The sequence below is a fragment of the Burkholderia sp. Tr-20390 genome (assembly GCF_017104595.1).
Taxonomy (GTDB): domain Bacteria; phylum Pseudomonadota; class Gammaproteobacteria; order Burkholderiales; family Burkholderiaceae; genus Burkholderia.
Map to the genome: position 1 here is coordinate 1 of NZ_JAAGPC010000051.1, position 49,933 is coordinate 49,933.

Here is a 49,933-nt window from a genome sequence, read left to right on the forward strand (position 1 = left end):
CCGAGGATCAGCTCGCTTTCATCAAGCGCCCACACTTATCGGCTGTTAATTTTTAAAGAGCGTTTCTGCGAGGAACTTCGTGTTTCTCAGCAGCGCTGCGTTTTCAGCAGCAGAGAAGCGAGATTATGAACCGTGTTTCGCAGTTCGTCAACAACTTTTTAACATCATCGTTGCGACTGCGTGGCTCAACTTCCAGGCCAGCTGCGCGCTCCAGACTCCAGCACACCACCCGCCCTGCTTCCCTTCTCCCGCGCTGCGTTTCCGTTAGCGCGAAAGAGGCGTGATTGTAGGTAGCTCGCGACGTTCGCGCAAGGGGTTTGAAGCAACTTTTTTACAAAAGCTGCAATTCGGCCAGCCAGCCATGTGTCGGCACGAGACCGCTTATGGTGCAAAGAACGGACTAGAATGTGAGGCTCTTCGCCTCTTTCTATATACGTCTTTAATATGCGCCAGCGAATCGCCAAACGCCTCCCCCCCGATGCCGACAAACTGGTCGGCCTGTCGCTTGCGCTCTTCGCCTCGGGCAGCCGCATCGAGGACCGCTTCTGGGAAGCGAAGCTCGATGCGCTGCTCTCCAAGATTGTCCGCAACGGCAACCAGACCACGCTCGACGCAGCGCTCGACCATCTGCAGCAGAATCATCCCGACGCCTATGGCGCGCTCGCCGACATGGCCGAGACGCACAGCGAGTCGATGGCGATCGAGCACGACGGCCAACCGTTCGATGCGCTACTGGTCGCCGTCCCGGTTCTCGCATGGACGCGCTACATGATTCCATCGGGCCCGCTCAAGGGCGACGTTGCCGACGCACTTCGAACGCACCTGCAGGCGCACGTCCTTGCGAACGGTACCCTCGTCGGGCTTGCCCCGTTCCTCTACAGCATCGACCAGTTGCCGCGACACCACGTCGAGACCTACCGGCTCGCCCAGCAGCTCGCGCATGGGGCGATCAGCCAGCACACGCCCAAGCTCAGCTTCGGCGACCTGCCCGAAACCTCGCCGATCCTCGCCGATCCGCGCTTCCTGCTCGCCGTCGTTGCGGCCCCCGCCGGCGCACCGCTGTTCCGCTGGCAGGAAGAAGAAAACGGCAGCCGGATCGAACGCGGCCAGTGCCTCGAGCAATGGACGGCCCAAGGCGGCCCGAACCTGTCGATCGCGCTGCCCGGCTGCGAATTCGAATGCCTGCTTCCGGACGCGTACTACTCGGCCTGCCGGGATGCGGACGAACGGATACGTCCACATACGGTCCGAACGGCCATTCGTTATCTATTCGACACACTTGGTGCAGCACCGCAAGAGCTGCGCGCGGTGGTCGCCGGCTTCGGCGAACGCCGTATCGACGAGTACCGTGTCGGCTTCACGCGGCGTGCCAGCAACGACGTAATCTACGGCGTCGTATGGCCGCTCTACGGCCGTGAAAACGGCGACATGTCGATCGACAGTGCGACGCTCGAAGGCGAAGCGCCGATCGAAGGCCCGGTCGAGGAAATCGTGAGTCTGCTGAAGGAATGCGGCGTAACCGACGTCCGGCGGCACGCGGGCCGCTTCGAACCCGAATATTGCGATGACTGCGGCGTGCCGCTCTACGCAGATCCGCTCGGTGAAATCGTCCACGCAGAAATGCCGGAAGACGCGTCCCCCGCCCAGCCGCACTTCCACTAATCCGCAGCACAACAGGCCCGACGGCCTGCCCACCTGAAGCCGCTCACGGTTCCCGCCGGAGCGGCTTTTTACTTGTCTGTCCTCCCGTCGCCCGAAATTTCATACTTTTCCTAAGCCTTTCAGCCAAGCAGACATCGTGTAAGGTCTTTGTCATTATCAGACCCAAGGCATGCCAGACGGCAGATCAATGGCTCACATTACGGAGGTTGAATATGCGGTTCCTGATGCTCAATTCAGACGCCGAGCGGCGTGACGGACTGAAGGCCCTGTTGCGACAGATCGACCGTCACGCCGGAATCAACGACGTGCCCGACAGTTTTCAGGCGCGCAGGCTGCTGCGCAACCAGCGTTTCGACCTGGTCGCGATCGACTGGCTCGACGTCGGCCGGCTCAGCGAGCTTCAGGCGCTCTGCAGCGCGTGCTCGCCGACACCCGTCGCCGTCCTGGTCGACGAAACTTCGCCCGAAGCGATCCAGCGCTTCTTCAATTACGGTGTCGCCGGCGTGATCCCGCATTCCACGCGGCCACACCTGATCGTGCGTGCGCTCGAGATCGTGCTGCTGGGCGGACACTACATTCCGCCGATCGCGCTGCGCCTGCTGCCTTCCACTGCTGCGGCGCGCTACGATGCCCATTTCCAGACGCTCGCCGGGTCGCTTCCCCGGCGGCCGCCGAGCGGCCTCCTGTCGCCGCGGCAAGCGCAGATCATGCGCTTCGTCCACATGGGCAGCACCAACAAGATGATCGCTCGCACACTCGGCATCAGCGAAGGCACCGTCAAGATCCACCTCGCCAGCATCTTCCAGCAGCTCGGTGCCGCCAATCGGGCCGCCGCGGTCGCAATCTACAACGGCTGGCTGTCGCCCCACCTCGAGGTGCTGTTGGCGAACCGCAGTCGTGCGCGCAAGCCGCCCATCGGCGAACAGGGCCCGGTTCCGCTGCGTACGCAACGGAGTAACCGCCCGTACCCGTTGCCGGCCTCGATCGATAGCGCGCAGGACCTGCCGATCGCCGCCGAGCCGCCGGCGCGGTTCCGGCGCGAACGCTAGTCAAACAGTCTCGATATTGCGACGGTCGGTGTGTGCGGATTCCCACCTTTGATGCTCAACGAGTAATATGGACGCATGGGTTTTCTTTTCACACCGCTTCCGTTCTGGGTTGGCATCGGTGGCTGGATTGCCGCCGTGGCCCTGCTCGCGCTCGCGATCTGGAATCGTCCCTTCGTGCGCCTGCAGGACGCCACGCTCCAGCACGTGTGGCTTGCGCTCGTCACCGCCATTGCGGTCCTCTGGGCCTCGAATGCGTGGCTCGATGATGGCATCGTCATGCATCTGCTTGGCGCGACGCTGCTCGTCACGCTGTTCGACTGGACACTCGCACTGATCGCGATGGGCGCCGTCACGGCGGTCGCCGCGATCATTTTCGATGCGCCCTGGCAGGGCATTGGCCTGACCTATCTGATCTACGGCGCGCTGCCGGTCGCCGTGTCGGCATTGCTGCAGCGCGCCGCACTCGCATGGTTGCCGCACAATCTCGCGTCGTTCATTACCGGCCAGGGATTCCTGTCGCCCGCCATCGCGATCATCGCGGTTGCCGCTGCCGCTGCCGGGGTCCAGCTCGCGCTCGCGGATGGCGTTCCCGTCGTGATTCCGGCCGGCTATCTGCTGAACACCACGCTGCTCGCACTCGGCGAAGCGTGGTTCACCGGCATGGCGACCGCACTCATCGCTGTCTATCGTCCCGCATGGGTCACGACCTTCGACGTCCGGCGCTATCGTCTCGGCGGCCCGCGCGCCTGAATTGCCCTTCGAAGGCGGCGCCGTCATCACGCGCCGGCCTCCCCTCGCTCAGTACGGCAGAGTGCGACATCTACTGCCGCACAACTTTTTTACGCTAAGATTGAACTCCGGTTCTTCATCGGGCATCTATACGTGCCCGATGTCTCATTCGCTCCTCACCAATAACCAGATGGACAGCTCTCCTGCGTCGCTCCGGATTTTCCGGGCGCTCGGCAAGCTGGCAGCCTGTATTGCGGGCCTGTCGCTTGCGCTTCCGACACCGGCATTCGCCGATCTGCTCGACCAGCGCTCCGAACTGATCAACAAATTCGTCAACGAAATGCATGCCGATCCGCTCGCCGCCGATTGTGCAGCGCACGGCAGCTTCATCGCCAGCACCTCGTCGGCCTTCGACCGCGTCGACTTCGCGCCGAACGCATTCGACAGCGGCAACGCGACGATCACGCCATGGAACGACTCGTTCGACCAGGGCAAGCAGCGCGTGAAGGTCGACAATATCGTCACGGTCGACGGCCTCGGCATCCACAGCGACGGCAGCGACCCGACGCCGCTGAAATTCCGATGCGGCTATGTCGGTCAGCAGATGCTCGCGTTCAGCTGGAACGACCCGGTTCCGCCGCTTAAGCCGCGCGTCGAGCGCTCCTCGTCCTCGACGAAGAAATTCAAGGGCAAGTCGCACCGAGGCAAGGGCAAGGCAAAGGCATCGGGCCGTACCGGCAGCAAGAAGGCCGTCACAACGAAAAAGTCGAGCGGCCAGAAGAAGGTCGTCACAACGAAAAAGTCGAGCGGCCAGAAGAAGGTCGTGAAGAAGACCGCGAAGAAGTCCTGATCCGCCGAAGCGGCATCCACAGAAGTAAAAAAAGCCGGGGCATCCTGAGATGCCCCGGCTTTTTTAATACGGCGACGCTACGCTTACGCGAACGTGTCGACGTGCACCAGGATCGCCGCCAGCATCGCTGCGCCGAGCGCCGCGCTTCGCTCGCCGTTCCAGCCGACGCGTTCGTCGGGCAGGTTCGCGTTGTCCTTGAACGGCATCTCGAGCGTCAGCGACAGACAGCCGAACTGATGGCCGATGTACTTCGACGCGAGCTTGAGCGCGTCCTCCTTGTACTTGCTCGCGGCATAGCCGTGCTCAGTCTGGAAGTCCGGGCTGGCGACCTTGAACGCTTCGATGAACGCGGTCTGCTCCTTGCCCTGCTGCTCGGTAAAGCTCGGCAGCATCTCGGACCCGGCAACGAACACATACGGCAGATCTTCGTCGCCGTGAATGTCGAAGAACATGTCGCAGCCGATCGCATGGATTGCATCGCGCACGGCCAGCACCTCGGGGCTGCGCTCGGCATCGGGCGCCATCCACTCGCGGTTCAGGTTCGCGCCTGCGGCATTGGTGCGCAGGTTGCCATGCACGCTGCCGTCCGGGTTCATGTTCGGGACGATATAGAAGGTCGCACGATCGTACAGCTTGCGCGCGACGGGATCGCCGGCCCAGTCGCCCCATCCGGCCAGCCGCTTGACGAGGCCTTCGACGAACCATTCGGCCATCGACTCGCCGGGATGCTGGCGCGCGATGATCCACACCTTCTTCTTCGGCGCGCCATCCGTTTCCGGCGTACCGAGCGTCAGCAACGACATCGGGCGACCTTCAACCGTGCGGCCGAGTTCGACGGCGCTCGCCTGCGGCAACTGCTGGACCGCGCCGAGAAACGCCGCGTGACGCTCTTCCGAGTACGGCTCGAAATACGCGTAGTAGATGCTGTCGAATTCCGGTGTATGGTCGATGGTCATCGTCTTGCCGTCGAACGTCGTCGGCACGCGGAACCAGTCTACCCGGTCATAGCTCGCCACCGCGCTGTAATTGCGCCAGCCCGACGGATACGCGCATTCGGCAGCATTCTCGAACGTCATCACGCAGCGCTCGCCGCGCACGCCCGTCAAGCGGTAGTAAAACCATTGCGCGAATTCCGAGCGGGTGTCGCCGCGCACGCGCAGCCGAATCGCATCGGGACTGTCGCACGACACGACGTCGATTGCGCCTGCGTCGAAATTGCTGGTGATCGAAAGGGCCATCTGTCTCTCCTGGGGCGACCGGAACAGGCGGTGTAGCGCTTGCCCGGCCTCATGCATGCGCCGGCCGTCTCGTGAACGGCCGGCAGGGTCACTCGCCGACTCGCCGGCGATATACGTAAGTCGAATCGTTCGACGCCGCCGCATCGAACGCATAGCCTTCCGTCGCGAAATCCTTCAGCGCCTTCGGGTCGGTAATACGGTTTTCGACGATAAAACGCGCCATCAGGCCGCGCGCACGCTTCGCATGGAAGCTGATGATCTTGTAGCGGCCGCCCTTCCAGTCCTCGAACACCGGCGTGATGACCGGTGCGACCAGCAGTTTCGGCTTGACCGACTTGAAGTATTCGGTCGACGCGCAGTTGACCAGCACGCGCGCCGCGCCGCTGCGCGTTTCGAGCTGTTCGTTCAGCGCCCGCGTAATGCGGTCGCCCCAGAACGCGTACAGATCCTTGCCGCGCGCGTTCGCGAAACGCGTGCCCATCTCGAGCCGGTACGGCTGCAGCAGGTCGAGCGGGCGCAACAGCCCGTACAGGCCCGACAGCACGCGCACGTGCTGCTGCGCATAGTCGAGATCGGCGGACGACAGCGATTTCGCGTCGAAACCTTCATAGACGTCGCCGTTGAACGCGAGCACGGCCTGCTTCGCATTGGCGGGCGTAAAGGTCGACGACCAGTCGGCGTAGCGCTGGAAATTCAGGCGCGCGAGTGGATCGGAGATATCCATCAGCGTTGCGATGTCCTGCGGCGACAGCTTGCGCAGGCCGTCGATCAGCTCGGACGCGTCGTCGACGAATGCAGGCTTCGTGTAAGACTGGACGTGCGCGGGCGTATCGTAGTCGAGGGATTTGGCTGGAGAGAGAACGATTATCATAGAGGCTCGCTGGCACGCCGTGCCTTGCGGTCAGACGAAAACCACCGATTGTAACGAATGACCCGCTCTCTCGCCCCGCACGCCGCGCACCGCGTCGTGCTCGACTCGAACGTCTGGATCGACATCCTCGTATTCGACGACCCCGCTACGCGCCCGATCCGGGCTGCGCTGGAAAGCGGCGCGCTTGCCGCCGTGATCGACGGCCGCTGCCTGACCGAGCTCGAATACGTGCTCGACTATCCGCAGTTCCAGTCGCGCGCCATCGACAAGGCGGCCGCACTCGCGACCGTCGCCCGGCTGGCGAGTCTCGTCGAGCCGCCGCCCGTCGACGCCGGCGCGCCGCCGCTGCCGAAGTGCAAGGACCGCGACGACCAGAAGTTTCTCGAACTCGCCCGCGCCGCGCAGGCCGAGTGGCTCGTGTCGAAAGACCGCGCGCTGCTGAAGCTCGCGAAGCGCACCGCACGCGACTTCGGCTTCCGGATCGCGCAGCCCGCGCCATTTACCGAGGCCTGCTCGCTCGACGCCGCACCGGACACGACGACGACGCCGGCCTGACCTACGCCGCACCACCCGACTTCGACCGTATCGATGAACGCTCCTTCAGACATGCCAACGACTCCCGTTTTCCCCTCGCGCCTGCCGAACGTCGGCACGACGATCTTCACGGTCATGAGCGCGCTTGCCGCAGAAAAAGGCGCGGTGAACCTCGGCCAGGGCTTTCCGGATTTCGACTGCGATCCTCGCATCATCGATGCGGTTGCCGCCGCGATGCGCAACGGGCACAACCAGTATCCGCCGATGGCCGGTGTCGCGCCGCTGCGCGACGCGATCGCTGACAAGATCGCGCAGGTCTACGGCCGGCGTTACGATCCGGCAACCGAAATCACCGTCACGGCCGGCGCGACGCAGGCGTTGCTGACCGCGATCATGTGCGCGGTGCATCCGGGTGATGAAGTGATCGTCGTCGAACCGACCTACGACAGCTACCTGCCGTCGATCGAACTCGCGGGCGGCAAGCCCGTGTTCGTCACGCTGGAAGCGCCCGACTACGCGATCCCGTTCGACCGCCTGGCGGCCGCGATCACGCCGAAAACGCGCATGATCCTGATCAACACGCCGCACAACCCGACGGGTACCGTGTGGCGCCAGTCGGACATGCGCAAGCTCGAGGAGATCGTGCGCGGCACCAACGTGCTGATCCTGTCCGACGAGGTCTACGAGCACATGGTCTATGACGGCGCGCGCCACGAGAGCGTCGCGCGCTATCCGGAACTCGCCGCGCGCAGCTTCATCGTGTCGAGCTTCGGCAAGACCTATCACGTGACGGGCTGGAAGGTCGGCTATGTCGCGGCGCCTGCCGCGCTGACCGCGGAATTCCGCAAGGTCCACCAGTTCAACGTGTTCACGGTGAACACGCCGATGCAGATCGGGCTCGCCGACTACCTGCGCGACCCGGCGCCGTACCTGACGCTTGCCGACTTCTACCAGAAGAAGCGCGACTTCTTCCGGGCCGGCCTCGAGCGCACGCGCTTCAAATTACTGCCCTGCACGGGCACGTACTTTCAGTGCGTCGATTATTCGGCGATCAGCGACCTGCCGGAAGCGGAATTCTCGAAGTGGCTCACGTCGGAGATCGGCGTGGCCGCCATTCCGGTGTCGGCGTTCTATCACGAGCCGCACGAATCGGGCGTCGTCCGATTCTGCTTCGCGAAGCAGGAAAGCACGCTCGCATCCGCGCTCGAACGGCTCGCCCGCCTGTAAGGCCGGCACGGGCGGTCGCACACCGCCCTGCGGGAACCGCGCTTACGAGCGCGCGACGCTCGTCGCGTCGATATACGCCTTGCGCTCGGCCGCCACGCGCTGCGCGGCAGGGCGCTCGCCCACCTTCTTCGCATGCGCCTTCCAGTCGATGCCTGCATCGAGCAGGAAATCGCGCCCGAATACGGCTTTCGTCGCCATGCCGATGACCGGCAGGTGGACCCACGCGGCGATGTCCGCGAGACCGAACGACTCGCCGAGCACATACGGCGAAAACCGCGTCATCTGCTTGAATCCGTCGATCGCGCGCGGCAGGCGCTTCTCGACGTGCGCCTTCATCCCGTCGCTGACCTTGCCGCCGAAAAACGCTTCGGTGTAGACCTCGCGCGCCATCCATTCGAGATAAAGTTCGAGCGTCTCGATGAGTTCGCGCGCCTTCGCGGCCGCGAACGGACTCGCCGGGAGAATGCCTTTTTCGGGATAGCGCGCCGCCAGGTACTCGATGATCACCTGGGACTCGAACAGCGCACCTTCTTCGGTCTTCAGAAAGGGAATCTTGCCGAGCGGCGAATCGGCGAGCTGTGCCGGATCGCTGACCGGCAATCCGCACACCGACTCCTCGAACGGAATGTCGTGCTCGAGCAGGACGAACTTCACCTTGTTGTAATAGTTGGACAACGGAATACCGCACAGCTGTAGCATCGGAGTCTCCTTCCTTGCTGAAGCGCGGCCGCATCGATGTCGGCCGCATCGGGATTCATCGCGCTGAAAAGCACGTTCGTGCTAGTCTAAAGCAAGTTTCGCGTCCGTCACGACAACAATACCTCTGCTACGACATCGTCCGCATCAGCACGCGCTATGTGTCCGCTGCCGCAGCCCTGCCATCCGATGGAGACACGCTCGCATGAGTGCTGAACTGCTGGCCTCGCGTCCGCCCGAGAGCGAATCGACGCTCGTCCTCACGCTATCCAACCCCGGCGCGCGCAATGCGCTGCATCCCGACATGTACGCGGCCGGCATCGAAGCGCTCGCCACCGCCGAACGGGATCCCGGGATTCGCGCGGTCGTGCTCACCGGCGCCGATCGCTTCTTCTGCGCGGGCGGCAATTTGAACCGGCTGCTCGACAACCGCTCGAAGGATCCGTCCTACCAGGCCGACAGCATCGATCAGCTCGCCGCCTGGGTCACGGCGATCCATGCTTCGACGAAGCCGGTGATCGCAGCGGTGGAAGGCGCCGCGGCCGGCGCGGGCTTCTCGCTCGCGCTCGCGTGCGACCTGATCGTCGCCGCGCACGACGCGAAGTTCGTGATGTCATACGCGCGTGTCGGCCTGACGCCCGATGGAGGCGGTTCGTGGTTCATCGCCCGCGCGCTGCCGCGTGCGATCGCGGCCGAGATCCTGTTCGAAGGCAAGCCTGTTGCAGCCGAACGTCTGCACACGCTCGGCGTCGTCAACCGGCTCGCCGTGCCCGGCGCGGCACTGACCGATGCACTGGCATGGGCCGATGCGCTCGCCGGCATCTCGCCGAACGCACTCACGCGCATCAAGTCGCTGCTCGACGACGCGACGACGCAACCGCTCGACGCGCATCTCGCCACGGAGCGCGATCATTTCGTCGCATCGCTGCATCATGCGGACGGGCTCGAAGGCATCACCGCATTTCTCGAGAAACGCCCGCCCCGCTACAAGCGCTGAGCGGTCGCGCCCGCTTTGGAATTGACATGTCACCACCGCATCGACCGGATGCGGCACGGCGACGCCGCCATCTCGACGACTCGGGACGATACGCGATCGCCCCCACGCACACACGCCGGCTCACACGCACCGGCACGCACGTTCCCGTCGCCAGCAGCCCACATCGATCCATGCTCTAATGACCGCCTGTCGCGGCGCTGCCTGCGCCGTTTTCGCGCATGCAACACAGGAGTTCACGATGATTGACGTCTATAGCTGGGCGACCCCGAACGGCCACAAGGTGCACATCATGCTCGAGGAAACGGGCCTCGCTTATCGTGCCCATCCGGTCGATATCGGCGCAGGCGACCAGTTCAAGCCGGAGTTCCTGAAGATCAGCCCGAACAACAAGATCCCCGCGATCGTCGATCCGGACGGCCCCGGCGGCACGCCGATCTCGCTGTTCGAATCGGGCGCGATCCTGATCTACCTCGCGGAGAAGACCGGCAAGTTCCTGCCGACCGATCCGGCCGCACGCTACGCGGCGCTCGAATGGCTGATGTTCCAGATGGGCGGCGTCGGCCCGATGCTCGGGCAGGCGCACCACTTCCGCCTGTATGCGCCGGAGAAGATCGAGTATGCGGTCAACCGCTACACGAACGAGGCAAAGCGCCTGTACAACGTGATGGACAAGCGCCTTGGCGAATCCGAATATCTCGCGGGCGACGCGTATACGATCGCGGACATTGCGACGTTCCCGTGGACGCGCTCGTGGCAGAACCAGGGCATCGTGCTCGACGAATTGCCGAACGTGAAACGCTGGCACGACGCGATCGCCGCGCGACCGGCCGTGCAACGCGGTGTCGAAGTGCTCGCGTCGATGCGCAAGGCGCTGCAGGACGACAAGGCACGCGAGGTGCTGTTCGGTGCGACGCAATACGCGAAGCACTGACACGCATGTGACGGGCGGAGCGGCATCCGTGCATGCCGCTCCCCGCTTCAGAAGTAATGCAGCGTGATGAATTCGGCCGCGCAGACGGGCAGCGGCACATCGGGACGCTCGACCTGCATCGTCACCGACCACGTCACCTGCACACCGTCCCGCGCAGCCTCGGCGGTTTCCTTTACCGCAAACAGCGCACGCACACGCGCGCCGACCGGCACCGGCTTCAGGAACCGCACGCGGTTCAGTCCGTAGTTCACCCCCATCTTCTGCTCGAAACGCATCGCATCGGCCATCAACGCCGGAATCAGCGACAGCGTCAGGAACCCGTGCGCGATCGGGCCGCCGAATGGCGACTCGCGCCGCGCGCGTTCGGGATCGACGTGAATCCATTGATGATCGCCGGTCGCATCGGCAAAGCCATCGACACGACGCTGGTCGATCGCGATCCAGCCGCTCGCGAGCGGCTCCGCGCCGACTCGCGCCTGCAGCGCCTGCGCCGATGCGATCAGCGGCAAGGTCACGTCGGTCATGCCTGCGTGCCTCCCGGATGGCGCAGCCCGAAGATCACCTTGGTATGCACGGTGATCACCGTCTCGCCGGCGCCGTTCACACCGACCCATTCCGTCGACACGATGCCGCGGTCGGGCTTGCTCTCCGACACGCGTTTGTCGTGGACCTTCTGATACATCGTGATCGTGTCGCCGGCGCGCACCGGCTTGAGCCAGCGGATCGAATCGATGCCCGGCGAGCCCATGCTCGTCGAGTCCGACCCGAGCTTCTTGATGAGCAGGCTCATGAACACCGAACACGTATGCCAGCCGCTCGCGACGAGCCCGCCGAAATGCGATGCTTTTCCCGCTTCTTCGTCGAGGTGGAACGGCTGCGGGTCATAGCGTTGTGCGAACGCCTTGATGTCGTCGGGTTCGAACGTGTAGCGGCCCACTTCGGTGGTACTGCCGACCACCAGGTCTTCGTAACTGATGCCCACTCGGTGTCTCCTTGTCTGGTGCGCTCGCGCGTCGCCGTCATGCTGCGTCGGTCTGCGCGAAATCGGGCAGCGCCGCAATGCGGGCAAGATGATGATCGGTGTCGCCGAGCGTCGTCTCGATGATCGTCAGCCGCTTGAACAAGTGTGCGGCGGCGACCTCGTTGGTCACGCCCATGCCGCCGTGCAGCTGGACGGCCTGCTGGCCGACGAAGCGCGCGGCGGCGCCGACACGCGCTTTCGCGGCCGACACGGCCTTTCGCCGCGCATCGGCATCGCCGCTCGCGTAGCGTACGGCTGCCAGATAGGTCAGCGAACGCGCCTGCTCGGCATGGATCAGCATGTCGACCATCCGGTGCTGCAGCGCCTGGAAACGCGCGATCGGCACGCCGAACTGTTCGCGCGTCTTCGTGTATTCGACCGTCGCGCGATTCAGTTCGTCGAGCACGCCGACCGCTTCCGCGCACAGCAGGAACGTCGCGTAGTCGGCAACCTGCTCGAGGGCCGCCGCGTCGCGCGCACCACCCGTCAGCAGTCGCGCCGGCGTTTCATTGAACCCGATCGTCGCGGCACGCTGGCCGTCGATCGTCCGGTAGTCGACCACCTTCGCGTTCGCGGCATCCCGTTCGACGACGAAGAGGCCGATGCCGCCACCGTCGACGCGTGCGGGCACGATCCACGCGTCCGCCTGTGCGCCATGCTGAACGACCGACTTCGTGCCGGTCAGCCGGTACGTGCCACCCTGCTCGCGCGCACGCGTGTCGAGTTCGAACAGGTCGTAGCGCGCATGCGGTTCGTGGAACGCGACTGCCACACGCTTCTGCCCCTGCGCGACGGCTTCCAGCAGCGCCGCATCCTCATCCGCGCCGGAACCGCCAACGCGCAACGCCTCGACGCCCACCGCCGTTGCCCAGTACGGCTCGATCACGAGCGCACGGCCGAGTTCCTGCATCACGACCAGCATGTCGACCGGGCCGCCGCCGAAGCCACCCTGCGCGTCCGGCACGGGCAGCGCGGTCAACCCCAGTTCGGCGAACGCGCTCCATTGCGTGTCCGACACACCCGCATCGCTGCGCACGATTGCCTGGCGCGCTTCGAAGCCGTATTGCTCGCCGAGATAACGGCGCAGCGCGTCGGCAAACTGCTGCTGCTCATCGGTAAAGCTGAAATCCATGGTTGTCTCCGTTCCCTGATCACAGCCCCAGAATCATCTGCGCGATGATGTTCTTCTGGATCTCGTTCGAACCGCCGTAGATCGACGTCTTCCGGTAATTGAAGTAGTACGCGGCAAGCGGTGCCGCATCGTCGTCGCCCGCGATGCTGTGCTCGCGCTGGCCGTCGAGGAACGGTACGTCGAACGGTGCGGCGAGCGGGCCGATCGCGTCGACCATCAGCTCGGTGAGGGCCTGCTGCACTTCCGTGCCCTTGATCTTCAGCATCGACGCCTCGGGGCCGGGCCCCTTGCCGCTCGTCTCGCGGCTGACGACGCGCAGCACCGTCACCTCCAGCGCCATCAGCTCGACCTCGAGCGCCGCGACCTTCGCAGCGAACACGGGATCGGCGAGCAACGGCTTGCCGTTCTTGCGCTGGTTCGACGCCACACGCTTCAGGAACGCGAGTTCGCGCTTCGACCCGCCGACGCGCGCGATGCCGGTGCGCTCATGGCCAAGCAGGTATTTCGCGTAGGTCCAGCCGCGGTTCTCGTCGCCGACGAGATTCTCGACCGGCACCTTCACGTCCTCGAAGAACACCTCGTTGACCTCGTGGTCCTCGTCGAGCATGACGATCGGGCGCACCGTGATGCCGGGCGTCTTCATGTCGATCAGCAGGAACGAGATGCCCTCCTGTTTCTTCGCGGCCGGATCGGTGCGCACGAGGCAGAACATCATGTCGGCGTACTGGCCGAGCGTCGTCCAGGTCTTCTGGCCATTGACGACGTAGTGGTCGCCCTGGCGCTCCGCGCGCGTGCGCAACGATGCGAGATCGGACCCCGAACCCGGCTCCGAATAGCCCTGGCACCACCAGTCCGAGCCGTCGAGAATGCGCGGCAGATAATGACGTTTCTGCGCTTCGCTGCCGTATTTCATCAACACCGGCGCGACCATCGATACGCCGAACGGCAGCACGGTCGGTGCGCCGATCCGCGCGCACTCCTCGTCCCAGATGTGCCGTTGCGTCGCGTTCCAGCCCGGGCCGCCATATTCGACGGGCCATGCGGGCGCAGACCAGCCGCGCTGGCCAAGAATCCTGTGCCAGCTCGCGAAATCCTCGCGATCGAGTCGTTTGTGATCGAGTACTTTGGCGCGCAGTGCGTGAGGCAGGTTGGCCTCGAGCCAGGCGCGGACGTCGACGCGGAACGCGTCGTCCGAGGGGGAATAATCCAGATCCATGCGCAGTGTCTCCTGTCGACCGGAGTTAGCGCTTCAGCGGTTAGTCCGGTCCCATGCAAGGCTGTCCGCAGCCGTCCGGCCCGGCAAGGACTCACTGCATATGTCTATTGCAGCGGTTCTTTGAGCGCGGCAGGAATCGGCAGCGGCATCACGTCGATGCCTTCTTCGGCCAAGGATTGCGCGTCTTCGGGCGTCGTGACGCCCCGAATGCTGCGTGCCGGCGCCTCGTTGTAATGGATGCGCCGCGCTTCCTCGGCGAAGCGCTCGCCCACATTCTCGGTTTTCTCCAGCACCTCGCGCAGCGCACGCATTACCTGCGCCTGCAGTGCACGCGAATCGACCGGCTGGGCCTGCGTCGCGCCCGACAGGTTCAGGCGCGGCGCCGACGGCAGACGGTTGACCTCGGTCGTTCCGCACACCGGACATTCGACCAGCTTGCGGGACAACTGCGCTTCGAATTCATCGGCGGAAGCGAACCAGCCTTCGAACCGATGACCGTGCGGGCACTGTAAATCGAGGACCTTCATGCTGAATCAGGGCGTGTGGCGAGTGTAGCGCAAAAAGCGGTTTTGTGAACGGTCGTGCTAAATATCGATCGCGCGACGGCGTGGCGCCGCGTCACCGGATTGTAACGCGGCGCCCCACCCGCCGCTGACGCTGCGCTCAGGGCGTCAGGACCGGCCCGAGCGGCCACGTCCCGGACAGCACCTTGTCGAGCCACATCGTGCCGATGATCGTCTTCACGTCGGAGATCTGGCCCGTGCGCACCCATTCCTGCAGGTCGGCCTGCGTCGCAATGAAGGTCTCGAGGAATTCGCCCTCATCGAGCTTGCGCTCGCCGGCCGTCAGCCCGCGCGCCAGGTACAGGTCGATGAATTCGGTCGAATAGGAAATGATCGGATGAATCCGGGCCAGGAACACGTACTCGCGTGCCGTGTAGCCGGTTTCCTCGCGCAGTTCGCGCACCGCGCATGCGAGCGCGCCTTCGTTCGGATCGAGCTTGCCGGCCGGGAATTCGGCCATCACCTTGCCGATCGGGTAGCGATACTGGCTTTCCATCAGCACGCGGCCGTCGTCGAACAGCGGGATCACCATCACCGCGCCCGGATGCTGGACGTATTCGCGCGTGGCTTTCTTGCCATCCGGCAGACGGACGGTATCGCGCTTGAGCTTGAGGAACGCGCCTTCGAAGATCGCCTCGCTTTCGAGGCAGGTTTCGGTCAGTGCGGCGTCGTGATTGGGTAGTTCGGCCATCGGCGGCTCCAAAATTGAGCGCGACGGCCGAAGCCGTCAGCGTCGTTTGACGAGATACTGGAACGTGAAGCCGGGAAACGCGAACACGACGAAAAGACTGAACGTGATCGCGTAGAACTGCCAGCCCTGTTCGAAGCGGTTGCCGGCGCGCGACTCGAGCCAGAAGCCGAGCGCGCCAACGATGAAGTACAGCACGATCAGCTCGCCGATCCGTACCCAACCGCTCTTCTTCGCCGCGCCGAACGGCACGACGGCGAAGAGGCGTTGGTTCAGGAACGGCAGGTTGGCGCAGACGAGCGCCAACAGCACGATAAACCAGCCGGCTGCCGACATTACAGCGGCAGCGTGTGACGAATTGCCTGCAGGCAGGCCGTCAGCAGCGGGCTCGGGATCAGGCCGAGCGCGACGACCGCGAGGCCGTTCAGCACGAGGATCGTGCGCTTGCAGAAATCGCCCGAGATCGGCGTCGTATCCTGCGGTGCATCGAAGTACATCAGCTTCACGATGCGCAGGTAGTAGAACGCGCCGAACAGCGACGTGATCACGGCCAGCACGGCCAGCCACGTGAGGCCCGCGTTGACGGTTGCCTCGAGCACGGCGAGCTTCGCGTAGAAGCCGACGGTCGGCGGAATGCCGGCCAGCGAGAACATCATGACCATCATCACGAACGCGAACACCGGGCTGCGCTTGTTGAGGCCCTTGAAGTCGTCGATCGTTTCGGCTTCGAAATCGCGGCGTGCGAGCAGCATCACCACGCCGAACGAGCCGAGCGTCGTGATCAGGTAGACGATCGCGTAGAACATCGCCGAGCTGTATGCGTTCGCCGGTGCCGTCGCGTCGCCCTTCACGATGCCCGCGAGCAGGCCGAGCAGCACGAAGCCCATGTTCGAGATCGCCGAGTACGCAAGCATCCGCTTGATGTTGCGCTGGACGATACCCGTGATGTTGCCGACGATCAGCGACAGTGCGGCCAGGATCACGAGCGCGGTCTGCCAGTTCTGTGCGAGCGGCAACAGGCCCATCACCAGGAAGCGCAGGCCCCACGCGAACGCGGCAACCTTCGGGCCGCCGCCGACGAACAGCGTCATCGCGGTCGGTGCGCCCTGGTAGACGTCCGGCACCCACATGTGGAACGGCACGGCGCCGAGCTTGAATGCGATACCGGCGACGATGAAGACCACGCCGAACATCAGCACGGCCGCGTCGGTATTGCCGCCGACCGCCTTGTACACCTCGGCCAGCTCGAGCGAGCCGGTCGCACCGTACAGCATCGAGATGCCGTACAGCACGAAACCCGACGCGAGGGCGCCCAGCACGTAGTACTTCATCGCGGCTTCGCTCGACTGTGCGGCATCGCGGCGCAGCGCGATGACGGCGTACAGCGACAGCGACATCAGTTCGAGACCGAGGTACAGCGTCAGGAAGTTGTTGCCCGACACCATGACCAGCTGACCGAGCAGCGAGAACATGCCGAGCAGGAACACGTCACCGCGGAACATGTCGCGATCTTCGAGGTACTTGCGCGAATAGACGAGCGAGACCGCGAAACCGAACGACACGACAGCCTTCATCATGCTCGCGAACGAGTCGACGACGACCATCTTCGAGAAGAAGTAGTACTGCTGCGGGTCGAGTGCCTGCACCGCGAACCACACGCCGGCCACGACCGACGAGACGACCGCGATCAGATAAGTCAGGCGGCGGCCGGAAGCACCGGTAAAGGTGTCGTTCAGCCATGCGACGACGATGGCGGCCAGCACCAGCGCGTCAGGCAACAGGACATTCATAGAGGCGTTTTGCATGATCTTGAGTTCCTCCGCTCGCGATTACTGGGCCAGCGGCAGCTTCGACTGCGCGACGTGGGAGAGGAGGTTTTCCACGGAAACGTGCATCACGTCGGTGAAAGGCTTCGGATACAGGCCCATCAGCAGCGTGAACGCGGCGAGCACGGCCAGCATCAGGAATTCGCGACGGCCGATGTCCTTCAGCTTGGCAACGTGATCGTTCGCCACCGCGCCGAAGTACACGCGCTTGTACATCCACAGCGTGTAGGCAGCACCGAGGATCAGCGTGAATGCCGCGCCGAATGCGATCCAGAAGTTGTACTGGACGGCCGCGAGAATCACCATGAACTCGCCGACGAATCCCGACGTGCCCGGAAGGCCGCAGTTGGCCATCGAGAACAGCATCGCGAAGGCCGCGAACTTCGGCATCACGTTGACGACGCCACCGTAGTCGGCGATCTGGCGCGAGTGCACGCGGTCGTACAGCACGCCGATGCAGAGGAACATCGCGCCCGACACGAAGCCGTGCGAGATCATCTGGATGATCGCGCCTTCGACGCCGAGCTGGTTGAAGATGAAGAAGCCGAGCGTGACGAAGCCCATGTGCGCGATCGACGAATACGCGACCAGCTTCTTCATGTCGGCCTGCACCATCGCGACGAGGCCGATGTAGATCACCGCGATCAGCGACAGCGTGATCACGACGGGTGCCAGGAAGTGGCTCGCGTCAGGCGTGATCGGCAGCGAGAAACGCAGGAAACCGTATGCGCCGAGCTTCAGCATGATCGCAGCCAGCACGACCGAGCCGCCCGTCGGCGCTTCCACGTGCGCGTCCGGCAGCCAGGTGTGGACCGGCCACATCGGCACCTTCACCGCGAACGCGAGGAAGAACGCAATGAACAACAGTATCTGCGGCGTCATCGCGATCTTGGCGTTCTGCCACGTCGCGAGGTCGAACGAATGCGTTTCCGTGTACAGGTAGATCAGCGCGACCAGCATCAGCAGCGAGCCGGCCAGCGTGTACAGGAAGAACTTGAATGCCGCATACACGCGGTTCGGGCCACCCCACACGCCGATGATGATGTACATCGGGATCAGGGTCGCTTCGAAGAACACGTAGAACAGCAGGCCGTCGGCCGCCGAGAATACGCCGATCATGATCCCGGACAGGATCAGGAACGCCGCGAGGTACTGCGCGACGTTCTCGGTGATCACTTCCCATGCGGCGATCACGACGATCACTGTGATCAGCGCGGTCAGCACGACGAACCACATCGAGATGCCGTCGACGCCGAGGTGATACGCGATGTCGAAGCGTTCGATCCAGGTCGACTTCTCGACGAACTGCAGCGCAGCCGTGCTCGAGTCGAAGCCCGTGATCAGCGGGATCGTGACCGCCAGGCCGAGCAGCGAACCGATCAGCGCGATCCAGCGGGCCGTCCCCGGATTTTTGTCGTTACCCACCGCAAGCACGAGGAGGCCGAAAACGATCGGCAGCCAGATCGCGGTACTGAGAATCGGAAAAGCGTGCATTAAGTTGTCCCCCGCCTTATTTGCCGCCGAGCGTTACAAACAGGGTCAGGAGCCCCAGCATGCCGATGATCATGGCGAACGCGTAGTGATAGATGTAACCGGATTGGAGGAAGCGGATCACGCCGGCGAACCAGCCGATGAACCGGGCGCTGCCGTTGACGAGGCCGTCGATCACCACGACGTCACCTTCCTTCCACAGGCCGCGGCCGATCGCCACCGAACCACGGGCGAACACCACTTCGTTGATCTTGTCCATGTAGTACTTGTTGTCCAGCAGCGTGTAGATCGGGCCGAACGCGCGGCGGATCGACGCCGGCAGTTCCGGACGCTTCAGGTACAGGAACCAGGCGACAACGACACCGGCGAGCGCGAGCCAGACCGGCAGGCCCGACACCGAGTGCAGGCCCATGCCCACCCAGCCGTGGAACTCCTCGGCCATCTCGGCCAGGGCCGGATGGTTTTCGCCGATGAAGATCACCTTGTCGAATGCAACGCCGTGCTGGAAGAAGTCGCCGAACAGCATCGGGCTGATCGCGATCGCGCCGATGATGACCGACGGGATCGCCAGCAGGACCAGCGGCACCCACACGACCCACGGGGTCTCGTGCGGTTCGTGCGCGTGGTCGTCATGACCGTGGCCATGGCCGTGGTCGTCGTGGCCGTGCGCAGCCGCCATGCCCATCGGCGATTCCGGATGCTTCGGCTTGCGGAAGCGCTCTTCGCCGTGGAACACCAGGAAGTACATGCGGAACGAGTACAGCGCCGTGACGAACACGCTCGCGACGACCGCGAAGTACGCGAAGCCCGAACCCGGCAGGTGCGACAGCTTCACCGCGTCGATGATCGAGTCCTTCGAGTAGAAACCCGAGAAGAACGGCGTGCCGATCAGCGCGAGCGAACCGACGAGCGACGTGATCCACGTGATCGGCATGTACTTGCGCAGGCCGCCCATGTTGCGCATGTCCTGGTCGTGGTGCATGCCCATGATGACCGAGCCTGCGCCGAGGAACAGCAGCGCCTTGAAGAACGCGTGCGTCATCAGGTGGAACACGGCGACCGGGTAAGCGGACACGCCGAGCGCGACGGTCATGTAGCCGAGCTGCGACAGCGTCGAGTACGCGACCACGCGCTTGATGTCGTTCTGGACGATGCCGAGGAAGCCCATGAAGAGCGCCGTGATCGCGCCGATCACCGTGATGAACGACAGCGCGGTATCCGACAGCTCGAACAGCGGCGACATGCGCGACACCATGAAGATGCCGGCGGTCACCATCGTCGCCGCGTGAATCAGCGCGGAGATCGGGGTCGGGCCTTCCATCGAGTCCGGCAGCCACACGTGCAGCGGGAACTGTGCCGACTTGCCCATCGCGCCGATGAACAGGCAGATACAGGCGACGGTCAGCAGGCCCCAGTCGGTGCCCGGGAAGTGCAGGCTCGCGAGTTCAGCGCGCTTCGCGAACACTTCGCCGTAGTTCATCGAGCCGGCGAATGCGAGCAGCAGGCCAATGCCGAGCAGGAAGCCGAAGTCGCCCACGCGGTTCACGAGGAACGCCTTCATGTTCGCGTAGATCGCGCTCTCACGCGTGAAGTAGAAGCCGATCAGCAGGTACGACACCAGACCCACCGCTTCCCAGCCGAAGAACAGCTGCAGGAAGTTGTTGCTCATCACGAGCATCAGCATCGAGAACGTGAACAGCGAGATGTACGAGAAGAAGCGCTGGTAGCCGTCTTCTTCCGCCATGTAGCCGATCGTGTACACGTGCACCATCAGCGAGACGAAGGTCACGACGACCATCATCATCGCGGTCAGCGAATCGACGAGGAAGCCGACTTCGAGCTTCAGCGAGCCGACGTTCATCCATTCGTAGACGGTCGCGTTGAAGCTTGCGCCGCCCATCACGTCGAAGAAGACTTTCGCCGACAGGAGGAACGCGATCATTACGCCGAGGATCGTGATCCGGTGTGCGCCCTTGCGGCCGACTGCGTTCCCGAACAGCCCCGCAATCAGCGAGCCGGCCAGCGGAGCGAGCGGAATCGCCAGCAGCAGGTTTTCATTGAGTGTCGTTGACATAACAGCGTTGCCTGAAATTAACCTTTGAGCTGATCGAGATCCTCGACATTGATCGTGTCGAGCTTACGGAACAGGGTCACCAGAATCGCGAGACCGATCGCGGCTTCCGCTGCGGCGACGGTCAGCACGAAGAACACGAAGATCTGGCCGTGCACGTCGCCGAGGTAATGCGAAAACGCGACGAAGTTGGTGTTCACCGCCAGCAGCATCAATTCGATCGACATCAGGATGATGATGACGTTGCGGCGGTTCAGGAAAATCCCGACGATCGCGATCGCAAAGAGGATCGCGCCGAGCACGAGGTAATGAGCAAGAGTCAGCATGTTTTCTTTTCCTCCGCTTAGCCGTTGGTGCCCGAACCGGCTTCGCTCTGCGCCGTTTCCGGCTGCGGCTTTTCCGCGTCCATCTTCACGAGGCGCACGCGATCGTTGCGGCGCACCTTGACCTGATCCGACACGCGCTGGCGCTTGCTGTCCTTGCCCTTGCGCTCGGTCAGCCCGATCGCGGCAATGATCGCGACCAGCAGCACGAGGCCGGCGATTTCAAACGCGAAGATGTAGTCGGTGTAGATCACCTTGCCGATCAGGCGCGTGTTCGACCAGTTGGCCATCTCGCCCGTCGCCATCGCGTGCACCGTCTGCGTGTCGCCGTAGCCGCGCCACAGGATCAGCGCGGTTTCGATCACGATGATCGCGCCGACCACGGTCGCCATCGGGACGAAGCGCTTGAAGTCGCGGCGCAGGTAGTCGATGTTGATGTCCAGCATCATCACGACGAACAGGAACAGCACCATCACCGCGCCCACGTAGACCAGCACCAGCAGGATCGCGAGGAACTCCGCTTCCAGCAGCATCCAGATCGCGGCGGCGTTGAAGAACGCCAGCACAAGGAAAAGCGCAGACGCCACCGGGTTGCGCGAAGTGATCACCTTCAGCCCTGATACCACCAGGAGCAGCGCGAAGATGTAGAACAGTACGGTCGTGAATTCCATGATTACCGGTTCATCGTTAGGCCATAGTCAGGCGCGGCTTGCGGGACGCTCTCGCGTGCCGCACCCGTCGCGGCGGCTCGGCCCTGGCTTCGGGCCGGCACTGCAAACACAATCAACGATACGGCGCGTCGGCAGCCTTCGCCGCGGCGATGTCCTTCTCGTAGCGATCGCCCACCGCGAGCAGCATTTCCTTCGTGAAATACAGGTCGCCGCGCTTTTCGCCGTGGTACTCGAGAATCTGCGTCTCGACGATCGAATCGACCGGGCAGCTCTCTTCGCAGAAACCGCAGAAGATGCACTTCGTCAGGTCGATGTCGTAGCGCGTCGTGCGGCGCGTGTTGTCCGCGCGCGTTTCCGATTCGATCGTGATCGCCATCGCGGGGCACACGGCCTCGCACAGCTTGCACGCGATGCAGCGCTCTTCGCCGTTTTCATAGCGGCGCAGTGCGTGCAGCCCGCGGAAACGCGGCGAAATCGGCGTCTTTTCTTCCGGGAACTGCACGGTGACCTTGCGCTTGAACGTGTAACGGCCGGTCAGCGCGAGCCCCTGCAGCAGCTCGGTCAGGAAGAAGGTCTTAAAGAAGTGTTGGATTGCGCTCATGATTTCGTCCGATTACTTCACCCAGATGTTGAGCGGCGACATCATCCAGAAGCCGACCACGACCACCCAGACCACCGTGACGGGCAGGAACACCTTCCAGCCCAAGCGCATGATCTGGTCGTAACGGAAACGCGGGAACGTCGCGCGAACCCAGATGAACACCGACAGCAGCGCGAATATCTTCAGCACCAGCCAGAAGATGCCCGGAATGAACGACAGGAATTCGAACGGTGCATCCCAGCCGCCGAGGAACAGCGTCGCGGTCAGCGCCGAGATCACGATCATGTTGATGTACTCGGCGAGGAAGAACAGCGCGAACGCCATGCCCGAGTAATCGATCATGTGACCGGCAACGATTTCCGACTCCCCTTCCACCACGTCGAACGGGTGGCGGTTCGTTTCGGCGATGCCCGAGATGAAGTACACGACGAACGCCGGCAGCAGCGGCAGCCAGTTCCACGACAGGAAGTTCACGCCGTGGCCCGCGAAGAAGCCGTGCTGCTGCGAACCGACGATTTCCGACAGGTTCAGGCTGCCGGCCGTCATCAGCACCAGCACCAGCGCGAAGCCCATCGAGATTTCGTACGACACCATCTGTGCCGCGGCGCGCATCGCGCCGAGGAACGCGTACTTCGAGTTCGATGCCCAGCCGGCGAGAATCACCGCGTACACGCCGATCGACGAGATCGCCATCGCGTACAGCAGGCCCGCGTTCACGTTCGCGAGGACCGCTTCGGCCTGGAACGGGATCACGGCCCACACGGCGAACGCCGGCACGACGGTCATCACCGGTGCGATCAGGTACAGCCAGCGGCTGGCGGCGCTCGGCTGAATGACTTCCTTCAGCAGCAGCTTCAGCACGTCGGCGATCGGCTGCAGCAAGCCGCCGGGGCCGACGCGGTTCGGGCCGAGACGCACGTGCATCCAGCCGATCAGCTTGCGTTCCCACAGAATCAGGTACGCGACGCACAGCAGGATGACGACGGAGACGACGAGGATGCGCACGATTGCCCACACCGTCGGCCATGCGAAGCCGAGAAGCTGGGACCCGCCCGCGTTGATCGTATCGAACAAGCTCATTTACGCCTTCTCCACCACCAGTTCACCGGACAGGCTGCCGAGCGCTGCGCCGGCAGGCGTCGCCGCCGACACGCGAACGACGGTCTCCGCAAGATTCGCGTCGCGCACGGCCGGCAACTGCACCGCACGCTCGCCCTGGCGCACGCGCACCGCGTCGCCTTCCTTCAAGCCCAGCTTGTCGAACAGCGCGGCCGGCAGCGCCGCGGCATTCGCCGCCTTCGCGGCGGCCGTCAGGTGCAGTGCACCTGCGCGGCGCACGAGTGCGTCGGCGTGATAGATCGGCACATCGGCCAGGCGCTCGAAGCCGCCGTTCGCGGCATTCACCGCGACGCGCACCGGCGCGACCGACGTCTGGTTCGACAGGCGGCTCGCGACGCCGGCATCGCCGAGCGCGGCGAGACGCACTTCTTCCGCGGTCTCGTATTCGAAGTTCGGCAGGCCGAGCAGGCTGCCGAGCACGCGCAGCACCTTCCAGCCCGGACGCGTGTCGCCAAGCGGGCGCACGACGCCGTTGAAGCTCTGCACGGTGCCTTCGGCATTCACGTACGTACCGGCCGTTTCCGTGAACGGCGCAACCGGCAGCAGCACGTCGGCGTAGTCGAGGCCGTGCTTGAACGGCGACATCACGACGACCATCTCGGCCTGGTTCAGCGCGGCAAGCGCCTGCGCCGGATCGGCGGTGTCGAATTCCGGCTCGACGTTCAGCAGCACGTAACCCTTGCGCGGCTGCTCGAACGCTTCGCGCGCGTTCAGGCCGCCTTCGCCCGGCAGTGCGCCGACGACGTGCGCGCCGACCGTGTTCGCCGCTTCCGTCAGGAAGCCGAACGTGGCGCCGGTGTTGTCGGCGATCCACTTGGCAACGGCGTGCAGCTTCGCGAATTCCGGATGGCGGACCGCGACGTTGCCGAGCAGCACCGCGCGGCGTTCGCCGTTCGCGAGCGACTGGGCGACAGCCTGCGCGGCCGGCGATGCCGTGACGCCCGCAAGCGTGTCGGGCAGTGCGACGCCGCGCAGTTGCGCGACGGCCGCTGCGATGCCGGCCAGCTGGTCGAGCCATGCCGACGGTGCGGCAACGATGCGCTGCGCGGTCGGGATCAGGGCGTCGTCACCGGTCGCGTGCAGGAAATGCAGCTTCGCGCCGTTCTTCGCGGCCTGACGCAGGCGGGCGGCGAACAGCGGGTGGTCGCGGCGCAGGAACGAACCGACGACGAACGCGGCGTCCACGTTCGACAGGTCGGCGATCGGCATGCCGAGCCACGGTGCGCCCTGGACCGGCGCCGAGAAATCCTGCTGACGCAGACGGAAGTCGACGTTCGGCGTCTTCAGTTCGTTGGCGAGCTGCTTCACGAGGAACAGCTCTTCGGCCGTGCTGTGCGCGCTCGCGAGCATCGCCAGCGCGTTCGCGCCGTGATCCGCGGCGATGCCCTTCAGGCCCTTCGCGACGTATTCGAGTGCGGTCTGCCAGTCGGTCTCGATCCACTGGCCGCCCTGCTTCAGCATCGGCTTAGTCAGGCGCTCTTCGCTGTTGAGGCCTTCATACGAGAAGCGATCCTTGTCCGAAATCCAGCATTCGTTGATGGCTTCGTTCTCGAACGGCAGCACGCGCATCACGCGATTGTTCTTCACTTGAACGACGAGGTTCGCGCCGACGGAATCGTGCGGGCTCACCGACTTGCGGCGCGACAGTTCCCACGTACGGGCGCTGTAGCGGAACGGCTTGCTGGTCAGCGCGCCGACCGGGCACAGGTCGATCATGTTGCCCGACATTTCGGAATCGACCGTCTTGCCGACGAACGTCGTGATTTCCGAGTGCTCGCCGCGGCCCAGCATGCCGAACTCCATCACGCCGGCGATTTCCTGGCCGAAGCGGACGCAGCGCGTGCAGTGGATGCATCGCGACATTTCTTCCATCGAGATCAGCGGGCCCACGTTCTTGTGGAACACCACGCGCTTCTCTTCCGCGTAACGCGACGACGACTTGCCGTAACCGACCGCCAGATCCTGCAACTGGCATTCGCCGCCCTGATCGCAGATCGGGCAGTCGAGCGGGTGGTTGATGAGGAGGAATTCCATCACCGACTGCTGCGCCTTCACGGCCTTGTCGGATTGCGTATGGACGATCATGCCGGCCGACACGGGGGTCGCGCAGGCAGGCACGGCCTTCGGCATCTTCTCGACTTCGACGAGACACATCCGGCAGTTGGCCGCAACCGACAGTTTCTTGTGATAGCAGAAGTGAGGAATGTACTTGTCCGCCTTGTGCGCAGCCTGGATCACCATGCTGCCTTCGGGCACCTCGACCTTCTTGCCGTCTATTTCAAGTTCAACCATGATGGTGAATGGTCCTTAACCTATTTCCGCCCGTTCGCGCCTTCGCCCGACCGTGCGCTCAAATTCCGCAACCGGGTTCGCTTCAGGCTGCCGCCGCGTGCGCGTGGCCGCCGACCATGCAGTGCTTGTGCTCGACGTGGTACGCGAATTCGTCCCAGTAGTGCTTGAGCATCCCGCGTACCGGCATCGCCGCCGCATCGCCGAGCGCACAGATCGTGCGGCCCATGATGTTCTCGGCAACCGAGTTCAGCAGGTCCAGATCTTCCTGGCGGCCTTCGCCGTGCTCGATACGGTTCACGACGCGATACAGCCAGCCGGTGCCTTCACGGCACGGCGTGCACTGGCCGCACGATTCCTCGTAGTAGAAGTACGACAGGCGCAGCAGCGAGCGCACCATGCAGCGCGTCTCGTCCATCACGATCACCGCGCCGGACCCGAGCATCGAGCCCGCCTTCGCGATCGAATCGTAGTCGAGATCCGTCTGCATCATGATGTCGCCCGGGATCACCGGCGCCGACGAACCGCCCGGAATCACGGCCTTGATCTTCTTGCCGCCGCGCATCCCGCCGGCGAGCTCCATCAGCGTCGCGAACGGCGTGCCGAGCGGCACTTCATAGTTGCCCGGACGCTCGACGTCGCCCGACACCGAGAAAATCTTCGTGCCGCCGTTGTTCGGCTTGCCGATCTCGAGGTAATTCTGCGGCCCGATGGACAGCAGGAACGGCACCGCGGCGAACGTCTCGGTGTTGTTGATCGTCGTGGGCTTGCCGTACACGCCGAAGCTCGCCGGGAACGGCGGCTTGAAGCGCGGCTGGCCCTTCTTGCCTTCGAGCGACTCGAGCAGTGCCGTTTCCTCGCCGCAGATGTACGCGCCGTAACCGTGGTGCGCGTGCAGCTGGAACGAGAATTCCGAGCCCATGATGTTGTCGCCGAGGAACCCCGCGGCACGCGCTTCATCGAGCGCGGCTTCGAAGCGTCGATACACTTCGAAGATTTCGCCGTGGATGTAGTTGTAGCCGACGGTGATGCCCATCGCGTACGCGCCGATGGCCATGCCTTCGATCAGCGCGTGCGGGTTCCAGCGCAGGATGTCGCGATCCTTGAACGTGCCCGGCTCGCCTTCGTCCGAGTTGCAGACGAGGTACTTCTGCCCCGGGAACTGGCGCGGCATGAAGCTCCACTTCAGGCCGGTCGGGAAGCCCGCACCGCCACGGCCACGCAGGCCCGACGCCTTCACGTCGGCGATCACCTGCTCGGGCGGAATCTTTTCTTCGAGAATGCGGCGCAGCTGCTTGTAGCCGCCGCGCGCGACGTAATCTTCGAGATGCCAGTTCTCGCCGTTCAGACCAGCGAGGATCAGCGGTTTGATGTGACGGTCGTGGAGGGACGTCATTTCGAGAGCTCCTCAAGCAGCTGGTCGATCTTCTCGCGGCTCATGAAGCTGCACATTCTGTGATTGTTCACCAGCAGCACCGGCGCATCGCCGCACGAGCCCATGCATTCGCCTTCCTTCAGCGTGAACTTGCCGTCGGGCGTGGTCTCGCCGAAGCCGATGCCCAGCTTCTGTTTCAGGTAGTCGGCAGTCGCTTCCGCGCCACCGTCCGGGCCGAGCTGGCACGGCAGGTTCGTGCAGAGCGTGATCTTGTGCTTGCCGACCGGGTTGAGCTCGTACATCGTGTAGAACGTCGCGACTTCCTGCACGGCAACGGCCGGCATGCCGAGATAGTCCGCGACGAACTGCATCAGTTCGGGCGACAGCCAGCCGTGCTCTTCTTGAGCCACGGCCAACGCCGACATCACGGCGGACTGTTTCTGATCGGCGGGATACTTCGTCAACGCTCGATCGATTTCCTTCAGGCCTTCAGCTGAGATCATTTTCAGACACGACTCTTTCAATTCCTACCGAACGAACAACCTGCCGCACACTGGGGTGCATGGACGGCAGACCTGGCGCTCACTCTGTTGACAGCTTGCGAAGCCACGCCGGTTCAGCGCGCATCGCGTGTGACTTGCTGCTCGCCGCCCGCTCGCGCGGGCGGCGCTAACCATTAGCGATCGATTTCGCCGAACACGATGTCCTGCGTACCGATGATCGTGACGGCGTCGGCGATCATGTGACCGCGTGCCATTTCGTCGAGCGACGCCAGGTGCGCGAAACCCGGTGCGCGAATCTTGAGGCGATACGGCTTGTTGGCACCATCCGACACGAGGTAGATGCCGAACTCACCCTTCGGATGCTCGACCGCCGCGTACGCTTCGCCTTCCGGCACATGGAAACCTTCGGTGAAGAGCTTGAAGTGGTGAATCAAGTCTTCCATGTTGGTCTTCATGCCGACGCGCGACGGCGGTGCAACCTTGTGATTGTCCGTCATCACGGGGCCCGGATTCTTGCGGAGCCACTCAATACACTGTTTCGCGATGCGGATCGACTGGCGCATTTCTTCGACGCGCACCAGATAGCGGTCGTAGCAATCGCCGTTCACGCCGACCGGCACGTCGAAATCCATGCGATCGTACACTTCGTACGGCTGCTTCTTGCGCAGATCCCAGGCGATACCCGAGCCGCGCAGCATCGGGCCCGTCAGGCCCATCTGCAGCGCACGTTCCGGGCTGACCACGCCGATCCCGACCAGACGCTGTTTCCAGATCCGGTTGTCGGTGAGCAGCGTTTCGTATTCGTCGACGCACTTTGGGAAGCGCGTGAAGAAATCGTCAATGAAGTCGAGCACCGAGCCGCTGCGCGCTTCGTTCATCTTCGCGAGCGCCTTCTCGTTGCGAATCTTCGACGCCTTGTATTGCGGCATTGCGTCAGGCAGATCGCGATAGACGCCGCCCGGACGGTAGTACGCCGCGTGCATCCGGGCGCCGGACACCGCTTCGTACACGTCCATCAGGTCTTCACGCTCGCGGAACGCGTACAGGAACACGGCCATCGCGCCGACGTCGAGCGCGTGCGCGCCGATCCACATCAGGTGGTTCAGCACGCGCGTGATTTCGTCGAACAGCACGCGGATGTACTGCGCGCGCTCCGGCACGTCGATGCCGAGCAGCTTTTCGATCGCGAGCACGTAGCCGTGCTCGTTGACCATCATCGACACGTAGTCGAGACGGTCCATGTACGGCACGGACTGGATGAACGTCTTGGATTCCGCGAGCTTTTCCGTCGCGCGGTGCAGCAGGCCGATGTGCGGATCGGCACGCTGGATGACTTCGCCGTCGAGCTCGAGCACGAGGCGCAGCACGCCGTGCGCTGCCGGGTGCTGCGGGCCGAAGTTGAGCGTGTAGTTCTTGATTTCTGCCATGACGCCCCCTTAATGTTTCAGACCGCCATAGCGATCCTCGCGGATCACGCGCGGCGTGATTTCGCGCGGCTCGATCGTCACCGGCTGGTACACGACCCGCTTTTCTTCCGGGTCGTAACGCATTTCGACATAGCCCGACACCGGGAAGTCCTTGCGGAACGGGTGGCCGATGAAGCCGTAGTCGGTGAGGATGCGGCGCAGGTCGGGGTGGCCTTCGAACACGATGCCGTACAGGTCGAACGCTTCGCGCTCGTACCAGTTCGCGGAGGTCCAGATGTCGACCAGCGATGCCACGATCGGCAGGTCGTCGTCCGGCGCGAATGCACGCAGGCGCAGGCGCCAGTTGTTCGTGACCGACAGCAGGTGCGACACGGCCGCGAAACGCGGGCCGTCGTAGGCGCCGTCGCCGAAGGTCTGGTAGTCGACGCCGCACAGGTCGATCAGTTGCTCGAAACGGAGCTTCGGATCGTCGCGCAGCATCTTTGCGACTTCGAGGTAATCGCTCGCCTTCACGACGAGCGTCAGTTCACCGATCGCTTCGGTGAGGCTCACCACGCGCGCGCCGAGCGCGGCTTCGAGGTTTGCCTTGAGGGTCTCGATTTTGCTTGCCATATTGAGGGGACGCTCGGGGCTTTATTGACGGGCGATGGTATTGGTGCGGCGGATCTTCGCCTGAAGCTGGATCACGCCGTAGACCAGCGCCTCGGCCGTGGGCGGACAGCCCGGCACGTAGACGTCGACCGGCACGATCCGGTCGCAGCCGCGGACCACCGAGTACGAGTAGTGGTAATAGCCACCGCCGTTCGCGCACGATCCCATCGAGATCACCCAGCGCGGCTCGGCCATCTGGTCGTACACGCGGCGCAGCGCGGGCGCCATCTTGTTGCAGAGCGTGCCGGCGACGATCATCACGTCCGACTGGCGCGGGCTCGGGCGAAACACGACGCCGAACCGGTCCAGGTCGTAACGGGCCGCGCCCGCATGCATCATTTCGACGGCGCAACACGCGAGCCCGAACGTCATCGGCCACAGCGAGCCGGTACGCGTCCAGTTGATCAGCTTGTCAGCCGTCGTGGTGACAAACCCTTCCTTCAAGACCCCTTCGATACTCATTTGCTTTCCACTCCAGACGAGCGACCGAGCGTGGCCGCCCATGCAAACCGGCGATTAACCCATCACTCCCAGTCGAGGCCGCCTTTCTTCCAGATATAGGCAAAGCCCAGCAGGAATTCGAGCAGAAAAATCATCATTGCGATGAAACCCGGCCAGCCGATATCCCGGAGCGCGACGCCCCACGGAAACAGGAATGCGGTTTCGAGATCGAAGATGATGAACAGGATGGCGACGAGGTAGTACCGGACGTCGAATTTCATCCGGGCGTCTTCAAAGGCTTCGAAGCCGCACTCGTACGGTGCGTTCTTCTCGACGTCCGGCTTGTTGGGACCAAGGAGCTTGCCGATGCTGACCAGCGCTATACCTAAACCAGTGCCCACGAGGAGGAACAACAAGACGGGGTAATAGGCTGCGAGGTTCAAGGCAATCCTCTATCGGTTGGTTCTGAGCGTCCGGAGAATACCACTTCCGGCGGAAGGAATCATTTCGGAGTGCAGGCGATCGCAAGACAACCGCAAGCACACCCCAGAAATGAAAAATGCCAGCCACTAGAAGCGGCTGGCATTGAGTAACTTTGGTGCCGACGGCGAGACTCGAACTCGCACAGCTTTCGCCACTACCCCCTCAAGATAGCGTGTCTACCAATTTCACCACGTCGGCACTGCATGCAACCGGGGTTGTAACTACTTGTTTCCCGCGAATCGCTTCAAGAATTAAATTCTAACCCGACTTCGAGATTTGTTCAACGCACAATCGCAAAAAATTTAACTTTTTATTTCGGGACGTCCTGGCCCGGCGCGCTTGCAGCCGAACCTGCTGCTGCGGACGCCGCGACGGCCGGCGCCGATGCTGCAGGCGCCGAGGCCGGTGCGGTCGCGACCCCACCCAGCACGCCCGCCGACGGCGTCGACTTGTACGAACCGAGGTACGTCAGCGCGAGCGTCGCGACGAAGAAGATCGTCGCGAGAATGCCCGTCGTACGCGACAGGAAGTTCGCCGAGCCCGTTGCACCAAACAGGCTGCCCGACGCGCCGCTGCCGAACGCAGCGCCCATGTCGGCACCCTTGCCGTGCTGCAACAGCACGAGACCAATCACACCCAGTGCAGACAGCACCTGCACCACAATAATCAGCGTCTTGAATAACAGCATCACACCCACCCGAATGGATCAGGCGACCGGACCGACCGGCCGCCGTCATGGTTCAATTCGATCTCGGACCGCTCAGCGCGCGGCCCGGCAGATCGCCAGGAAATCTTCCGCCTTCAGCGACGCGCCGCCGATCAGGCCACCGTCGATGTCCGGCTGCGCAAACAGCTCTTCCGCGTTGTCCGGCTTCACGCTGCCGCCGTACAGCACGGACACGTCCGCCGCACCCTTTGCCGCGAGACGCGCACGCAGGAACGCGTGCACGTCCTGTGCCTGCGCCGACGTCGCGCTCTTGCCCGTGCCGATCGCCCAGACCGGCTCGTACGCGACGACGATGCGCGCGGCCTCGTCGGCCGTCAGCACGGCCAGCACTGCGTCGAGCTGCGCACCGACCACCTGCTCGGTCGCGCCCGACTCACGCTCGTCGAGCGTCTCGCCGACGCACACGACCGGCGTGAGCCCCGCCGCGAGCGCGCGCTGCGTCTTCGCCGCGACCGTCTCGTTGCGTTCGCCGTGATACGCGCGGCGCTCCGAGTGACCGACGATCGCATAGCGTGCGCCGAACTCCGCGACCATGGCTGCCGCCACTTCACCGGTAAACGCGCCCTGCTCGTGCGCCGACACGTCCTGCGCGCCCCAGGCGACACGGCCGCCGTCGAGCTGCGCCTGAACCTGCGCGAGATACGGGAACGGCACGCACACGCCGACCGACGTTTCGGCCGCCACCGCGCCCGCGCCCTGCACCACTTCGTTCAGCAATGCCTGGTTGCCGGCCAGCCGGCCGTGCATCTTCCAGTTGCCGATCACACGCTTAGTTCTCTGTTTCGACATCGTGTCTGTCTCGTCACCGCTTGGTCATTAACGCGCCGGAAACCGGCCGTCAGGTTTGATCTGGCGAAGCAAACCGGCGATTTTACTGCGCGCGGCTTGAACCGGTCAAACCGCGCATGTCAAGCCCGGCCGCATGGGCCGTCAGGCGTTCGTACCCCAATCGAGCACGATCTTGCCGGTGTGCTCGCTGCTTTCCATCAGCGCATGCGCTTGCGCGGCGTCCGCCGCCGGCAATACGCGATAGATCACCGGCTTGATGCGGCCGTCGGCAAGCAGCGGCCACACGCGCGCCTTCAATTGCGCGGCGATCTGCGCCTTGAATTCGACCGGACGCGGGCGCAGCGTCGAACCCGTGATGGTCAGCCGGCGACGCAGGATCTCGCCCAGGTTGACGTCGGCCTTCGCGCCGCCGAGCAGCGCGATCAGCACGAGGCGGCCGCCATCCGCGAGCGCGGACAGTTCGCGCGGCACGTACGAGCCCGCGACCATGTCGAGGATCACGTCGACGCCGCGATCGTGCGTCAGCGACTTCACGACCTCGACGAAGTCTTCCGTCTTGTAATTGATCGCACGCTCCGCGCCGAGCGCCTCGCACGCGCGGCACTTGTCGGCAGTACCGGCCGTCGCGAACACGCGAAAGCCGAGCGCATGCGCGATCTGGATCGCCGTCACGCCGATGCCGCTCGAGCCGCCCTGCACGAGCAGCGTTTCCTGCTCGCCGCCCTCGCCCGCGCCGAGCTGCGCGCGGTCGAACACGTTGCTCCACACCGTGAAAAACGTCTCGGGCAGCGATGCGGCCTCGATATCGGTGAGCCCGTCAGGCACCGGCAGGCATTGCAGCAGCGGCGCGACCGCATATTCCGCATAGCCGCCGCCCGCGAGCAGTGCACACACGCGATCGCCGAGCTTCAGGCCGAACGGGTTCTGAGCGGCGTCGGACAGGTCGCCGCCGACGATCTCGCCCGCGACCTCGAGGCCCGGCAGATCCGACGCACCCGGCGGCGGCGCATACGCACCCTTGCGCTGGAACACGTCGGGCCGGTTCACGCCGGAAGCCGCCACCTTGATCAGCACTTCGCCGCGCTTCGGTTCGGGGCGCGGACGCTCCGCAAGCTTCAGCACGTCGGGGGCGCCGAACTCGGTGATTTCGATGGCTTTCATGGTGAGGGTCGCTCCAGGATCAGGATCGGAATCGGATGGCGCGCCCGCACGCGGCACGGGGCGCCTTGCCGGCGCTGCTGCGCCGCACAACGATGCTACAGAAAAAACGGCCGGCACGCTTTCGCACTGCCGGCCGTTGATCCGCCTACCCGCTTACTGCTGCGGCGGCGTGTCCGACTGCGACGCGGCCGCTGCTTCGTTCAGCAGCGCCTTCGCCGACAAACGCACGCGACCCTTTTCGTCCGTCTGGATGACCTTGACCTTCACTTGCTGGCCTTCCTTCAGGTAGTCGTTGATGTCCTTCACGCGCTCGTTGACGATTTCCGAGATGTGCAGCAGACCATCCTTGCCCGGCAGCAGGTTCACGATCGCGCCGAAATCGAGCAGCTTCAGAACCGTGCCTTCGTACACCTGACCGACTTCGATCTCGGCCGTGATCTGCTCGATGCGCTTCTTCGCTTCGGCCATGCCGTCGCTGTTCGTGCTCGCGATCGTCACGACGCCGTCGTCCGAGATGTCGATGGTCGTGCCGGTTTCTTCCGTCAGCGCGCGGATCACCGAACCGCCCTTGCCGATCACGTCGCGGATCTTTTCCGGGTTGATCTTGATCGTGATCATGCGCGGCGCGAATTCCGACAGTTGCGTGTTCGCACCCGAAACCGCCGACGTCATCTTGCCGAGGATGTGCATGCGGCCTTCCTTCGCCTGCGCGAGCGCGACCTGCATGATTTCCTTCGTGATGCCCTGGATCTTGATGTCCATCTGCAGCGCCGTCACGCCTTGTTCCGTGCCGGCCACCTTGAAGTCCATGTCGCCGAGGTGATCTTCGTCGCCGAGGATGTCGGTCAGCACCGCGAACTTGTTGCCTTCGAGGATCAGGCCCATCGCGATACCCGCGACGTGTGCCTTCATCGGCACGCCGGCGTCCATCAGCGCGAGGCAGCCGCCGCACACCGATGCCATCGACGACGAACCGTTCGATTCGGTGATTTCCGACACGACGCGGATCGAGTAGCCGAATTCGTCGGCGCTCGGCAGGCACTTGACCAGTGCGCGCTTCGCGAGGCGGCCGTGGCCGATTTCGCGGCGCTTCGGCGAGCCGACGCGGCCCGTTTCGCCGGTCGCGAACGGGGGCATGTTGTAGTGGAGCATGAAGCGCTCGCGGTACTCGCCTTCGAGCGCGTCGATGATCTGCTCGTCACCCTTCGTGCCGAGCGTCGCGACGACCAGCGCCTGCGTCTCGCCGCGCGTGAACAGCGCCGAGCCGTGGGTACGCGGCAGCACGCCGGTGCGGATTTCGATCGGGCGCACGGTGCGCGTGTCGCGGCCGTCGATGCGCGGCTCGCCGTTCAGGATCTGCGAACGGACGATCTTCGCCTCGATGTCGAACAGCACGTTGCCGACCGTTGCCTTGTCGGCTGCGACCGTACCGGCCGCCTGCGCATCTTCCTCGAGCTTCGCCGAGGTAGCCGCGTAGACTTCCTTCAGCTTGGTCGAGCGTGCCTGCTTGTCGCGGAGCTGGTAAGCAGCGAGCAGGTCGTTCTGTGCCAGCTCGGTCACGCGTGCGATCAGCGCTTCGTTCTTCGGCGCCGGCTGCCAGTCCCATTCGGGCTTGCCGCCTTCGCGAACCAGTTCGTGGATCGCGTCGATCGCGACCTGCATTTGCTCGTGGCCGAACACCACGGCGCCCAGCATCACGTCTTCCGACAGCTGATCGGCTTCCGATTCGACCATCAGCACGGCACGTTCCGTACCTGCGACGACGAGGTCGAGGCTCGACGCCTTGATCTGGTCACGCGTCGGGTTCAGCACGTATGCGTTGTCGATGTACGCCACGCGTGCGGCACCGACCGGGCCGTTGAACGGCAGGCCCGACACGGCGAGCGCAGCCGATGCGCCGATCAGCGCGGGGATGTCCGCCGGGATTTCCGGGTTCACGGACAGCACGTGGATCACGACCTGGACTTCGTTGTAGAAGCCTTCCGGGAACAGCGGGCGCAGCGGACGGTCGATCAGGCGCGACGTCAGCGTCTCGTGCTCCGACGGACGGCCTTCGCGACGGAAGAAGCCGCCCGGGATCTTGCCGGCCGAGTAGGTCTTCTCGAGGTAGTCGACGGTCAGCGGGAAGAAATCCTGACCCGGCTTCGCCGACTTCGCGCCGACGACGGTTGCCAGCACGACGGTGTCTTCGACGTCGACGATCACGGCGCCGCTTGCCTGGCGAGCGACTTCACCGGTTTCGAGGCGCACCTTGTGCTGGCCCCACTGGAATTCCTTCACGACCTTGTTGAACATGGACATGGTTGCTCCTTTGAATTCATGCATTTCATTCGCCGCGCCGGCCATCCCGCGCGGCGGCGTCCCGACCGAATCACCCGGAGCAAGGTGTGTTTTTTATGCCATTCCAGCGCGGCGCTCATGCAGCGACGCGCTGGAATGACACAAATCCTGCCCCGGTATCAGTCGTTGCGGCAGCCCGGCACAACCGTGCCGGACAGCCTGCGGTGCGTGTGACGCTACGCACCGCGCAAAAACAAAATGCCTGTATCAGCGGACTGACACAGGCATCTTGCTGGCGGCAATCGCCTCGATTACTTACGCAGACCCAGCTTCTCGATCAGTGCGCGGTAACGGTCGGCATCCTTGCCCTTGAGGTAGTCGAGCAGTTTGCGGCGGCGGCTCACCATGCGCAGCAGGCCGCGGCGGCTGTGGTGATCCTTCGCGTGGGTCTTGAAGTGACCCGTCAGTTCGACGATACGTGCGGTCAGCAGTGCGACCTGGACTTCGGGGCTCCCCGTGTCGTTGGTACCGCGGGCGAACTGAGCAACAACTTCCGACTTCTTGATATCTGCAACAGACATGTGATTTCCTTTCTAACTGAACAGGCGGACACGGAAGAATGGCCGTGCCGTGACTTACAACCGGCGCGCATTGTAGCACAACTCCACGCCGTTCTTACCGCCTCCTGTCACGGGCGCGTCATCGAGCAGGTGGACGGCATCTCCGTGCGCGGCGCCGGCACCGCGAGCACCGTCCGGAAACCGTAGCCCGAGCCCTCGTTGTCGAAGCGCACGCCCGGCGTGCCGACCTTGTCCATCTCCATCACGTAAAGGGGCTGGATCAGCTGGTGATCCTGCGCGCGCATTTTCGATGCGTGGAAGCCGTCGTCGAACGACAGGCCCTCGAGCGCGCGTGCGACCGCGACGGGGTCGGCGGAACCCGCGCGGTTCATCGCGGCGGCCAGCATCTCGATCATCAGGCTCATCCGTCGCACCGGATAGTCGTCCTGGGCGGCCGGAAAACGGCTCCGGAACGCGCGGTAGAACGCATCCGATTTCGCGCCGCCCGCGTTCGGGTGCCAGTCCGCCACGGCCACGACCCGTCCGACACCGGCATCGCCGAGCGCCGCCGGCGCACCGAGGCTGTTGCCGTAGAAGGTATAGAACTTCGCATTCAACCCCTGCTCGCGCGCCGCCTTCACGAGCAGCGTGAGGTCGTTGCCCCAGTTGCCGGTCACGACGGCGTCGGCGCCGCTCGCACGGATCTTCGCGATGTACGGCGAGAAATCCTTGATCCGGCCGATCGGGTGGAATTCGTCGCCGGCGATCGTCACGTCCGGGCGCCGCGCGACCAGCGCCTGCCGGGCGAGCGCGCTGACGTCGCGGCCGAAGCTGTAGTCCTGGTTCAGCAAGTAGACCTTGTGGAGCGCGCGGTCGCGGCCCATCACGTCCGCGAGCGCGGCCATCCGCATGCCCGCGTGCGCATCGAAGCGGAAATGCCAGAAACTGCAGCGTGCGCCGGTCAGCGCCGGATCGTCGGCCGAATAGTTGAGGAACAGCATCCGGTTGTCCGCATCGCGCGCGTTCAGCTTGTCGAGCGCCGCGACGAGCGCGGCGGCGACGGCCGAACTGTTGCCTTGCGTGACGAACCCGATATGGCGGTCCGCGGCCGCGCGCAACTGCACGAGCGCCTCCTCGGGGCTGCCCTTGCTGTCGAGCACGACGAGTTCGAGCGGATGCGCACCGTCGCGCAGCTTCACGCCGCCCGCCGCATTGACCTGCTCGACGCCGAAGCGCAGGTTGCGCTCGACCGCCGCGCCCGCATTCGCGAACGGGCCCGACATCCCTTCGATCAGCGCGATCCGCACCGGCTCGCCGCCGGCAAACGCCGACGACACCAGCATCCATCCCGCGCTCAACGCGAGCGCGCACCGCTTCCACCCCTGCATCGGCCACCTGCCCTTCAATCTGCCCGAGAAGCGCGGATCATAGGCCGGCGCCCCGGCCGCCCGCAAGCGCGACGCGCCCGGCGATCCGCACCGATTTTTTCCGCGCGATGCGCCGTCGCACGCCGTCCGTGATAAAACGGGACTTGTTTCCGTGTTCTGGAGAATCCCCATGCGCATTCGCATTCCCGCGCGCCTGCCGGTGCTGGTCGCCAGCGCCGCCGCGCTGCTGGCCGGTTGCGCGCAACCGTGGCAGCAATACCAGGCCGGCCAGGACGAGTCGGCGATCGTCGCACGCATGGGCCCGCCGCGCGAAATCTACGACCTGCCCGGCGGCGGCAAGCGCCTGATGTGGCCGACCCAGCCGATGGGCGAAATCACCATCGCGGCCGACGTCGACGCGGCCCACAAGATCGTCAACGTGCGCCAGGTCCTGCAGCCGAATGAGTTCTATCGCGCGGAGATCGGCAAGTGGACGAAGACCGACGTCCTCGTGAACTTCGGACGCCCCGTCGAGACGTCCTACTTCCCGCTGATGAAGCGCGAGGTGTGGACTTACCGGTATCTCGAGGACAACGTCTGGTACATGATGTACAGCTTCTACTTCGATCCGCAGGGCATCCTGCGCATCACGCAGAAAACGCCCGACCCGCTGCACGACCCCGACCGCCGCAACCTGTTCTGACCGATTACGCATTTACGCGCAATATTCAGCATGGCCATTCACGAATCATTGCGTGAATGGCCATTTCCTTTTTTCCGCTTTCCGATTAATTCGGAAAATGCGACGGAAATCTTTTCCGATCGATGACATTCCGATGACACCTCGCTGACATCCCCGTCATGCGGGCCTTTGCGCGGAAACAGGCATGCGCGGTGCATGTCATGCGGCGAATTGGTGCACGCAATGCACTACGCCAAATCAATTTGAAACAAATTGTTTCATCACCCCCGAAGTGCTAGGGCATACCCCTAATATCAGTCGAAAACCAACCTTTCAATTTAGAAAGAATGCCATTGCGACATTTTTGCCGATATTCGTTTGCCTTTATCACAAAGGAGTCCTCATGAATCGCCCCAAGAGCATGCTGGTTGCCAACATCGCCTGGGCCCGCGAAACGCGTGAATACACGCCCGGCTTCTTCGACGCGCTCGCGCGCGGCCAGAATCCGCGCGTGCTGTGGATCGGCTGCGCCGACAGCCGCGTGCCGGCCGAGACCATCACGCACTGCGCGCCCGGCGAGTTGTTCGTCCATCGCAACATCGCGAACCTGTTCCATCCCGACGACGACAATTCCGCCAGCGTCCTCGAGTACGCGGTGCGCGTGCTGCAGGTCGACCACGTGATCGTGTGCGGGCACTACGGATGCGGCGGCGTACGCGCGTCGCTGCTGCCGCCGCCGTCCGACCTGCCGCACGTCGCACGCCGCATCGCGCCGCTCTGCGCGCTCGCGCGGCGCCATCGCGACACACTGGACGGGCTGGACGACGCGGCCGCCGCCGACCGCCTCGCCGAACTCAACGTGCTCGAACAGGTGAGGCTGCTGCGTGCGTCCCCGATCGTGCAGGGCCGCGAACGGCCGCCGCTCGTGCACGGCTGGATCTTTTCGCTCGCCGACGGCCGCCTGCAGGAACTCGATTCCGGCTACACCACGCCGCCCGCCGACGTCGAACCCGTGCAGGCCGCGACGGCCGGCGCGCTCGGCTGACCTACCCCGCCCCCAAGCCAATGAAATCGCCCCAACCATGAAACTGAACGAGCGCCTGTCCACCCTGCCGCGCGACATCGTCGCCGGCGTCGTCGTTTTCCTCGTCGCGCTGCCGCTGTGTCTCGGCATCGCCAATGCATCCGGCGTCGAACCGTTCGCGGGGCTCGTGTCCGGGATCGTCGGCGGCATCGTCGTCGCGCTGCTGAGCGGCTCGTCGCTGTCCGTCAGCGGGCCGGCCGCCGGTCTCGTCGTGATCGTCGTCGAAGGGATCGCGCAACTCGGCAGCTTCTCCGCGTTCCTGCTCGCGGTGCTGCTGTCCGGCGTGCTGCAGTTCGGGTTCGGCATGCTGCGCGCCGGCCGCTTCGCCGCCTACGTGCCGTCGCCCGTCATCAAGGGCATGCTCGCCGCGATCGGCCTGCTGCTGATCGTGAAGCAGATTCCGTTCGCCTTCGGTATCGGCGGGTCAGCCGCGCAATCGTTTGCGAACTGGCCGGGCCTGCCGGTCGCGTGGGCTGCGACGGCCACCGCGCTCGCCTCGCTCGCGCTGCTGGTCGCGTGGGACACGCCCGCGCTGCGCCGCTTTGCGCTGGTGCGCGCGGTGCCGGCCCCGCTTGCAGTGGTCGTGCTGGGGATCGGCGCCACGCTCGTGCTGAGCGTCGTCGCGCCGTCGGTCGCGCCGGGCGCCGCCCATCGCGTGACGCTGCCCGAACTCGGATCGTTCGCGGCCTTCGCGGCGTCGCTCAAGCATGCGGAGCTCGGCCCGAACTTCGCACAGCTGGTCAATCCGGACGTGTGGCGCGTCGCGATCACGCTTGCGGTCGTCGCGAGCCTCGAGACGCTGCTGAGCCTCGAAGCGGTCGAGCAGATCGACCCGAAGCGCCGGCCGACCCAGCCTGACCGCGAGCTCAAGGCCCAGGGCGTGGGCAATCTCGTCGCGGGCGCGGTCGGTGGGCTGCCGATCACATCGGTGATCGTGCGCAGCTCGGTGAACGTCAATGCGGGCGCGCAAAGCCGGATGTCGGCGATCGTGCACGGGATGCTGCTGCTCGCGAGCGTGTTCGCGCTCACCGGCCTGATCAACCTGATCCCGCTCGCGAGCCTGGCCGCGATCCTGATCCACACCGGCTTCAAGCTCGCGAAACCGGCGCTGTTCCGCGCGGTGATGAAACAGGGGCCAGCCGCATTCGTGCCGTTCGCCGCGACGATCGCCGGCGTGCTCGCGGTCGACCTGCTGTTCGGCATCGCGCTCGGCCTCGCCTGCAGCGTGCTGGCGGTCGCCGTCGCGAACCTGAAGAGCCCCGTCACGCTCGCGCAGCACGACGACCACTTCCTGCTGTCGTTCCGCAAGGACGTGTCGTTTCTCGGCAAGGTGCAGGTCAAGCATCACCTGCGGCACATTCCCGACCGGGCCGCGGTGATCATCGACGCGACGCGTGCCGACTACATCGATCACGACGTGCTCGAACTGCTCGACGCGTTCGTCGCCGATGCGCCGCGACGCGGCATCGCGGTCGAGTTCCGGCGGCGCAGCCCGGCGCCGCGCACGGCCGCGCGCCGCTGGCTGTTCCGTGCTCCGGCTGCCGAATGAGCAGTGGATGAGTGGGTAAATGAAAAACCGCCCCGGCGGCACAGGGCCGCACGGGGCGTTTCGGGGACGCGCAGCGCGCAGCGCTTATGAGCGCTGCGGATTGACCTTGTCGTCCTTCGAATGCAGCTTGTTCAGTGCGGAGATGTATGCCTTCGCGGATGCGGCGACGATGTCCGGATCGGTGCCGACCCCGTTGACGATCCGCCCGCTCTTCGACAGCCGGACGGTCACTTCGCCCTGCGCCTGCGTGCCGGTCGTGATCGCGTTCACCGAATACAGCAGCAGCTCCGACCCGCTGCCGACTTCGCTCTCGATCGCATTGAACGTCGCGTCGACCGGGCCGTTGCCTCGCGCCTCACCGGTCACTTCCTTGCCTTCGACCGCGAACACGATTTTCGCCTGCGGCTGCTCGCCCGTCTCCGAACGCTGCGACAGCGACACGAACTTGAAGTGCTCCTGCTCGTGCGCGAGCGCCGATTCCTCGGACACGATCGCGATGATGTCTTCGTCGAAGATCTCGGCCTTGCGATCGGCCAGATCCTTGAAGCGCATGAACGCGGCATTGAGTTCGCTCTCGCTGTCGAGCGCCACGCCAAGCTCCTGCAGGCGCTGCTTGAACGCGTTGCGGCCCGACAGCTTGCCGAGCACGATCTTGTTCGCGGTCCAGCCCACGTCTTCCGCGCGCATGATCTCGTAGGTGTCGCGCGCCTTCAGCACGCCGTCCTGGTGAATGCCCGACGCATGCGCGAACGCGTTCGCGCCGACCACCGCCTTGTTCGGCTGCACGACGAAACCGGTTATCTGCGACACGAGCTTCGACGTCGGCACGATCTGCGTCGTGTCGATGCCGACGTCGAGGCCGAAGTAGTCCTTGCGGGTCTTCACGGCCATCACGATTTCTTCGAGCGACGTGTTGCCCGCGCGCTCGCCGAGGCCGTTGATCGTGCACTCGATCTGGCGCGCACCGCCGATCTTCACGCCGGCGAGCGAGTTCGCCACCGCCATCCCGAGGTCGTTGTGGCAATGCACCGAGAAGATTGCCTTGTCCGAGTTCGAAATGCGCTCCCGCAGCGTCTTCACGAGGTTGCCGTACAGCTCCGGCACGCCGTAGCCGACCGTGTCCGCAATGTTGATCGTCGTCGCGCCTTCCGCGATCACGGCTTCCAGCACGCGGCACAGGAAGTCGAGATCCGAGCGGCTGCCGTCTTCCGGCGAGAATTCGACGTTGTCGGTGAACTTGCGCGCGAAGCGCACCGCGAGACGCGCCTGCTCGAACACCTGGTCCGGCGTCATCCGCAGCTTCTTCTCCATGTGCAGCGGCGACGTCGCGATGAACGTGTGGATCCGCGCGCTGTTGGCCGGCTTCAGCGCGTCAGCGGCGCGCTGGATGTCCTTGTCGTTGGCGCGCGCCAGCGAGCAGATCGTGCTGTCCTTCACGAGACCGGCGATCGTGTGGATCGCGTCGAAATCGCCGTTCGAGCTGGCCGCGAAGCCGGCCTCGATCACGTCGACCTTCATCCGCTCGAGGTGCTTCGCAATGCGGATTTTCTCTTCCTTCGTCATCGACGCACCGGGCGATTGTTCGCCGTCACGCAACGTCGTATCGAAAATGATCAGCTTGTCTGTCATGGGGGGCTCCAGGGCTCTTTATACGGAAGTCAAACGTAACGAGATCGCGCCACCGCTGGCGACGCTAGACAACAGACGAAGCTTGACGGGGGGCGAGAACGGTCAGCGCGGCAGGCGCGCCGACGCTAGCGCGCGTAGCGGCGCACCGGCTAGAAGGAGGGAGAGGCGGGAAAATGCAGTCATGCCAGAGACTATAGCGGCATTCCGTTGGGTGCGCAATCGGACGGCACCCGGGGTTTCCGGCCGCACGGGCCGAACCAGGGACAAATAAAAACGGCGACCCTGGGGCCGCCGTTTTCGGGCAAAGCATGCGCATGCGTCAGTGATCGCGCTGCGACGAGCGCGCCGGATTCGCGCGCCCGCGGATGGCCATGTAGCCCCAGAACACGTAGCCGGACAGCCCGTACAGCACGAACAGGCAGAACAGCATCAGCGGCGGATCGGACGACACCAGCACGAACGCGACGACGACCAGCAGGATCGCCGCGAACGGCACGCGGTGCCGCACGTCGAGCGCCTTGCCGCTGTAGAACGGCGCGTTCGACACCATCGTCACGCCCGCATAGATCGTCAGCACGAACGCGACCCACGGCAGCCAGCCGAGCTTCATCGGCACGCGGTTGTCGGTGGCAAGCCACACGAAGCCCGCGATCAGCGCGGCGGCGGCCGGGCTCGGCAGCCCCTGGAAGAAACGCTTGTCGACGACGCCGATGTTCGTATTGAAGCGCGCGAGGCGCAGCGCGGCGCCCGAGCAGTACACGAACGCGGCGAGCCAGCCCCAGCGGCCGAGATCCTTCAGCACCCACTCGTACATCACGAGCGCGGGCGCGACGCCGAACGACACCATGTCCGACAGGCTGTCGAACTGCTCGCCGAACGCGCTCTGCGTATGCGTCATGCGTGCCACGCGCCCGTCCATTCCGTCGAGCACCATCGCGACGAAAATCGCGATCGCGGCGATCTCGAAGCGCACGTTCATCGCCTGCACGACCGCGAAGAAGCCGCAGAACAGCGCGGCGGTCGTGAACGCGTTCGGCAGCAGGTAGATGCCGCGCGTCTTCAGGAACCGCTGGCGCGCGGCGCGGCGGCTCTCGATGGGCACCGGATCCTGTGCCATCACCTTGTTGCGCCGGAACGGGCGTGGCGTCTGGCCGGCGCCGTTGCGCGGCCGACGCGGTTTGAATGCGGCCATCGTGCGCCTCGCCGCTTACAGTTCGAGTTCGGCGAGGATCGTCGACGACGCGTAGACCTTCTCGCCGATCGACACCTTCGCGCGGCTGCCGAGCGGCAGGTACACGTCGACGCGCGAACCGAAGCGGATGAAACCGTAGCGCTGGCCGCGCGACAGCGGTTCGCCCGCGCGCACGTAGCAGAGGATCCGGCGTGCGACGAGGCCGGCGATCTGCACCGCGGTCACGGTCTTGCCGCTCGCCGTCTGGATCACGACCGCATTACGCTCGTTCTCGGTCGACGCCTTGTCGATCGCCGCGTTCAGGAACGCGCCCGGGAAGTATTCGACCTTGGAGATCGCGCCATCGACCGGCGAACGCTGCGAATGCACGTTGAAGACATTCATGAACACGCTGATCTTCAGCGCTTCGCGGTTCGCGTACGGGTCCTGCGTGGTCTCGACCGCGACGATGCGGCCGTCCGCCGGGCACAGCACCGCGTTCGGCTGCGCCGGGATCGGGCGCTGCGGGTCGCGGAAGAACTGGACGACGAAGACGAGCAGCAGCCAGAACGGCCACGCGAAGCCGAAGCCCCCGACAGCATGGATCAACAGCGCGATGACGGCTGCAATCGCGATGAACGGCCAGCCTTCGCGCGCGATGATCGGATGAGGATAGTTCATGGATTCGTTCTGTGTTCGGTGAATTGCAAAGCCCGTAGGATAGCAAAAGCCGCCCGGGGCACTGCTGCCTTCGGGCGGCTTTTTGGTACCGGCCCTCTATTCGAGGGGCCGGAACAGCACGCGGTGCTTAGTTCTTCGACTGGTCGACGAGCTTGTTCTTCGCGATCCACGGCATCATCGCGCGCAGCTTCGAGCCGACTTGCTCGATCTGGTGCTCGGCCGTCAGGCGGCGGCGCGACTGCAGCGTCGGCGCACCTGCCTTGTTCTCGAGAATGAAGCTCTTCGCGTACTCGCCCGTCTGGATGTCGGTCAGGCACTGCTTCATCGCCTTCTTCGTCTCTTCCGTGACGATGCGCGGGCCCGTCACGTACTCGCCGTACTCGGCGTTGTTCGAGATCGAGTAGTTCATGTTCGCGATGCCGCCTTCGTAGATCAGGTCGACGATCAGCTTCAGTTCGTGCAGGCACTCGAAGTACGCCATTTCCGGCGCGTAGCCTGCTTCGACCAGCGTCTCGAAGCCGGCCTTGATCAGCTCGACGGTACCGCCGCACAGCACGGCCTGCTCGCCGAACAGGTCGGTTTCGGTTTCTTCACGGAAGTTGGTTTCGATGATGCCGGCACGGCCGCCGCCGTTCGCTGCCGCGTACGACAGCGCGATGTCGCGTGCCGCGCCCGACTTGTTCTGCGCAACCGCGATCAGGTGCGGCACGCCGCCACCTTGCGAGTACGTGCCGCGAACCGTGTGGCCCGGTGCCTTCGGCGCGATCATGATCACGTCGAGGTCGGCGCGCGGGATCACCGCGCCGTAGTGGACGTTGAAGCCGTGCGCGAATGCCAGCGCCGCGCCCTGCTTGATGTTCGCGTGGACTTCCTTCGCGTACACGTCGGCGATCTGCTCGTCCGGCAGCAGCATCATCACGACGTCGGCGCTCTTCACCGCTTCCGCGACTTCCTTGACCGACAGGCCTGCGTTTTCGGCCTTGCTCCACGACGCGCCGCCCTTGCGCAGGCCGACCGTCACGTTCACGCCGCTGTCCTTCAGGTTCAGCGCGTGTGCATGGCCTTGCGAGCCGTAGCCGATGATCGTGACTTGCTTGCCCTTGATGAGGGAGAGGTCAGCGTCTTTGTCGTAGAAAACGTTCATGATGGTTCCTTCGCTAATTCAAAAATTCAACAATTCGTTCGGATGGAGTACTGCGGGCCGGGACATGACGGCGCACCCGGCGTGCCTGTCTGGCATCACACCTTCAGGATGCGCTCGCCGCGTCCGATGCCGGAGCTGCCGGTGCGCACGGTCTCTAGGATCGCGCCCGCGTCCAGCCCCTGGATGAATGCGTCGAGCTTGTCGCTCGCGCCCGTCAATTCGATCGTGTAGGTCTTTTCGGTCACGTCGATGATGCGGCCGCGGAAAATGTCCGCCATCCGCTTCATTTCTTCGCGCTCCTTGCCCACTGCACGTACCTTGATCAGCATCAGCTCGCGTTCGATGTGTGCACCGTCGGTCAGGTCCACCACTTTCACCACCTCGATCAGGCGGTTCAGATGCTTCGTGATCTGTTCGATCACGTCGTCGGAGCCAATGGAAACGATGGTGAGCCGCGACAGCGATTGGTCTTCGGTCGGCGCCACCGTCAAGGTTTCGATGTTGTAGCCGCGTGCGGAAAACAGACCGACCACGCGCGACAGCGCGCCCGGTTCGTTCTCCAGCAGGACGGAAATGATGTGTCTCATGTTCGCTTCTTCCAGAATGTGTCCGTGTCGATTCACTCGCGCCGCGCGCTGCCGCGTGCCGCGCCGCCCTTCGTGAAGGCGGCCGCATCGGGCTCAGGCGCGCGTCGCGCCGTTACAGGTCTTCCGATCCGAGCAGCATCTCGGTGATGCCCTTGCCGGCCTGTACCATCGGCCAGACGTTTTCGGTCGGATCGGTCTGGAAGTCGAGAAACACGGTGCGGTCCTTCAGGCGCAGCGCTTCCTTCAGCGCCGGCTCCACATCCGAGGTCTTTTCGATCCGCATGCCGACATGGCCGTACGCTTCGGCGAGCTTCACGAAATCAGGCAGCGCATCCATGTACGAATGCGAATAGCGCTTGCTGTATTCGATCTGCTGCCACTGGCGAACCATGCCGAGATAGCGGTTGTTCAGCGAAATGATCTTCACGGGCGTGTCGTACTGCAGGCAGGTCGACAGTTCCTGGATGCACATCTGGATCGAGCCTTCGCCCGTGATGCACAGCACGTCGTCGTCCGGGTGCGCCATCTTGACGCCCATCGCTGCCGGCAGGCCGAAGCCCATCGTGCCGAGGCCGCCGGAGTTGATCCAGCGACGCGGCTTGTTGAAACGGTAGAACTGCGCCGCCCACATCTGGTGCTGGCCGACGTCCGAGCACACGAACGCATTGCCGTCCGTCAGCTCCCACGCCTTCTCGACCACGTACTGCGGCTTGATGATCTCGCTTTCGCGGTCGTACTTCAGGCAGTCCTTCGAGCGCCAGCCCTCGATGTCCTTCCACCATTGCGCGAGCGCCTCGGTGTCGGGGCCATGCTCGGCTGTCTGCAACTGCTCGATCAGCTCCTTCAGCACTTCCTTCACGTCGCCGACGATCGGGATGTCGACCTTCACACGCTTCGAGATCGACGACGGGTCGATGTCGATGTGGATGATCTTGCGCGGACGCGACGCGAAGTGCGCCGGGTCGCCGATCACGCGGTCGTCGAAGCGGGCACCGATCGCGATCAGCACGTCGCAGTGCTGCATCGCCATGTTCGCTTCGTAGGTGCCGTGCATGCCGAGCATGCCAAGGAATTTCTTGTCCGACGCGCGATAGCCGCCCAGGCCCATCAGCGTGTTCGTGACCGGGTAGCCGAGCAGGTCCGCGAACTGGTTCAGTTCACGCGACGCGTCGGCGAGGATGATGCCGCCCCCCGTGTAGATGTACGGGCGCTTGGCCGTCAGCAGCAGCGACACGGCCTTGCGGATCTGGCCCGAATGGCCCTTCGTAACCGGGTTGTACGAACGCAGCGACACGCTCTTGACGGGCTCGTATTCGCACGGCGTCTTCGAGATGTCTTTCGGGATGTCGATCAGCACCGGGCCCGGACGGCCGGTGCGGGCGATATAGAACGCCTTCTTGACGGTTTCCGCGAGGTCGCGCACGTCCTTCACGAGGAAGTTGTGCTTCACGCACGGACGCGTGATGCCGACGGTGTCGCACTCCTGGAAGGCATCCTGGCCGATCGCGGCCGTGGGCACCTGGCCGCTGATCACGACCATCGGGATCGAATCCATGTACGCCGTGGCGATGCCGGTCACCGCGTTGGTGACACCGGGGCCCGACGTCACGAGACAGACGCCGACATTGCCGGTGGAACGCGCATACGCATCGGCTGCGTGCACGGCCGCCTGTTCGTGGCGCACCAGCACGTGCTGAATCTTGTCCTGCTTGTAAAGCTCGTCGTAGATGTAGAGTACCGAGCCGCCGGGATAGCCCCAGATGAATTCGACGTTTTCATCGGCCAGTGCCTTCATGAGCACGGTACCGCCGATGGAGTCGCTATCGGGAGGGGAAAGGGGTTCCGACGTGGAGAATTCCGCGCTGGGCATGTTCATTTTGACCTTTCGAATTTTCGGCAAAAAATTGATCGGGTGCTCTCTGCCGGGCTTGTGGCTCGGGTTCAAGCGGCGCGTCCAGTTTGAAGGGCAGGCTTCTTGGGCCAGCCTCAAATGAGACCATCACTTCATGTTGCGAATCATTGACGATAGCGGGTCGCGGTGGGGTCGTCAAGCAAAATATCCCGCAGCGCATCATGAGTGCCGCCCGGCACCCCGCCGCCGCGGCTCGCGCGCAACGTGCGGCGCCCAACCCGGTGCCAAGCGGCGCGAAAATTTGATAGCATCCGCGGGTTTTACGAAATTTTTCGACCTTTTACACCACGCAGCGGCCCGCAGCGCATACCTTCACGGAATGGCATCAGACAAGGAACTCGCCGACTTTCTGGCGGGCGTCGAAAGGCGCGCGTTCAAGCAGGCTGCGTACGCCGTGCGTGACGACGATGCGTCGCTCGACATCGTGCAGGACGCAATGATCAAGCTTGCGGAGAAGTACGGCGACCGGCCGGCGGCCGAGTTGCCGCTGCTTTTTCAGCGGATCCTGCAGAACGCGATCCACGACTGGTTCCGCCGGCAGAAAGTCCGCAACACGTGGGTCACGCTCTTCTCGTCGCTGAACAGCAGCGACGACGACGACTTCGACCCGCTCGAAACACTCGAATCCGCGGACGACAACGCGGGCGTCGAAAGCAGCGAGCACCGCCTCGAACGAGAGCAGGTTCTGGCCCTGATCGACGAAGAAATCCAGAAGCTTCCGGCGCGTCAACGGGAAGCGTTCCTGATGCGTTATTGGGAAGATATGGATGTCGCCGAGACTGCCGCCGCAATGGGGTGCTCCGAGGGCAGCGTGAAGACGCACTGCTCACGGGCCACCCACACGCTGGCGCACGCGCTCAAGGCCAAAGGAATCACGCTATGAGCTCCGCTCCCGCAAATCGAGAACACGAATTCGCGTTGAAGGTGCGCCGCGCGCTGGACGAGTGCGCGGCCGACCTGCCTGCTGCGACCACCGACCGTCTGGCCGTCGCCCGCCGGGCTGCGCTCGCGCGCAAGAAGCCCGAAGCCGCGACCGTGCCGGTGTTCGTACCGGCCTTCGCCGGCGCGGCCGGTGCGTACGGCACGGCGCCCGCGAGCCGCCCGCAGGCGTCGTTCGCGCGTCGCCTGCTGCGCGCGTGGCCGCTGGCCCTGCTGCTCGCGGGGCTCGTCGGCATCGCCTACTGGGAAGACATGCAGCGCACCGCCGAACTCGCCGATATCGACGCGGCGATGCTCAGCGACGACCTGCCGCTCAACGCGTATCTCGACCACGGGTTCAACGCGTATCTGTCGCGCGCTCACTAACAGACAATAACGAGGGGATCGCACGGGTGAGTCAGAAGCGCGGCCTGGCCGTATTTTTCGGATGCGTAATCGCGATCGCCGTTTCCTACGTCGCCACTTACCCACGATTCCACCCGGCCCCCGCGACGACCACCGCCGCGGTCAGCAGCCCTGCCGCGCCCGCATCGGCCGCGACCGGGCTGAGCACCGAACTCCCCCCGCTGCCCCTGCCCCTGCCGCTGCCGGCCGCTACCGGCCCGTTGTCGTGGGCGCGCCTCACGCCGGCGCAGCACGCGGCGCTCGCGCCGTTCGCCGACCAGTGGGACGGCTTCAGCGATGCCCGCAAGCGCAAATGGCTGAAGATCGCATCGCGTTTCGCGAAGTTGACGCCCGATGACCAGAAGCGCCTGCAGGACCGGATGACCGAATGGGCCAGGATGACGCCCGAGCAGCGCCGCGTCGCGCGCGAGAACTACCAGAGCGCGAAGGAGCTTTCCGCACAGGCGCGCGAGCGGGCGTGGAAGGCATACCAGCAACTCCCGGAGGAGCAGAAGGAACGTCTCGCGGCCGCCGAGCGCCGCCGCCGGCCGAGCGTCGTCAGTGCGCCGCCGACCGTCGCCGACCGGGACGTGCGCCGCCTCGTCAATTCGC

The 49,933-nt window shown here is 64.4% G+C and carries 50 protein-coding genes and 1 tRNA gene; 14 read left to right on the top strand and 37 right to left on the bottom strand.

The window, feature by feature from the left end:
• Window positions 1-444 precede the first annotated feature (444 nt).
• The 4 genes from G3N98_RS16270 (at window position 445) to G3N98_RS16285 (ending at window position 4,290) form a co-directional block, all read left to right on the top strand.
• Entirely contained in the window at window positions 445-1,662 is a 1,218-nt protein-coding gene (locus G3N98_RS16270) for a DUF2863 family protein (protein WP_206148675.1), read from the top strand.
• 212 nt (window positions 1,663-1,874) lie between these two features.
• Entirely contained in the window at window positions 1,875-2,711 is an 837-nt protein-coding gene (locus tag G3N98_RS16275) for a response regulator transcription factor (protein WP_089440651.1), read from the top strand.
• Between the two features lie 75 nt (window positions 2,712-2,786).
• On the top strand, window positions 2,787-3,461 hold the full coding sequence (locus tag G3N98_RS16280; protein WP_089473282.1) for an energy-coupling factor ABC transporter permease: 675 nt from the start codon (window positions 2,787-2,789) through the stop codon (window positions 3,459-3,461).
• 139 nt (window positions 3,462-3,600) lie between these two features.
• Complete coding sequence (locus G3N98_RS16285; protein ID WP_206148684.1) at window positions 3,601-4,290, top strand: hypothetical protein; 690 nt, start codon at window positions 3,601-3,603, stop codon at window positions 4,288-4,290.
• An 83-nt stretch (window positions 4,291-4,373) separates the two neighbouring features.
• On the opposite strand, the gene G3N98_RS16290 is transcribed toward G3N98_RS16285, so the two are convergent.
• Both G3N98_RS16290 and yaaA read right to left on the bottom strand, forming a co-directional pair.
• Window positions 4,374-5,528: a M14-type cytosolic carboxypeptidase gene (locus G3N98_RS16290; RefSeq protein ID WP_206148676.1), complete on the bottom strand. Its 1,155-nt coding sequence runs from the start codon at window positions 5,526-5,528 to the stop codon at window positions 4,374-4,376.
• Between the two features lie 88 nt (window positions 5,529-5,616).
• Window positions 5,617-6,399 carry a peroxide stress protein YaaA gene (gene yaaA / locus G3N98_RS16295; RefSeq protein WP_089473285.1) on the bottom strand — a complete coding sequence of 261 codons (783 nt, stop codon included), beginning with the start codon at window positions 6,397-6,399 and terminating at the stop codon, window positions 5,617-5,619.
• 57 nt (window positions 6,400-6,456) lie between these two features.
• Between yaaA and G3N98_RS16300 the strand changes: the two genes are divergently transcribed.
• On the top strand, window positions 6,457-6,954 hold the full coding sequence (locus G3N98_RS16300; RefSeq protein WP_089431474.1) for a putative toxin-antitoxin system toxin component, PIN family: 498 nt from the start codon (window positions 6,457-6,459) through the stop codon (window positions 6,952-6,954).
• A 33-nt stretch (window positions 6,955-6,987) separates the two neighbouring features.
• Entirely contained in the window at window positions 6,988-8,160 is a 1,173-nt protein-coding gene (locus tag G3N98_RS16305; protein ID WP_089473287.1) for a pyridoxal phosphate-dependent aminotransferase, read from the top strand.
• A gap of 42 nt (window positions 8,161-8,202) precedes the next feature.
• Here the strand turns inward: G3N98_RS16305 and G3N98_RS16310 are convergent, their stop codons facing one another.
• Entirely contained in the window at window positions 8,203-8,859 is a 657-nt protein-coding gene (locus tag G3N98_RS16310) for a glutathione S-transferase (protein WP_089473288.1), read from the bottom strand.
• Window positions 8,860-9,061: 202 nt separating this feature from the next.
• Here G3N98_RS16310 and G3N98_RS16315 point away from each other — a divergent pair, with 202 nt between their 5' ends.
• Both G3N98_RS16315 and G3N98_RS16320 read left to right on the top strand, forming a co-directional pair.
• On the top strand, window positions 9,062-9,853 hold the full coding sequence (locus tag G3N98_RS16315) for an enoyl-CoA hydratase (protein WP_069248459.1): 792 nt from the start codon (window positions 9,062-9,064) through the stop codon (window positions 9,851-9,853).
• Window positions 9,854-10,091: 238 nt separating this feature from the next.
• Window positions 10,092-10,784 carry a glutathione binding-like protein gene (locus G3N98_RS16320; protein WP_089473289.1) on the top strand — a complete coding sequence of 231 codons (693 nt, stop codon included), beginning with the start codon at window positions 10,092-10,094 and terminating at the stop codon, window positions 10,782-10,784.
• A gap of 47 nt (window positions 10,785-10,831) precedes the next feature.
• Here the strand turns inward: G3N98_RS16320 and G3N98_RS16325 are convergent, their stop codons facing one another.
• The 28 genes from G3N98_RS16325 to G3N98_RS16460 all read right to left on the bottom strand — a co-directional run bounded on the left by G3N98_RS16325 (window position 10,832) and on the right by G3N98_RS16460 (window position 37,580).
• Window positions 10,832-11,308 carry a MaoC family dehydratase gene (locus G3N98_RS16325; protein ID WP_039370625.1) on the bottom strand — a complete coding sequence of 159 codons (477 nt, stop codon included), beginning with the start codon at window positions 11,306-11,308 and terminating at the stop codon, window positions 10,832-10,834.
• Window positions 11,305-11,766 carry a MaoC family dehydratase gene (locus tag G3N98_RS16330; protein ID WP_089425972.1) on the bottom strand — a complete coding sequence of 154 codons (462 nt, stop codon included), beginning with the start codon at window positions 11,764-11,766 and terminating at the stop codon, window positions 11,305-11,307. Before G3N98_RS16330 ends, G3N98_RS16325 begins: the two co-directional genes overlap by 4 nt.
• 37 nt (window positions 11,767-11,803) lie before the next feature.
• Complete coding sequence (locus tag G3N98_RS16335) at window positions 11,804-12,937, bottom strand: acyl-CoA dehydrogenase (RefSeq protein ID WP_089473290.1); 1,134 nt, start codon at window positions 12,935-12,937, stop codon at window positions 11,804-11,806.
• A gap of 19 nt (window positions 12,938-12,956) precedes the next feature.
• The gene (locus G3N98_RS16340) at window positions 12,957-14,153 is read right to left on the bottom strand and encodes an acyl-CoA dehydrogenase family protein (RefSeq protein ID WP_089425974.1); all 1,197 of its coding nucleotides are present in this window, start codon (window positions 14,151-14,153) and stop codon (window positions 12,957-12,959) included.
• Between the two features lie 104 nt (window positions 14,154-14,257).
• Window positions 14,258-14,680: a DUF1178 family protein gene (locus tag G3N98_RS16345; protein WP_046544753.1), complete on the bottom strand. Its 423-nt coding sequence runs from the start codon at window positions 14,678-14,680 to the stop codon at window positions 14,258-14,260.
• A 136-nt stretch (window positions 14,681-14,816) separates the two neighbouring features.
• Window positions 14,817-15,407 (bottom strand): NUDIX hydrolase, encoded by a 591-nt coding sequence (locus tag G3N98_RS16350; protein WP_089425976.1) that lies wholly within the window; start codon window positions 15,405-15,407, stop codon window positions 14,817-14,819.
• 36 nt (window positions 15,408-15,443) lie between these two features.
• On the bottom strand, window positions 15,444-15,740 hold the full coding sequence (locus G3N98_RS16355; RefSeq protein WP_039370614.1) for a DUF2818 family protein: 297 nt from the start codon (window positions 15,738-15,740) through the stop codon (window positions 15,444-15,446).
• A complete protein-coding gene (gene nuoN / locus G3N98_RS16360) occupies window positions 15,740-17,194 on the bottom strand; it encodes an NADH-quinone oxidoreductase subunit NuoN (RefSeq protein WP_174976206.1) in 1,455 nt (484 codons plus the stop codon). Before nuoN ends, G3N98_RS16355 begins: the two co-directional genes overlap by 1 nt.
• Window positions 17,195-17,233: 39 nt before the next feature.
• The gene (locus G3N98_RS16365) at window positions 17,234-18,724 is read right to left on the bottom strand and encodes an NADH-quinone oxidoreductase subunit M (RefSeq protein ID WP_021162817.1); all 1,491 of its coding nucleotides are present in this window, start codon (window positions 18,722-18,724) and stop codon (window positions 17,234-17,236) included.
• Window positions 18,725-18,740: 16 nt separating this feature from the next.
• The gene (gene nuoL, locus G3N98_RS16370) at window positions 18,741-20,795 is read right to left on the bottom strand and encodes an NADH-quinone oxidoreductase subunit L (protein ID WP_039370608.1); all 2,055 of its coding nucleotides are present in this window, start codon (window positions 20,793-20,795) and stop codon (window positions 18,741-18,743) included.
• 17 nt (window positions 20,796-20,812) lie between these two features.
• Window positions 20,813-21,118, bottom strand: a complete 306-nt coding sequence (gene nuoK, locus G3N98_RS16375; RefSeq protein ID WP_006478272.1) for an NADH-quinone oxidoreductase subunit NuoK — start codon at window positions 21,116-21,118, stop codon at window positions 20,813-20,815.
• 17 nt (window positions 21,119-21,135) lie between these two features.
• The gene (locus tag G3N98_RS16380) at window positions 21,136-21,786 is read right to left on the bottom strand and encodes an NADH-quinone oxidoreductase subunit J (RefSeq protein WP_089425978.1); all 651 of its coding nucleotides are present in this window, start codon (window positions 21,784-21,786) and stop codon (window positions 21,136-21,138) included.
• Between the two features lie 112 nt (window positions 21,787-21,898).
• Window positions 21,899-22,387 carry an NADH-quinone oxidoreductase subunit NuoI gene (gene nuoI / locus G3N98_RS16385; RefSeq protein ID WP_011352695.1) on the bottom strand — a complete coding sequence of 163 codons (489 nt, stop codon included), beginning with the start codon at window positions 22,385-22,387 and terminating at the stop codon, window positions 21,899-21,901.
• A 12-nt stretch (window positions 22,388-22,399) separates the two neighbouring features.
• Window positions 22,400-23,467: an NADH-quinone oxidoreductase subunit NuoH gene (nuoH, locus tag G3N98_RS16390; RefSeq protein ID WP_011352696.1), complete on the bottom strand. Its 1,068-nt coding sequence runs from the start codon at window positions 23,465-23,467 to the stop codon at window positions 22,400-22,402.
• Window positions 23,468-25,798, bottom strand: coding sequence for an NADH-quinone oxidoreductase subunit NuoG (gene nuoG, locus G3N98_RS16395; RefSeq protein WP_206148677.1), 2,331 nt, complete (start codon window positions 25,796-25,798; stop codon window positions 23,468-23,470).
• Between the two features lie 82 nt (window positions 25,799-25,880).
• Window positions 25,881-27,191 carry an NADH-quinone oxidoreductase subunit NuoF gene (gene nuoF, locus G3N98_RS16400; RefSeq protein WP_006478267.1) on the bottom strand — a complete coding sequence of 437 codons (1,311 nt, stop codon included), beginning with the start codon at window positions 27,189-27,191 and terminating at the stop codon, window positions 25,881-25,883.
• Window positions 27,188-27,673: an NADH-quinone oxidoreductase subunit NuoE gene (gene nuoE / locus G3N98_RS16405; RefSeq protein ID WP_006750460.1), complete on the bottom strand. Its 486-nt coding sequence runs from the start codon at window positions 27,671-27,673 to the stop codon at window positions 27,188-27,190. Before nuoE ends, nuoF begins: the two co-directional genes overlap by 4 nt.
• Window positions 27,674-27,846: 173 nt before the next feature.
• The gene (locus tag G3N98_RS16410; protein WP_034184888.1) at window positions 27,847-29,100 is read right to left on the bottom strand and encodes an NADH-quinone oxidoreductase subunit D; all 1,254 of its coding nucleotides are present in this window, start codon (window positions 29,098-29,100) and stop codon (window positions 27,847-27,849) included.
• A gap of 9 nt (window positions 29,101-29,109) precedes the next feature.
• The gene (locus G3N98_RS16415; protein WP_043188849.1) at window positions 29,110-29,712 is read right to left on the bottom strand and encodes an NADH-quinone oxidoreductase subunit C; all 603 of its coding nucleotides are present in this window, start codon (window positions 29,710-29,712) and stop codon (window positions 29,110-29,112) included.
• Window positions 29,713-29,733: 21 nt separating this feature from the next.
• Complete coding sequence (locus tag G3N98_RS16420; RefSeq protein WP_006398799.1) at window positions 29,734-30,213, bottom strand: NADH-quinone oxidoreductase subunit B; 480 nt, start codon at window positions 30,211-30,213, stop codon at window positions 29,734-29,736.
• Between the two features lie 62 nt (window positions 30,214-30,275).
• Window positions 30,276-30,635 carry an NADH-quinone oxidoreductase subunit A gene (locus G3N98_RS16425; RefSeq protein WP_006398798.1) on the bottom strand — a complete coding sequence of 120 codons (360 nt, stop codon included), beginning with the start codon at window positions 30,633-30,635 and terminating at the stop codon, window positions 30,276-30,278.
• A 153-nt stretch (window positions 30,636-30,788) separates the two neighbouring features.
• A tRNA-Leu gene (locus G3N98_RS16430) sits at window positions 30,789-30,873 on the bottom strand.
• Window positions 30,874-30,985: 112 nt separating this feature from the next.
• Complete coding sequence (gene secG / locus G3N98_RS16435; protein ID WP_011352700.1) at window positions 30,986-31,363, bottom strand: preprotein translocase subunit SecG; 378 nt, start codon at window positions 31,361-31,363, stop codon at window positions 30,986-30,988.
• Window positions 31,364-31,435: 72 nt separating this feature from the next.
• Window positions 31,436-32,191: a triose-phosphate isomerase gene (tpiA, locus tag G3N98_RS16440; protein ID WP_034184885.1), complete on the bottom strand. Its 756-nt coding sequence runs from the start codon at window positions 32,189-32,191 to the stop codon at window positions 31,436-31,438.
• 141 nt (window positions 32,192-32,332) lie between these two features.
• Window positions 32,333-33,352, bottom strand: coding sequence for an NAD(P)H-quinone oxidoreductase (locus G3N98_RS16445; RefSeq protein ID WP_089425980.1), 1,020 nt, complete (start codon window positions 33,350-33,352; stop codon window positions 32,333-32,335).
• A gap of 153 nt (window positions 33,353-33,505) precedes the next feature.
• Window positions 33,506-35,653 carry a polyribonucleotide nucleotidyltransferase gene (pnp, locus tag G3N98_RS16450; protein ID WP_124582744.1) on the bottom strand — a complete coding sequence of 716 codons (2,148 nt, stop codon included), beginning with the start codon at window positions 35,651-35,653 and terminating at the stop codon, window positions 33,506-33,508.
• Between the two features lie 290 nt (window positions 35,654-35,943).
• The gene (gene rpsO, locus G3N98_RS16455; protein ID WP_006398792.1) at window positions 35,944-36,213 is read right to left on the bottom strand and encodes a 30S ribosomal protein S15; all 270 of its coding nucleotides are present in this window, start codon (window positions 36,211-36,213) and stop codon (window positions 35,944-35,946) included.
• A gap of 107 nt (window positions 36,214-36,320) precedes the next feature.
• Entirely contained in the window at window positions 36,321-37,580 is a 1,260-nt protein-coding gene (locus G3N98_RS16460; protein ID WP_206148678.1) for a branched-chain amino acid ABC transporter substrate-binding protein, read from the bottom strand.
• 169 nt (window positions 37,581-37,749) lie between these two features.
• Here G3N98_RS16460 and G3N98_RS16465 point away from each other — a divergent pair, with 169 nt between their 5' ends.
• The 3 genes from G3N98_RS16465 (at window position 37,750) to G3N98_RS16475 (ending at window position 40,874) form a co-directional block, all read left to right on the top strand.
• Window positions 37,750-38,262, top strand: a complete 513-nt coding sequence (locus G3N98_RS16465; RefSeq protein WP_206148679.1) for a hypothetical protein — start codon at window positions 37,750-37,752, stop codon at window positions 38,260-38,262.
• 382 nt (window positions 38,263-38,644) lie between these two features.
• Window positions 38,645-39,286, top strand: coding sequence for a carbonic anhydrase (locus tag G3N98_RS16470; protein ID WP_089425982.1), 642 nt, complete (start codon window positions 38,645-38,647; stop codon window positions 39,284-39,286).
• 37 nt (window positions 39,287-39,323) lie between these two features.
• Window positions 39,324-40,874 (top strand): SulP family inorganic anion transporter, encoded by a 1,551-nt coding sequence (locus tag G3N98_RS16475; protein ID WP_206148680.1) that lies wholly within the window; start codon window positions 39,324-39,326, stop codon window positions 40,872-40,874.
• A gap of 84 nt (window positions 40,875-40,958) precedes the next feature.
• Here the strand turns inward: G3N98_RS16475 and G3N98_RS16480 are convergent, their stop codons facing one another.
• From G3N98_RS16480 to G3N98_RS16505, 6 genes are all read right to left on the bottom strand, one after another.
• Entirely contained in the window at window positions 40,959-42,503 is a 1,545-nt protein-coding gene (locus G3N98_RS16480; protein WP_206148681.1) for a 2-isopropylmalate synthase, read from the bottom strand.
• 319 nt (window positions 42,504-42,822) lie between these two features.
• Window positions 42,823-43,695 (bottom strand): CDP-diacylglycerol--serine O-phosphatidyltransferase, encoded by an 873-nt coding sequence (gene pssA / locus G3N98_RS16485; RefSeq protein WP_069248477.1) that lies wholly within the window; start codon window positions 43,693-43,695, stop codon window positions 42,823-42,825.
• A gap of 15 nt (window positions 43,696-43,710) precedes the next feature.
• Entirely contained in the window at window positions 43,711-44,355 is a 645-nt protein-coding gene (locus tag G3N98_RS16490) for a phosphatidylserine decarboxylase (protein WP_206148682.1), read from the bottom strand.
• A gap of 127 nt (window positions 44,356-44,482) precedes the next feature.
• Complete coding sequence (gene ilvC, locus G3N98_RS16495) at window positions 44,483-45,499, bottom strand: ketol-acid reductoisomerase (protein WP_039370562.1); 1,017 nt, start codon at window positions 45,497-45,499, stop codon at window positions 44,483-44,485.
• Window positions 45,500-45,594: 95 nt separating this feature from the next.
• On the bottom strand, window positions 45,595-46,086 hold the full coding sequence (gene ilvN / locus G3N98_RS16500) for an acetolactate synthase small subunit (protein ID WP_011352712.1): 492 nt from the start codon (window positions 46,084-46,086) through the stop codon (window positions 45,595-45,597).
• A 112-nt stretch (window positions 46,087-46,198) separates the two neighbouring features.
• Window positions 46,199-47,962 (bottom strand): acetolactate synthase 3 catalytic subunit, encoded by a 1,764-nt coding sequence (locus G3N98_RS16505; RefSeq protein WP_046544741.1) that lies wholly within the window; start codon window positions 47,960-47,962, stop codon window positions 46,199-46,201.
• Between the two features lie 355 nt (window positions 47,963-48,317).
• Between G3N98_RS16505 and G3N98_RS16510 the strand changes: the two genes are divergently transcribed.
• From G3N98_RS16510 to G3N98_RS16520, 3 genes are all read left to right on the top strand, one after another.
• Window positions 48,318-48,881, top strand: a complete 564-nt coding sequence (locus tag G3N98_RS16510) for an RNA polymerase sigma factor (protein ID WP_089425985.1) — start codon at window positions 48,318-48,320, stop codon at window positions 48,879-48,881.
• On the top strand, window positions 48,878-49,303 hold the full coding sequence (locus G3N98_RS16515) for a DUF3619 family protein (protein ID WP_089456646.1): 426 nt from the start codon (window positions 48,878-48,880) through the stop codon (window positions 49,301-49,303). The genes G3N98_RS16510 and G3N98_RS16515 overlap by 4 nt, the downstream gene beginning before the upstream one ends.
• A gap of 26 nt (window positions 49,304-49,329) precedes the next feature.
• Window positions 49,330-49,933 (top strand): DUF3106 domain-containing protein (locus tag G3N98_RS16520; RefSeq protein WP_206148683.1); only part of this gene is annotated, 604 nt, incomplete at its 3' end.

What these genes read in the sequence shown, in the direction of transcription:
- G3N98_RS16270 (WP_206148675.1), top strand. Translation starts at nt 445, where the DNA reads ATGCGCCAGCGAATCGCCAAACGCCTCCCCCCCGATGCCGACAAACTG.
- G3N98_RS16275 (WP_089440651.1), top strand. Translation starts at nt 1,875, where the DNA reads ATGCGGTTCCTGATGCTCAATTCAGACGCCGAGCGGCGTGACGGACTG.
- G3N98_RS16280 (WP_089473282.1), top strand. Translation starts at nt 2,787, where the DNA reads ATGGGTTTTCTTTTCACACCGCTTCCGTTCTGGGTTGGCATCGGTGGC.
- G3N98_RS16285 (WP_206148684.1), top strand. Translation starts at nt 3,601, where the DNA reads ATGTCTCATTCGCTCCTCACCAATAACCAGATGGACAGCTCTCCTGCG.
- G3N98_RS16290 (WP_206148676.1), bottom strand. Translation starts at nt 5,528, where the DNA reads ATGGCCCTTTCGATCACCAGCAATTTCGACGCAGGCGCAATCGACGTC.
- yaaA (WP_089473285.1), bottom strand. Translation starts at nt 6,399, where the DNA reads ATGATAATCGTTCTCTCTCCAGCCAAATCCCTCGACTACGATACGCCC.
- G3N98_RS16300 (WP_089431474.1), top strand. Translation starts at nt 6,457, where the DNA reads ATGACCCGCTCTCTCGCCCCGCACGCCGCGCACCGCGTCGTGCTCGAC.
- G3N98_RS16305 (WP_089473287.1), top strand. Translation starts at nt 6,988, where the DNA reads ATGAACGCTCCTTCAGACATGCCAACGACTCCCGTTTTCCCCTCGCGC.
- G3N98_RS16310 (WP_089473288.1), bottom strand. Translation starts at nt 8,859, where the DNA reads ATGCTACAGCTGTGCGGTATTCCGTTGTCCAACTATTACAACAAGGTG.
- G3N98_RS16315 (WP_069248459.1), top strand. Translation starts at nt 9,062, where the DNA reads ATGAGTGCTGAACTGCTGGCCTCGCGTCCGCCCGAGAGCGAATCGACG.
- G3N98_RS16320 (WP_089473289.1), top strand. Translation starts at nt 10,092, where the DNA reads ATGATTGACGTCTATAGCTGGGCGACCCCGAACGGCCACAAGGTGCAC.
- G3N98_RS16325 (WP_039370625.1), bottom strand. Translation starts at nt 11,308, where the DNA reads ATGACCGACGTGACCTTGCCGCTGATCGCATCGGCGCAGGCGCTGCAG.
- G3N98_RS16335 (WP_089473290.1), bottom strand. Translation starts at nt 12,937, where the DNA reads ATGGATTTCAGCTTTACCGATGAGCAGCAGCAGTTTGCCGACGCGCTG.
- G3N98_RS16340 (WP_089425974.1), bottom strand. Translation starts at nt 14,153, where the DNA reads ATGGATCTGGATTATTCCCCCTCGGACGACGCGTTCCGCGTCGACGTC.
- G3N98_RS16345 (WP_046544753.1), bottom strand. Translation starts at nt 14,680, where the DNA reads ATGAAGGTCCTCGATTTACAGTGCCCGCACGGTCATCGGTTCGAAGGC.
- G3N98_RS16350 (WP_089425976.1), bottom strand. Translation starts at nt 15,407, where the DNA reads ATGGCCGAACTACCCAATCACGACGCCGCACTGACCGAAACCTGCCTC.
- G3N98_RS16355 (WP_039370614.1), bottom strand. Translation starts at nt 15,740, where the DNA reads ATGTCGGCAGCCGGCTGGTTTATCGTGCTGTTGGCGCTCGTCTGCGCC.
- nuoN (WP_174976206.1), bottom strand. Translation starts at nt 17,194, where the DNA reads ATGAATGTCCTGTTGCCTGACGCGCTGGTGCTGGCCGCCATCGTCGTC.
- G3N98_RS16365 (WP_021162817.1), bottom strand. Translation starts at nt 18,724, where the DNA reads ATGCACGCTTTTCCGATTCTCAGTACCGCGATCTGGCTGCCGATCGTT.
- nuoL (WP_039370608.1), bottom strand. Translation starts at nt 20,795, where the DNA reads ATGTCAACGACACTCAATGAAAACCTGCTGCTGGCGATTCCGCTCGCT.
- nuoK (WP_006478272.1), bottom strand. Translation starts at nt 21,118, where the DNA reads ATGCTGACTCTTGCTCATTACCTCGTGCTCGGCGCGATCCTCTTTGCG.
- G3N98_RS16380 (WP_089425978.1), bottom strand. Translation starts at nt 21,786, where the DNA reads ATGGAATTCACGACCGTACTGTTCTACATCTTCGCGCTGCTCCTGGTG.
- nuoI (WP_011352695.1), bottom strand. Translation starts at nt 22,387, where the DNA reads ATGAGCGCAATCCAACACTTCTTTAAGACCTTCTTCCTGACCGAGCTG.
- nuoH (WP_011352696.1), bottom strand. Translation starts at nt 23,467, where the DNA reads ATGAGCTTGTTCGATACGATCAACGCGGGCGGGTCCCAGCTTCTCGGC.
- nuoG (WP_206148677.1), bottom strand. Translation starts at nt 25,798, where the DNA reads ATGGTTGAACTTGAAATAGACGGCAAGAAGGTCGAGGTGCCCGAAGGC.
- nuoF (WP_006478267.1), bottom strand. Translation starts at nt 27,191, where the DNA reads ATGACGTCCCTCCACGACCGTCACATCAAACCGCTGATCCTCGCTGGT.
- nuoE (WP_006750460.1), bottom strand. Translation starts at nt 27,673, where the DNA reads ATGATCTCAGCTGAAGGCCTGAAGGAAATCGATCGAGCGTTGACGAAG.
- G3N98_RS16410 (WP_034184888.1), bottom strand. Translation starts at nt 29,100, where the DNA reads ATGGCAGAAATCAAGAACTACACGCTCAACTTCGGCCCGCAGCACCCG.
- G3N98_RS16415 (WP_043188849.1), bottom strand. Translation starts at nt 29,712, where the DNA reads ATGGCAAGCAAAATCGAGACCCTCAAGGCAAACCTCGAAGCCGCGCTC.
- G3N98_RS16420 (WP_006398799.1), bottom strand. Translation starts at nt 30,213, where the DNA reads ATGAGTATCGAAGGGGTCTTGAAGGAAGGGTTTGTCACCACGACGGCT.
- secG (WP_011352700.1), bottom strand. Translation starts at nt 31,363, where the DNA reads ATGCTGTTATTCAAGACGCTGATTATTGTGGTGCAGGTGCTGTCTGCA.
- tpiA (WP_034184885.1), bottom strand. Translation starts at nt 32,191, where the DNA reads ATGTCGAAACAGAGAACTAAGCGTGTGATCGGCAACTGGAAGATGCAC.
- G3N98_RS16445 (WP_089425980.1), bottom strand. Translation starts at nt 33,352, where the DNA reads ATGAAAGCCATCGAAATCACCGAGTTCGGCGCCCCCGACGTGCTGAAG.
- pnp (WP_124582744.1), bottom strand. Translation starts at nt 35,653, where the DNA reads ATGTCCATGTTCAACAAGGTCGTGAAGGAATTCCAGTGGGGCCAGCAC.
- rpsO (WP_006398792.1), bottom strand. Translation starts at nt 36,213, where the DNA reads ATGTCTGTTGCAGATATCAAGAAGTCGGAAGTTGTTGCTCAGTTCGCC.
- G3N98_RS16460 (WP_206148678.1), bottom strand. Translation starts at nt 37,580, where the DNA reads ATGCAGGGGTGGAAGCGGTGCGCGCTCGCGTTGAGCGCGGGATGGATG.
- G3N98_RS16465 (WP_206148679.1), top strand. Translation starts at nt 37,750, where the DNA reads ATGCGCATTCGCATTCCCGCGCGCCTGCCGGTGCTGGTCGCCAGCGCC.
- G3N98_RS16470 (WP_089425982.1), top strand. Translation starts at nt 38,645, where the DNA reads ATGAATCGCCCCAAGAGCATGCTGGTTGCCAACATCGCCTGGGCCCGC.
- G3N98_RS16475 (WP_206148680.1), top strand. Translation starts at nt 39,324, where the DNA reads ATGAAACTGAACGAGCGCCTGTCCACCCTGCCGCGCGACATCGTCGCC.
- G3N98_RS16480 (WP_206148681.1), bottom strand. Translation starts at nt 42,503, where the DNA reads ATGACAGACAAGCTGATCATTTTCGATACGACGTTGCGTGACGGCGAA.
- pssA (WP_069248477.1), bottom strand. Translation starts at nt 43,695, where the DNA reads ATGGCCGCATTCAAACCGCGTCGGCCGCGCAACGGCGCCGGCCAGACG.
- G3N98_RS16490 (WP_206148682.1), bottom strand. Translation starts at nt 44,355, where the DNA reads ATGAACTATCCTCATCCGATCATCGCGCGCGAAGGCTGGCCGTTCATC.
- ilvC (WP_039370562.1), bottom strand. Translation starts at nt 45,499, where the DNA reads ATGAACGTTTTCTACGACAAAGACGCTGACCTCTCCCTCATCAAGGGC.
- ilvN (WP_011352712.1), bottom strand. Translation starts at nt 46,086, where the DNA reads ATGAGACACATCATTTCCGTCCTGCTGGAGAACGAACCGGGCGCGCTG.
- G3N98_RS16505 (WP_046544741.1), bottom strand. Translation starts at nt 47,962, where the DNA reads ATGAACATGCCCAGCGCGGAATTCTCCACGTCGGAACCCCTTTCCCCT.
- G3N98_RS16510 (WP_089425985.1), top strand. Translation starts at nt 48,318, where the DNA reads ATGGCATCAGACAAGGAACTCGCCGACTTTCTGGCGGGCGTCGAAAGG.
- G3N98_RS16515 (WP_089456646.1), top strand. Translation starts at nt 48,878, where the DNA reads ATGAGCTCCGCTCCCGCAAATCGAGAACACGAATTCGCGTTGAAGGTG.